The organism is Paraburkholderia sp. BR10872, from assembly GCF_040965835.1.
GTDB classification, from domain to species: Bacteria; Pseudomonadota; Gammaproteobacteria; order Burkholderiales; family Burkholderiaceae; genus Paraburkholderia; species Paraburkholderia nodosa_A.
Genome location: NZ_JBFRCN010000055.1, coordinates 1 through 57671 on the forward strand (window position 1 = coordinate 1; position 57671 = coordinate 57671).

The 57671-nt window shown below is 64.7% G+C and carries 47 protein-coding genes, 1 tRNA gene and 1 pseudogene (1 of these 49 running past the window's edge); 14 read left to right on the plus strand and 35 right to left on the minus strand.

Annotation, left to right across the window (positions count from 1 at the left end; all coding sequences use genetic code 11):
- Positions 1-313: 313 nt before the first annotated feature.
- Both AB4Y43_RS32035 and AB4Y43_RS32040 read right to left on the minus strand, forming a co-directional pair.
- Positions 314-787 (minus strand): DUF3331 domain-containing protein, encoded by a 474-nt coding sequence (locus AB4Y43_RS32035; protein ID WP_083245099.1) that lies wholly within the window; start codon positions 785-787, stop codon positions 314-316.
- Between the two features lie 762 nt (positions 788-1549).
- Positions 1550-2458 carry a LysR family transcriptional regulator ArgP gene (locus tag AB4Y43_RS32040; protein WP_069262457.1) on the minus strand — a complete coding sequence of 303 codons (909 nt, stop codon included), beginning with the start codon at positions 2456-2458 and terminating at the stop codon, positions 1550-1552.
- 144 nt (positions 2459-2602) lie between these two features.
- Here AB4Y43_RS32040 and AB4Y43_RS32045 point away from each other — a divergent pair, with 144 nt between their 5' ends.
- From AB4Y43_RS32045 to AB4Y43_RS32060, 4 genes are all read left to right on the plus strand, one after another.
- Positions 2603-3220 (plus strand): LysE/ArgO family amino acid transporter, encoded by a 618-nt coding sequence (locus AB4Y43_RS32045; RefSeq protein ID WP_368604911.1) that lies wholly within the window; start codon positions 2603-2605, stop codon positions 3218-3220.
- Between the two features lie 347 nt (positions 3221-3567).
- The gene (locus tag AB4Y43_RS32050; RefSeq protein WP_368604910.1) at positions 3568-4560 is read left to right on the plus strand and encodes a ferritin-like domain-containing protein; all 993 of its coding nucleotides are present in this window, start codon (positions 3568-3570) and stop codon (positions 4558-4560) included.
- A 206-nt stretch (positions 4561-4766) separates the two neighbouring features.
- The gene (locus AB4Y43_RS32055; RefSeq protein ID WP_368604909.1) at positions 4767-5516 is read left to right on the plus strand and encodes an electron transfer flavoprotein subunit beta/FixA family protein; all 750 of its coding nucleotides are present in this window, start codon (positions 4767-4769) and stop codon (positions 5514-5516) included.
- Between the two features lie 23 nt (positions 5517-5539).
- Positions 5540-6475, plus strand: a complete 936-nt coding sequence (locus AB4Y43_RS32060) for an electron transfer flavoprotein subunit alpha/FixB family protein (protein WP_368729640.1) — start codon at positions 5540-5542, stop codon at positions 6473-6475.
- A 104-nt stretch (positions 6476-6579) separates the two neighbouring features.
- Here AB4Y43_RS32060 and AB4Y43_RS32065 read toward each other — a convergent pair whose 3' ends face one another.
- From AB4Y43_RS32065 to AB4Y43_RS32125, 13 genes are all read right to left on the minus strand, one after another.
- A complete protein-coding gene (locus tag AB4Y43_RS32065) occupies positions 6580-7383 on the minus strand; it encodes a CoA ester lyase (protein WP_368604908.1) in 804 nt (267 codons plus the stop codon).
- The gene (locus AB4Y43_RS32070; RefSeq protein WP_368729624.1) at positions 7380-8759 is read right to left on the minus strand and encodes an MmgE/PrpD family protein; all 1380 of its coding nucleotides are present in this window, start codon (positions 8757-8759) and stop codon (positions 7380-7382) included. Before AB4Y43_RS32070 ends, AB4Y43_RS32065 begins: the two co-directional genes overlap by 4 nt.
- A 45-nt stretch (positions 8760-8804) precedes the next feature.
- Positions 8805-9983, minus strand: a complete 1179-nt coding sequence (locus tag AB4Y43_RS32075) for a CaiB/BaiF CoA transferase family protein (RefSeq protein WP_368729625.1) — start codon at positions 9981-9983, stop codon at positions 8805-8807.
- Between the two features lie 15 nt (positions 9984-9998).
- A complete protein-coding gene (locus tag AB4Y43_RS32080; RefSeq protein WP_368682060.1) occupies positions 9999-11162 on the minus strand; it encodes an acyl-CoA dehydrogenase family protein in 1164 nt (387 codons plus the stop codon).
- Positions 11163-11199: 37 nt separating this feature from the next.
- Positions 11200-12045: a MaoC family dehydratase N-terminal domain-containing protein gene (locus AB4Y43_RS32085; RefSeq protein WP_368682061.1), complete on the minus strand. Its 846-nt coding sequence runs from the start codon at positions 12043-12045 to the stop codon at positions 11200-11202.
- A gap of 158 nt (positions 12046-12203) precedes the next feature.
- Positions 12204-12992, minus strand: a complete 789-nt coding sequence (locus AB4Y43_RS32090) for a citryl-CoA lyase (RefSeq protein WP_133183498.1) — start codon at positions 12990-12992, stop codon at positions 12204-12206.
- Positions 12993-13025: 33 nt separating this feature from the next.
- Positions 13026-13895 (minus strand): MaoC/PaaZ C-terminal domain-containing protein, encoded by an 870-nt coding sequence (locus tag AB4Y43_RS32095; RefSeq protein ID WP_069262468.1) that lies wholly within the window; start codon positions 13893-13895, stop codon positions 13026-13028.
- A gap of 20 nt (positions 13896-13915) precedes the next feature.
- Positions 13916-14707 carry an enoyl-CoA hydratase/isomerase family protein gene (locus AB4Y43_RS32100; RefSeq protein ID WP_368729626.1) on the minus strand — a complete coding sequence of 264 codons (792 nt, stop codon included), beginning with the start codon at positions 14705-14707 and terminating at the stop codon, positions 13916-13918.
- Positions 14704-15840: a biotin/lipoate A/B protein ligase family protein gene (locus AB4Y43_RS32105; RefSeq protein WP_368604901.1), complete on the minus strand. Its 1137-nt coding sequence runs from the start codon at positions 15838-15840 to the stop codon at positions 14704-14706. The genes AB4Y43_RS32100 and AB4Y43_RS32105 overlap by 4 nt, the downstream gene beginning before the upstream one ends.
- Positions 15837-17012 carry a phenylacetate--CoA ligase family protein gene (locus AB4Y43_RS32110; RefSeq protein WP_368729627.1) on the minus strand — a complete coding sequence of 392 codons (1176 nt, stop codon included), beginning with the start codon at positions 17010-17012 and terminating at the stop codon, positions 15837-15839. Before AB4Y43_RS32110 ends, AB4Y43_RS32105 begins: the two co-directional genes overlap by 4 nt.
- A 45-nt stretch (positions 17013-17057) precedes the next feature.
- Positions 17058-18257, minus strand: a complete 1200-nt coding sequence (locus AB4Y43_RS32115; protein WP_069262472.1) for an acetyl-CoA C-acetyltransferase — start codon at positions 18255-18257, stop codon at positions 17058-17060.
- 62 nt (positions 18258-18319) lie between these two features.
- Positions 18320-19612: an acetyl-CoA hydrolase/transferase family protein gene (locus AB4Y43_RS32120; protein WP_368604899.1), complete on the minus strand. Its 1293-nt coding sequence runs from the start codon at positions 19610-19612 to the stop codon at positions 18320-18322.
- Positions 19612-20517 carry an SDR family NAD(P)-dependent oxidoreductase gene (locus tag AB4Y43_RS32125; protein ID WP_368604923.1) on the minus strand — a complete coding sequence of 302 codons (906 nt, stop codon included), beginning with the start codon at positions 20515-20517 and terminating at the stop codon, positions 19612-19614. Before AB4Y43_RS32125 ends, AB4Y43_RS32120 begins: the two co-directional genes overlap by 1 nt.
- Before the next feature lie 293 nt (positions 20518-20810).
- Between AB4Y43_RS32125 and AB4Y43_RS32130 the strand changes: the two genes are divergently transcribed.
- The gene (locus AB4Y43_RS32130) at positions 20811-21713 is read left to right on the plus strand and encodes a LysR substrate-binding domain-containing protein (RefSeq protein WP_342945534.1); all 903 of its coding nucleotides are present in this window, start codon (positions 20811-20813) and stop codon (positions 21711-21713) included.
- A 41-nt stretch (positions 21714-21754) separates the two neighbouring features.
- Here AB4Y43_RS32130 and AB4Y43_RS32135 read toward each other — a convergent pair whose 3' ends face one another.
- The 4 genes from AB4Y43_RS32135 to AB4Y43_RS32150 all read right to left on the minus strand — a co-directional run bounded on the left by AB4Y43_RS32135 (position 21755) and on the right by AB4Y43_RS32150 (position 28542).
- A complete protein-coding gene (locus tag AB4Y43_RS32135; RefSeq protein WP_368729628.1) occupies positions 21755-22912 on the minus strand; it encodes an acyl-CoA dehydrogenase family protein in 1158 nt (385 codons plus the stop codon).
- A 68-nt stretch (positions 22913-22980) separates the two neighbouring features.
- Complete coding sequence (locus tag AB4Y43_RS32140; protein ID WP_368729629.1) at positions 22981-24513, minus strand: class I adenylate-forming enzyme family protein; 1533 nt, start codon at positions 24511-24513, stop codon at positions 22981-22983.
- A gap of 269 nt (positions 24514-24782) precedes the next feature.
- Positions 24783-26156: an MFS transporter gene (locus AB4Y43_RS32145; RefSeq protein ID WP_368729630.1), complete on the minus strand. Its 1374-nt coding sequence runs from the start codon at positions 26154-26156 to the stop codon at positions 24783-24785.
- A 46-nt stretch (positions 26157-26202) separates the two neighbouring features.
- Positions 26203-28542: a cytochrome P450/oxidoreductase gene (locus AB4Y43_RS32150; RefSeq protein ID WP_368729631.1), complete on the minus strand. Its 2340-nt coding sequence runs from the start codon at positions 28540-28542 to the stop codon at positions 26203-26205.
- A 163-nt stretch (positions 28543-28705) separates the two neighbouring features.
- On the opposite strand from AB4Y43_RS32150, the gene AB4Y43_RS32155 reads away from it, so the two are divergent.
- Complete coding sequence (locus tag AB4Y43_RS32155; RefSeq protein ID WP_342945530.1) at positions 28706-29590, plus strand: IclR family transcriptional regulator; 885 nt, start codon at positions 28706-28708, stop codon at positions 29588-29590.
- A gap of 65 nt (positions 29591-29655) precedes the next feature.
- On the opposite strand, the gene AB4Y43_RS32160 is transcribed toward AB4Y43_RS32155, so the two are convergent.
- Together AB4Y43_RS32160 and AB4Y43_RS32165 are read right to left on the minus strand one after the other, a co-directional pair.
- A complete protein-coding gene (locus AB4Y43_RS32160) occupies positions 29656-30897 on the minus strand; it encodes a cytochrome c peroxidase (RefSeq protein ID WP_342945529.1) in 1242 nt (413 codons plus the stop codon).
- A gap of 76 nt (positions 30898-30973) precedes the next feature.
- Positions 30974-32851: an alkaline phosphatase family protein gene (locus AB4Y43_RS32165; RefSeq protein ID WP_368729632.1), complete on the minus strand. Its 1878-nt coding sequence runs from the start codon at positions 32849-32851 to the stop codon at positions 30974-30976.
- A gap of 273 nt (positions 32852-33124) precedes the next feature.
- On the opposite strand from AB4Y43_RS32165, the gene AB4Y43_RS32170 reads away from it, so the two are divergent.
- Entirely contained in the window at positions 33125-34486 is a 1362-nt protein-coding gene (locus tag AB4Y43_RS32170; protein WP_368729633.1) for an NYN domain-containing protein, read from the plus strand.
- Between the two features lie 275 nt (positions 34487-34761).
- On the opposite strand, the pseudogene AB4Y43_RS32175 reads toward AB4Y43_RS32170, so the two are convergent.
- From AB4Y43_RS32175 to AB4Y43_RS32215, 9 genes and pseudogenes are all read right to left on the minus strand, one after another.
- Positions 34762-35004: pseudogene (locus AB4Y43_RS32175) on the minus strand (hypothetical protein); the annotation flags it as partial.
- 64 nt (positions 35005-35068) lie between these two features.
- Positions 35069-35875 carry a hypothetical protein gene (locus AB4Y43_RS32180; protein WP_368729634.1) on the minus strand — a complete coding sequence of 269 codons (807 nt, stop codon included), beginning with the start codon at positions 35873-35875 and terminating at the stop codon, positions 35069-35071.
- Positions 35872-38112, minus strand: coding sequence for a cation:proton antiporter (locus AB4Y43_RS32185; protein WP_342945525.1), 2241 nt, complete (start codon positions 38110-38112; stop codon positions 35872-35874). The genes AB4Y43_RS32180 and AB4Y43_RS32185 overlap by 4 nt, the downstream gene beginning before the upstream one ends.
- 12 nt (positions 38113-38124) lie before the next feature.
- Complete coding sequence (locus AB4Y43_RS32190; protein WP_069262485.1) at positions 38125-38712, minus strand: LUD domain-containing protein; 588 nt, start codon at positions 38710-38712, stop codon at positions 38125-38127.
- Complete coding sequence (locus AB4Y43_RS32195) at positions 38699-40093, minus strand: lactate utilization protein B (RefSeq protein ID WP_368616088.1); 1395 nt, start codon at positions 40091-40093, stop codon at positions 38699-38701. Before AB4Y43_RS32195 ends, AB4Y43_RS32190 begins: the two co-directional genes overlap by 14 nt.
- Positions 40090-40833: a (Fe-S)-binding protein gene (locus AB4Y43_RS32200; protein ID WP_368729635.1), complete on the minus strand. Its 744-nt coding sequence runs from the start codon at positions 40831-40833 to the stop codon at positions 40090-40092. The genes AB4Y43_RS32195 and AB4Y43_RS32200 overlap by 4 nt, the downstream gene beginning before the upstream one ends.
- A gap of 120 nt (positions 40834-40953) precedes the next feature.
- Positions 40954-42165, minus strand: a complete 1212-nt coding sequence (locus AB4Y43_RS32205; protein WP_368729636.1) for a porin — start codon at positions 42163-42165, stop codon at positions 40954-40956.
- Positions 42166-42304: 139 nt separating this feature from the next.
- A complete protein-coding gene (locus AB4Y43_RS32210) occupies positions 42305-43759 on the minus strand; it encodes an APC family permease (RefSeq protein ID WP_083245105.1) in 1455 nt (484 codons plus the stop codon).
- A gap of 310 nt (positions 43760-44069) precedes the next feature.
- Positions 44070-45086, minus strand: coding sequence for an AraC family transcriptional regulator (locus tag AB4Y43_RS32215; RefSeq protein ID WP_342921927.1), 1017 nt, complete (start codon positions 45084-45086; stop codon positions 44070-44072).
- 207 nt (positions 45087-45293) lie between these two features.
- Here AB4Y43_RS32215 and AB4Y43_RS32220 point away from each other — a divergent pair, with 207 nt between their 5' ends.
- From AB4Y43_RS32220 to crcB, 5 genes are all read left to right on the plus strand, one after another.
- Positions 45294-47276, plus strand: coding sequence for a primary-amine oxidase (locus tag AB4Y43_RS32220; RefSeq protein ID WP_368729637.1), 1983 nt, complete (start codon positions 45294-45296; stop codon positions 47274-47276).
- Between the two features lie 7 nt (positions 47277-47283).
- A complete protein-coding gene (locus tag AB4Y43_RS32225; protein ID WP_342945520.1) occupies positions 47284-48264 on the plus strand; it encodes a hypothetical protein in 981 nt (326 codons plus the stop codon).
- Between the two features lie 87 nt (positions 48265-48351).
- A complete protein-coding gene (gene styD / locus AB4Y43_RS32230; protein WP_342945990.1) occupies positions 48352-49791 on the plus strand; it encodes a phenylacetaldehyde dehydrogenase StyD in 1440 nt (479 codons plus the stop codon).
- Between the two features lie 123 nt (positions 49792-49914).
- Entirely contained in the window at positions 49915-50661 is a 747-nt protein-coding gene (locus AB4Y43_RS32235; protein WP_368616082.1) for an SDR family oxidoreductase, read from the plus strand.
- A 180-nt stretch (positions 50662-50841) separates the two neighbouring features.
- Complete coding sequence (gene crcB / locus AB4Y43_RS32240) at positions 50842-51222, plus strand: fluoride efflux transporter CrcB (RefSeq protein WP_342945518.1); 381 nt, start codon at positions 50842-50844, stop codon at positions 51220-51222.
- 67 nt (positions 51223-51289) lie between these two features.
- Here the strand turns inward: crcB and cfa are convergent, their stop codons facing one another.
- Entirely contained in the window at positions 51290-52453 is a 1164-nt protein-coding gene (cfa, locus tag AB4Y43_RS32245; RefSeq protein WP_342945517.1) for a cyclopropane fatty acyl phospholipid synthase, read from the minus strand.
- 234 nt (positions 52454-52687) lie between these two features.
- Here cfa and AB4Y43_RS32250 point away from each other — a divergent pair, with 234 nt between their 5' ends.
- On the plus strand, positions 52688-53104 hold the full coding sequence (locus AB4Y43_RS32250; protein WP_069262497.1) for an HIT family protein: 417 nt from the start codon (positions 52688-52690) through the stop codon (positions 53102-53104).
- Between the two features lie 36 nt (positions 53105-53140).
- On the opposite strand, the gene AB4Y43_RS32255 is transcribed toward AB4Y43_RS32250, so the two are convergent.
- Together AB4Y43_RS32255 and AB4Y43_RS32260 are read right to left on the minus strand one after the other, a co-directional pair.
- Positions 53141-53812 carry a nitroreductase gene (locus AB4Y43_RS32255; RefSeq protein ID WP_342945516.1) on the minus strand — a complete coding sequence of 224 codons (672 nt, stop codon included), beginning with the start codon at positions 53810-53812 and terminating at the stop codon, positions 53141-53143.
- 86 nt (positions 53813-53898) lie between these two features.
- Positions 53899-55104: a porin gene (locus AB4Y43_RS32260; RefSeq protein ID WP_342945515.1), complete on the minus strand. Its 1206-nt coding sequence runs from the start codon at positions 55102-55104 to the stop codon at positions 53899-53901.
- A gap of 220 nt (positions 55105-55324) precedes the next feature.
- Between AB4Y43_RS32260 and AB4Y43_RS32265 the strand changes: the two genes are divergently transcribed.
- Positions 55325-55415: transfer RNA gene (locus AB4Y43_RS32265), tRNA-Ser, on the plus strand.
- 113 nt (positions 55416-55528) lie between these two features.
- Here AB4Y43_RS32265 and AB4Y43_RS32270 read toward each other — a convergent pair.
- Positions 55529-55891, minus strand: a complete 363-nt coding sequence (locus AB4Y43_RS32270) for a hypothetical protein (RefSeq protein WP_083245108.1) — start codon at positions 55889-55891, stop codon at positions 55529-55531.
- Positions 55892-56281: 390 nt separating this feature from the next.
- Positions 56282-57671: the 3' portion of a VC_2705 family sodium/solute symporter gene (locus tag AB4Y43_RS32275; protein WP_342945487.1), read on the minus strand. The gene runs 629 nt beyond the window's last position; only the last 1390 of its 2019 coding nucleotides appear in the window; the start codon falls outside the window, past its right edge — the gene reads right to left on this strand; its stop codon occupies positions 56282-56284.

Sequence of the window (57671 nt, forward strand, 5' to 3'; positions counted from 1 at the left end):
GCGAGCGCGGGCGCCGCCGCCGTGCTGCTGGTTTGGCTTGCGATGCCCGAGACGCGCGACGCGCTCGAAGAGGAAAACGCCCGCGACGCCACCGTGTGAGCGGTGCGCCGCCGGGGCGGGCGCCGGTTGCGCCTGCGCCGACGGATGGCGGCGACCCGCCTTTCACCCTGCAAACGAACAACGGCGCCCTTGGGGCGCCGTTTTGTTCTTGTGCAGTTCATGACATGAGCATGACGAGGTGTGACCAGCCACGTGGCATGTGAACGGCGGGTGGCATACCCGCGCAGGCGACCGGTGCGCCCTGGGACGCCGCTCAGGCGGCCAGCGCCTCGTCCAGACGCGCCGCGACCACGGCGTTGGGCAGGTTGTCGAGCTTGCTCGCGAGGATCATCGCGTCGGCATTGGCCGGGCGGTGACGGCGATTGGGGCTCGGCCGGAACACCGCGTCGCCGCGGCGGATCTTCTCGCCGGTCAGCGCACAAACGGCGCTGCGGCGCGCCGTGCAGACCCGCCACAACTGGTCGGAGTAACGGCCATAGGTGGCGTCGCTCCAGCAAACGGTGATGCTGTCCGGATCATGCCGCCGGATCAAGGTGATGCCCTGCGCATCCCACGAACGGACGGTGGCGCGCCGCCGGTTCGCCGCCTCCGATGCGCCGCGTGTGATGGGTACCGGTTTGCAGCTTCTGCCGCCTTCGAATTCGCCGTCCAGGCTTAACGGCTCGGAAGCCGCGGACAGAAGGTCAATGGTTTGTTGCCAAACGCTGCCGGTATCTAATTTCGTCATAATGCACCTCGTGCACGTGGAAACGATTCAAATATGCCGGTCGAATAAGCACTCTGCCACGTCCGGATTATAGCGTGTCCAACTCGCAATCCACAGGAAAAACGCAATTTTCACACGATAATGCGAAACGCAAAAGACGAGACGGCAGAGCTTTCAGTTCCGGCTGTACGCCTCCAATGTTGGTTTCTTTACATCCGTGAACTTTTTTGCCGATTTGATGATACTTAACAATCTCACTGCGGAAAAAATAACCGGTTTCAGGCCTGGATGTCACGCGTCGCGCGACTTTCCACATAACTGAATTGTTACAGCGCCCGCTGCGCCACGCGCGCGCATAAAGCCCGAAATGCCCGCCCATGGCCGGTCTCGCGGTCTTTACCCGCATCGCGACGGCTCCACTCTTACACACGGGACGTGACCGATCAATGAAACGCAATGCATCTATTCGACATTGGTGCATCAGACATATCACATACTAAACGTCAGTCTATTGGACGCGAAATTCTCGCACGAAGCTTGCATTCTCCACACCCATAGAATATCGAAGCATTCCACTATTCGAAAAGCAATTAATGGATTTCGGATATTGCTTTAGATGCATTGCCGCGACCCAATGCTGACATTGTGCAACTCGCAGGAGAGAAATAGCAACAAAACGGTGATGTTACGAGCCCTGTCGTGCGCACCGAAAGTCAGCACACTAATCCACCATTGAATCCGTGGATAAAGACAAACGAATGAAGCTATCGCGCGGCGCGCATCTTATGTCCCGCGGCCCTGATCGAGAAATTCGCCGGCGCGCACCTTGAGCATGGCGCCGAAGTCGTCGAGCCAGCCAATGGAAAGCCGCCAGCTTTGCCAGTACAGTTCGACGTCGAGCGCGCGGCCGGGCGTGAGCTCGACGAGTTCGCCACGCGCGAGATGCGGCGCGATCATGCGCTCCGGGCACATGCCCCAGCCCAGACCGTTCAGGCAGCAGCGCAGAAACCCGGCCACATGAGGAATCCAGTGCAGCGGCGCGTCGATCTGCGCGCGCGTAATGCGGCGAATGAAGCGCTTTTGCAGTTGATCCTTGGGATTGAACTCGACGCACGGCGCGTGGCGCAGCGTGTCGCGCGTCACCCCTTGCGCGAAATGCCGCTCGAAGAACGCCGGCGAGCACACCGCGAGGTACCGCATGCGCCCGAGGCGCGTCGAGCGGCAGCCCTGCACGGGCTCGGCCTGCGTCGTGACGGCGCCCTGCACGCTCCCGTCGCGCATGCGTTGCGCGGTGTGATCCTGGTCGTCGATCACGAGGTCGAGCAGAACGCCGCGCTCGACGCAGAAGCCCGCCACGGCGTCGATGAACCAGGTACCCACGCTGTCGTCGTTCACGGCCACCCGTAGCGTCGGCCGCGCCGCCCCCAGCGCGCTCGTGAAGGTCGGCATCGCCCCGCCCAGCTCCGCCTCGAGCAATTGCACGCGCTCCGTGTGACGGCACAGCAGCGCGCCGGAAGCCGTCGCGACACAAGGCTGGCCGCGCTTCACTAGCACAGTGCCCACGCGCTCCTCCAGCAGCTTCACGCGCTGCGAAACCGCCGAGGGCGTAACGTTGAGTGCGCCCGCGGCGCGATCGAACGAACCATGCCGCACGACGGCGGCGAGCGCATCGAGCAAGGCATAGTCGAGCATTAGCGTTCCTTAATCCGGTTAATGAAAATGAGCTTTGCTTATGCGGCTCCTGGCGGCAGACTAACGCCATTCCCTGTCGATGTCCAATGACCGCAGGCGCTGCGCACCGCGCCGCCCGCGGCGCCTACTTTCTTCGCAACCGTCATGAACTGGCTCGCTTTCACCCACGGCGCGGCGCTCTGCGCCTCGCTCATCGTCACGATCGGCGCACAGAATGCGTTCGTGCTGCGTCAGGGCATCCTGCGCTCGCACGTCGGCAAGATCGTCCTGCTCTGCACACTGTCCGATTTCGTGCTGATCGGCGCGGGGGTAGGCGGCGCTTCGGCGCTCGTCGAGCGCTATCCGACCTTCGTGCACATCGTGCTGTACGTGGGGCTCGCGTGGCTCGTGTGGTTCGGCATCGGCGCGCTGCGCCGTGCGGTGCGCCCGTCGCACGCGGTGCTGGAGAGCCATGCCGCGGCGGATGCGCCCGAACAGCGCGCCTGGCCGATCATCCTCATGACGCTCGCGTTCACCTGGCTCAATCCGCACGTCTATCTCGACACCTTCCTGCTGATCGGCACGGCTGGCGCGAGAGAACCGCAGGGCAGCCGCCTCGCCTTCGCGATCGGCGCGATGTCCGTGAGCGCGGTGTGGTTCGTCGCGCTCGGCTACGGCGCACGCGTGCTTGCGCCGCTGTTCCGGCGTGCGGGTGCATGGCGCGTGCTCGACGGCGCTATCGGCGGGATGGTGCTGTTGATCGCCTTTGCGCAATTGCGTTGAAGTCCACGAAAGCGCGATGCGCGGCGAGCGCACTTGCCGCGTGTGCCGCGTTTTCCATGACGACCCGCTACCCCACGCGGCAAGCGTGCCGCACCGCCATGCTCAGGCCCGCTCGTTCGCGCCGCGATTGTTCAACGATTCGATATGGGGCGGCCCGTTATTGCGCCGAACGAGACAGACTCGATCGGAAGCGGCAGTCGGCCTTCTTGCGCGACGTCTGAACGATAGCTAACGATTCGACGGCACGTCGCGCTCATCGCGCATCGCGCCGGTTCGAAGTAAGCTCTTGCGACGACTGCAATCTCTTCTGCACTGCGTGCCTTTGCCGCCAGCAAAAGAACAGCGAGATGGACGACCTGATCCTCGACGCCTTCGATGCGTCGCAACTGATTCCCGGCTTCCACGCGCCAGCGTTGCCCGTCGAGCGTCCGGACCGCGAAACGCTCGACGCCGCCGAGCGCAACACGCGCCACTGGACGAGCCATGTCACCGGTGCGCTCACGCCGGGCTCCGACGTGCATCGCGACGAAATGTGCCGCATGTTCCGCGAGACCTTCAATCCTTACCGGCCCTCGGTACTCGATTGGCCGCAGCTCGAAGCCGCGGCGCTCAAGCGCATTACCGATCTGCCCATCTGGGACATCGCCGTGCAAACGGAAGGCCGCGCGCGCCTGCGCATGGCCGCCTATGCCGCCTCGCTCGACGACGCCGTAATGCGCGACGCGCTCGCACTCAACGCGTGGGAGGAGAACCGCCACAAGGAAGTGCTCTCGCGCATGGTGGCGGCGTACGGCATCAAGCTCGCGAGCGAGCCGCCCTACGTGTACCCCAAGGACGCCGAATGGGCTTACCTCGTGACGGGCTACAGCGAATGCGTGGACAGCTTCTTCGCGTTCGGCCTCTTCGAAGTGGCGCGACGCTCGGGCCTCTTTCCGCCCGAACTCATCGACACGTTCGAGCCCGTCATGCAGGAAGAATGCCGCCATATCCTGCTGTTCGCGAACTGGGTGGCCTGGCACCGCGTCCGGCTCAACTGGTGGCAACGCATTCGCTTCGAGTTGAAGGTGGCCGGCGTCTGGGCCTTTCTGGCGTGGGAACGCGTTGGCCTCGCGCGCGCCATGGATGCAGAGGGCAACGAACACCGGCACGACAACAACTTCACGATGAACGGCGCGCAGCAGGTGACGGACGTGGACATCAGCGTACCGGAACTCATGCACCTGTGTCTCGCCGAGAACGAGCGGCGCTTTGCGGGCTACGACAAGCGTCTGCTGCGCCCGGTGACCATGCCGCGGCTCGTGCGCTTCGCACTGCGCTTCGTGCGCGACAAGAAGCACTGACGCTCCCCCCTTCCCCTGCACGCGCGCCGCTTCGTTCGAACGGACGATTGCGACGCGCGCTGCTTTCATGCGACGCTTCGCGCCCATGCAGGTTGCGCGGTGCCGCTTTAGCGTGCTCGAAGCACGCCTTCCGCAAAGCTGAATTCCGCGCAGCTCACGCGTCTGTCACAGTGACGAAAGCATTGCCCCTATCGAGGAGAGAGAGCTTGAAAATTCTGGTGCCCGTCAAGCGCGTGGTCGATTACAACGTGAAGGTCCGAGTGAAGTCGGACGGCACGGGGGTGGATATCGCCAATGTGAAATTTTCGATGAACCCGTTCGATGAAATTGCCGTTGAAGAAGCGGTGCGTCTGAAGGAAGCCGGCGTGGCGACCGAGGTCATTGCCGTTTCGTGCGGTGTTTCGCAGGCCCAGGAAACGCTGCGCACGGCCCTCGCTATCGGCGCGGATCGTGCCGTGCTGGTGGAGTCGAACGACGATCTGCAGCCGCTCGCCGTGGCGAAGCTTTTGAAAGCGCTCGTCGACAAGGAACAGCCGTCGCTGATCATCCTCGGTAAGCAAGCCATTGATGACGATTCGAATCAGACCGGGCAGATGCTCGCTGCGCTGGCAAACTTGCCGCAAGCGACGTTCGCCTCGAAGGTGGTCGTGGCCGACGGCAACGCGACCGTGTCGCGCGAAGTGGACGGTGGCGCGGAAACGCTGTCGCTCAAGCTGCCCGCGGTCGTCACCACGGACCTGCGCTTGAACGAACCGCGCTACGTCACGCTGCCGAACATCATGAAGGCGAAGAAGAAGCCTTTGGAGACGCTCAAGCCTGAAGACCTGGGTGTCGACGTCGCGCCGCGTCTGAAGACGCTGAAGGTTGCCGAGCCGCCGAAGCGTTCGGCAGGCTTGAAGGTGCCCGACGTTGCGGCGCTGGTCGAGAAGCTGAAAACCGAAGCCAAGGTGCTGTAAGGGGAGCGAAACAAATGACGAATCTGGTGAATCTGGTAATAGCCGAACACGACAATCAGTCGATCAAGGCTGCAACGCTGAACACGGTCGCGGCAGCACAGAAAATTGGCGGCGACGTGCACGTGCTGGTCGCGGGCCACAATGCGCAAGCCGCAGCGGATGCCGCCGCGAAGATCGCAGGCGTCGCAAAGGTGCTGCTTGCCGACGCGCCCCAACTCGAACAAGGTCTCGCGGAAAACGTCGAAGCGACGATCCTCAATATCGCAAGGAACTACTCGCACATCCTGGCCCCGGCAACAGCCGCGGGCAAGAACGTCGCCCCGCGCGTTGCCGCGAAGCTCGACGTCGCCCAGATCAGCGACATCGTCGCGGTGCACAGCGCCGACACGTTCGAGCGTCCGGTCTACGCGGGCAATGCTATCGCGACGGTGCAGTCGGTCGATCCGATCAAGGTCATCACGGTCCGTTCGACGGCGTTCGATGCAGTCGCTGCCGTTGGCGGCAACGCAGCGATCGAAAAGATCGAAGCCGCAGCCGACAGCGGACTCTCACAATTCGTGAGCCGCGAAGTGACCAAGCTCGACCGTCCGGAACTCACGAGCGCGAAGATCATCGTCTCGGGCGGCCGGGGTCTGGGCAGCGGCGAGAACTACACCAAGGTTCTGGAGCCGCTCGCGGACAAGCTCAACGCCGCACTTGGCGCCTCGCGCGCAGCGGTGGATGCTGGTTACGTGCCGAACGACTATCAGGTCGGCCAAACCGGCAAGATCGTCGCGCCGCAGCTGTACGTGGCCGTCGGTATCTCGGGTGCGATCCAGCATCTGGCCGGCATGAAGGACTCGAAGGTCATCGTCGCGATCAACAAGGACGAAGAAGCACCGATCTTCAGCGTGGCCGATTACGGCCTCGTGGGCGACCTGTTCACGGCCGTACCGGAACTCGCTCGGGCAATCGGCTAATACCGCCGCCAGGCTGGCAGCAAAAAACGGAAGGCGCCTTTGTGAAAACAAGGCGCCTTCTTTATCGACTTCATCGCAGCAACTTCTACGACGACGGCAAGCGTTCAAGCACCCAGAATCCGCCGCGCCTTGAGGATCACCGGCATGTCGACCATCTTGCCTTCGAGCGCCACCGCCGCCCCGCCGCTCGCCTGCACCGCATCGAGCACGCGCTGCGCCCATGCGCGCTCAGCCTCGCTCCATGCGTACGCGCGATGCACAGGCTCGATCTGCTTCGGATGAATGCAAAGCTTGCCGCCGTAGCCGAATCGCCGTCCACGCCGTGCTTCACGCTCGAGAAGATCGGCATCGTCGAATACGGTCGAAACACCGTCCACGGGCGCCGCAATGCCCGCAAGCCGCGAGGCCAGCACGATCTGCGAACGGAACGCGTCGAGTTCCTCGCCGTCGCCGTCGATACCCATATCCACCTGAAAGTCGAGCGTGCCGAACGCGACGCGCAGCACGCCTTGTGCGCGACACACTGCGTCCAGGCCCGCGATGCCGCGCGCCGTTTCCACGATCGGCAACACGTGTAGCGCGCCGTGCGCGCCTGAGCGCACCGCCGCGACCTGCTCCGCGCTTTCCGCCTTCGGCAACATGATGCCCGCCACGCCCGCGTGTCCCGCGAGGGCCGCGACATCATCGGCGAACCAGGGCGTGTCGGTGCCGTTCACGCGCACCCACACGGGGCGCACGGGGTCCAGCGACGCAAGCACCGCGTCGCGCGCCGCGCCCTTCTGGTCCGGCGCAACCGCATCTTCCAGATCGAAGATCACGGCATCCGCCCCTGCGCCACGCGCCTTCTCGAAGCGCTCGGGCCGGTTGCCCGGTACGAAGAGATACGAGCGGGAAAGCACGGCGCTCATACACCCATCCTCTCGCCGAACAGCGCGCCCACGCGCTGCGCCTCGGCAATGCCCCATGCCGCGTCGAGCAGACGCTGCGCATCGCTTTCGCTCGCTGCGCCCGAAAATGCCGCGAGCCGCACGAACTTCGCGCCGATCTCCTCGCGCGAGAGCGTATTGCCCGGATCGCCCTTCGGCTCGTCCACGCGGCCCTGCAACGTCCGGCCGTCGCGCGTCGTCACGCTCACCTTGCCGATCCAGCGGGCGGGATATGCGCGATCCACTTCCTCGTCCAGCGCCATCGTCACGCGTTCGCGAAACGCGGCGATATCGTCCGCCGAGGAGTCGCGCTCGAACTCGTTCACGCCTGCATAGCCGCGATAGGCGACCAGTCCGAGCACCGTCCCCATGTTGAATTTCGCCTGGTGAACGGTGCTCGGCACGACCACGCTGCCGAGCACGTCGATGGCGCCTTGATGCACATGCGCTGTCACGCCCGCGATATCGTCGGGATTCAGACCGTGCGCTTCGATCACGGAAAGCAGCGCGTCAGCGGCCGGATGCGTATGACGGCACGCCGCGTGATACTTGAACGACGTTTCGACCGTGGCCCAACGCTCGCCCAGGCGATCGACCAGCTTCGCGGGATCGGCGTCGCTCGACATACCCGCCGCCATGCCCTGTGCACCTTCGAGAATGCGCTGCGCGCCGCGAAACCCGTCCGCCGCGAGCTGGGCGGCCATCAGTCCATTCGCAGCCGCCATGGCCGTGTGCAGTTGCTTCGAATCGGCCGCGTCGCGCAGGAACTCCCACAAGCCGCTCGCCTGCGTGCCCGCCGATCCGAATGCGTCGAGCATCTGCTCAGGGGTGAGCTTGAGCAGACGACCTGCGGCCGCGGCAGCCGCGATCGTGCCCACGGTGCCAGTCGTGTGAAATATCTTGTAGTGCGAACGTCCCATGAATTCGCCGACGCGGATGCCCACCTCGTAACCCGCCACCGAGGCTGCGATGAACTCGTGTCCCGAGGCGCCCAGTGCCTGCGCGAGTGCCAGCGTCACCGGAAACACGACAGTAGCCGGATGCAGCACCGAGCCGTTGTGCACGTCGTCCTGCTCGACGAAATGCGAAGCGGCGCCGTTGGTCATCGCGGCGAAATACGCCGTGGTGCGAGTGCGGTCGATGATGATGTCGCACGGCCCCTGCGCGTCGGTGCCACCGCGCGCGGCACGTGCAAAGCGCGCAATCGTTTCGACCGGACGCGCGCCCTTTCCGCCCAGCGCGGAGCCGAGCCAGTCCACGTAAAGATTGACGGCGCGCTCGACCACGTGAGTCGGAATCGCGTCGAAGCGCAGTTGCGAGGCGAAGGCCGCGAGCGCGCGGCTGGGATGATCTGTCATGGCAGCGTAGTTCAGTGGAGTCGGTTTGCGAAGCGCGAGACGCGATCAGATGGCTCCGGCTTCGCGCAGCGCGCCGATGCGCGCCGCGTCATAGCCAAGCTCACGCAGGATTGATTCGGTATGCTGACCGAGCGCGGGCACGGCATCCATGCGGGCATCGAATGCGCAAGGCGCGCCCGGCGGCAACAGCGCCGGCACGGTCCCCGCCGAGGTCTGCACCTCGCGCCAGCGCTCGCGTGCCTGCAGTTGGGGGTGCGCCCAAACATCGGCCATCGTGTTCATCCGGGCGTTGGCAATGCCGGCGCGGTCGAGCCGTTCAATGACCTGCGCGGCGGTCAGCTTCGAAAACGCATCGACGATCAGTTCGCGCAGTTCCGCACGGCGCGCGGAACGCTGGGAGTTCGCGGCAAAGCGCTCATCGGTGGCGAGTTCCGGCTGCGACAGCACGTGCTCGCAAAAGAGCTTCCATTCGCGATCGTTCTGCAGGCCGAGCATCACCGACTTGCCGTCGCCGGCGGGAAACGGCCCATAGGGATAGATCGTCGCGTGCGAAGCGCCTGCGAGTGGCGGAGGCGTTTGCCCGTCGATCGCGTAGTAGAGCGGATAGCCCATCCACTCCACCATGCTCTCCAGCATCGAAACGTCGATGCGGCAGCCGCGCCCGGTGCGACCGCGCATCAGCAACGCACTGAGGATGTTCGAGTAGGCATACATGCCTGCGGCGATATCGGCGATCGAGCAGCCTGCCTTCGCGGGCTCGCCGGGCGACCCCGTGATGGAGAGGAAGCCCGATTCGCTCTGGATCAGCAGGTCGTAGGCCTTGCGCTCGCGATAAGGGCCGTCGTCGCCGTAACCGGAGATGTCGCACACGATCAGCTTCGGGTAACGCTCGCTGAGCGCTTCGTAGCTCAGTCCAAGTCGCGCGGCGGCGCCCGGGGCGAGATTCTGCACGAGCACGTCGGCGTCGGCGAGCAGCGCGTCGAGGATCGGCGCGGCCTCTTTGTGCTTGACGTCGAGCGAGAGGCTTTCCTTCGAGCGGTTCGTCCACACGAAGTGCGATGCGAGTCCATGCACGCGCTCGTCATAGCCGCGCGCGAAGTCCCCGACGCCAGGCCGCTCGATCTTGATCACGCGCGCGCCGAGATCGGCAAGCTGGCGCGTGCAGAAAGGCGCAGCGATCGCGTGTTCGAGCGTGACGACCTTGATACCGTCGAGTGGTCTCATGGCGCGCGCCTCCGGTCAGAACGAACGCGGCAGGCCGAGCACATGCTCCGCCACGTACGAAAGGATCAGGTTGGTCGAGATCGGCGCGACCTGGTAGAGGCGCGTCTCGCGGAATTTGCGCTCCACATCGTACTCGCAGGCGAAGCCAAAACCGCCGTGGAACTGCAGGCATGCATTCGCGGCTTCCCACGAAGCGTCGGCGGCGAGCAGCTTCGCCATATTGGCCTGCGCGCCGCAGGCCTCGTGCGCGTCGAAGCGGCGCGCGGCCTCGAAGCGCATCAGGCTCGCGGCTTCGACGTTGACGAACGCGCGCGCGATGGGAAACTGCACGCCCTGGTTCTGTCCGATCGGCCGCCCGAACACGATGCGCTCCCTGGCATAGGCGCTCACCTTGTCGATGAACCAGTAGCCGTCGCCGATACATTCGGCCGCGATCAGCGTGCGCTCGGCGTTCAGGCCGTCGAGGATGTACTTGAAGCCCATTCCCTCCTCGCCGATCAGGTTTTCCGCCGGAATTTCGAGGTTATCGAAGAAGAGTTCGTTGGTCTCGTGATTGACCATGTTGAGAATCGGCTGCACGGTGAGGCCGTTGCCGATCGCCTCGCGCAGGTCCACCACGAAAACCGACATGCCTTCGGACTTCTTCTTCACGTCGGCAAGCGGCGTGGTGCGCGCAAGCAGGATCATGAGGTCCGAATGCTGCACGCGCGAAATCCACACCTTTTGCCCGTTGATCACGTAGCGGTCGCCCTTGCGTACCGCCGTCGTCTTGATCTTCGTGGTATCGGTGCCCGTCGTGGGCTCAGTCACGCCCATCGATTGCAGGCGCAGTTCGCCGCTCGCGACTTTCGGCAGGTACTTGCGCTTTTGCTCGGCCGAGCCGTGGCGCAGCAGCGTGCCCATGTTGTACATCTGGCCGTGACAGACACCCGAGTTGCCGCCCGAGCGGTTGATCTCTTCCATGATGACCGAAGCTTCGGTCAGGCCCAGACCCGATCCGCCGTACTCCTGAGGAATCAGCGCAGCGAGCCAGCCCGCTTTCGTGAGTGCGTCGACGAATGCCTCGGGATAGCCTCGCGCCTCGTCGATCTTGCGGAAGTATTCACCGGAGAACTGCTGGCACAGATCGCGCACGGCTTCGCGGATGTCCTGAAACGAATCTTGTTGCGTGGTTTGCATGATCGATATGAATTCGCTATGTAGTTCGTGTTGCCGTTCAGGCCAGCGTGGCGGTGGCCTGCATCGTCAGATAGCCGTCGTGGTCCTTCGCCCAGAGTTCGACCGAGCGCGCGTCGTCCGCGAGCTTGCCGCACAGCGTGAACGCGTGGCCTGCGAACGTGGGCCGTACCGCGCGAAACGCAAACGTTGCGATGGTGGCGTCGGGCCGCTCGCGGTGCACGAGGTCGAGCAGCAGCGTGGCGATGAGCGGGCCGTGCACGACGAGGCCCGGATAGCCCTCTTCCTGCGTGACGTACGGGAAGTCGTAGTGAATGCGATGACCGTTGAAGGTCAGCGCGGAATAGCGGAACAGCATGAGCGCACTGGCGGTGAGCGTTCGCGACCATGTCTCGCCTTCGGGTGTCACTACCGGCTTGGGCGCGCTCGCGCCGGGTTGCGGCGCGTCGCGATAAACGATGTCGTGCTCTTCCTCGATGCACAGCGCCCCGCCGCTCTCGTAGCGATGCTGCACGGTCACGAACACGAGACGGCCGCTACGGCCGGTCTTGTCCTCGATGTTCGCGATGGTAGAGGTGCGCGCGGCCTCGCTGCCCGCGCGCAGCGGCGCGTGAAAGGTAAGGCGTCCGCCCGCCCACATGCGGCGCGGCAGTTCGACCGGCGGCAGAAAGCCACCGCGTTTCGGGTGGCCATCGGGACCCGCTTGCGCGAGCGGCGAGACGGGCAGAAAATAGAGCCAGTGCCACAGCGGCGGCACGGCGCTATCGGGGGCTTCGCGATCGAGCGTGGCCGCGAGGGCGCGCAGCGGAAACGCGGTGATATCGTCGGTGAGCGTTTCGGTCTTGTCGAGCCACGCACTGAGCGTTGGCGTTTGCGATTCCGGCATGGCGTTTCTCCGATTCGAGACTGTTGGCCATACTATGAACGGCTCACATCGTTTCGCGAAGTTGCCTTTGCCGAATCGGCCCTTTCGCTTTCGTTAATCCCCCGACCATCGCGGCCCGATACTTGCACGCGGCTTTCAACCACGGCCGCGCGCAGGCCTCACGCTTCGCCGCGCAGATGGGCGGAGGCTTCGTCTTCCACGCGCTGCCACAACTCGAACGACATGGGGCGCTCGCCTTCTTCGAGCAGATGACCCACGAGGCCAATGGCGCGCGCCATCACACCGAAGCCGCGCACGATACGCCACGGGAAGCCGAATTCGCAGCAAATCGCGCCGATCGCACCCGTCGCATTGATCGGCAGTGCTTTGCCCGACGCACGCTCGGCCTCCGCGCCAATGAGTTGCATGAGCGTCACATAGCGCCCCGACATGCCGTTTTGCGCGGCCAGTTCAAAAAGGCGCGGCGTGCGGGGATCGATGGGCTTGTGCAGCGGATGGCCGAGCCCCGGAATCGGCGTACCACGCGCGCGCCATGCGGCGACGGTATCGACTGCGAGTTTCTCCAGGTCGTCGCACTGGCCGTCATAGGGCAGCGTTTCGGATAGCATGCGGCACGCGCCTTCCATGCTGCCGACGAACACCGAGCCGAGGCCGCATAGCCCCGCGGCGACAGCCGCCTGCAGCGACTCGGGCGCGCCCGCATAGGTCATGCGCGCGGCGATGGCGCTTGGCGTCATGCCGTGCTCGACGAGCGTGATGACGATGGCGTTGAACATCGCGGACTGCTGCGGCGTGGCCGCCTTGCCCGTGAGTTGCAGAAACGCGAAGTCGCCGAGATTCATGTGGCCGAGCACTTCGTCGGGCAGACTCTTGCCTCGCACGACGATACGATCGGGCGTGCTGTACGCGATATCGGAGCGCACGAGCGGTTTCGGTTGACGGGCCATAGTTCTGATTTCCTTCGTTATACGGAATAGCGCTCAGCGCAACTGCGCGCGCCCATGGTTGAGCACGAGCACGTCGCGTTCCAGCACGCGCGCGCGAAAACTCACTTCGTCGCCATCTCGCCACATCTCGGTGCGGATCGTCTCGCCCGGATACACAGGTGCCGTAAAGCGTGCGTGAAACGCCACGAGGCGTTGCGGGTCGCTCGCGCACATCGTCTTGAGCACGGCATGCGCGGCCACGCCCCACGTGGCGAGCCCGTGCAGGATAGGCCGTTCGAAACCCGCCGCGCGTGCGACCTGCGGGTCGGCATGCAACGCGTTGTCGTCACCGCACAGGCGATAAATCAGCGCCGTTTCCGGGCGCGTCGGCAGATCGCAATGATGATCGGGCGCGCGCTCGGGCATCGGCGGCGGCGGCGCGGGCGCTTCGTCGCTCAAACCGTTGTCCGCGCTGAAGCCGCCGTCCCCACGGCAGAACGTGAGCTGCGTGACGGTGGCATACAGGTCGCCGCTTGCCTTGTCGGTAATGCTACGCTGGATTTCGAGCAGCGCGCCCTTGCCTGCGCCTTTGTCGACCACCCGCGTGATACGCGAGCGGCCGATCACCGTTGCGGCCGGCGGCAGCGGCTTGTGCATCACGAGGCTCTGCTCGCCGTGCAACAGCCGCACCCAGTCGATGCCCGAGCGCGGGTCGCGCGCCCAGAAGCCGGGAAAGCCGAGCACGACGGCAAGCGTCGGCGGCACGCGCAACTCTTTTTCGTAGACGAATGCCAGGTCGTCCGGATCGACGGGATTGGCGCCGTATCCCACAGCGAGGCTGTAGAGCATGGCGTCGCGCGCGGTATAGGTTTGCTCGACGTCCTTGAACGGCCAGTTGCGCAGGGTGTGATAGTCAATCGTCATGGCGGTGCGTGGATGAAAGATCAGGCCTCGGCGGCGGGCCACTTGAAGAGCGGGTCGGCCTTCTCGCGAAAGCGCTTCACGGCTTCGCGATGGAATTCGGTCGTGAACGCAATGCCCTGCGCCGCCGACTCGATTTCGAGCATCGCGCGCAGGTCGCTGCCAAGCGACTGATTCAACGCGCGCTTGGCCAGACCGAACGCAATGGGCGACGCCGCCGCGAGACTGGCCGCCACCTGCGCGGCGCGCGCATGAAGCTGTTCGGGCTCGACGACTTCGAGCACCGCGCCGATCTCCTTCGCTTCCGCGGCGCGTAGTTCGCGCGCCGTAAAGACGAGATCCTTGGCGCGCGCGAGTCCCACCACGCGCGGCAGCGTATAGAACGCGCCGCAATCGGGCACGAGACCGACTTTCATGAAAGGCATGCAAAAGCGCGCCCGCGTGCTGGCAATCACGAAATCGGCGGCGAGTGCGAAGCTGAAGCCCGCGCCGTAGCACACGCCATCCACGGCCGCGATCACCGGGCGGTCGAGGTCGATCAGCATGCTCACCCAGCCATGCAGGTCGTCGATCCGGTCGCGTCCCGTTTCGGCGCTCGTTACGTTCATGCCGCGCACGTCGCCGCCCGAGCAGAAGTCATTGCCCGCGCCGCGCAAAATGACCGCACGCACGCCGCGGTCGGCACGTATGCGCTGCACGGCTTCGAGCAATTCCACGCGCATCTCACCGCTGAGGGCGTTCTTCGCTTCCGGACGATTGAACGTGAGCGTCGCGACGCCCGCGTCCTGTTCGACCAGCAAGGTTTTTTCGCTCATGCGCTCACCCCTACGCTTGCGAGTTCAGCGAGCGCCTTGTCGAGCGCCGTGATGAGATGCACCGGCTCGACGCCTGCGAACTCCACGTCGGGACGCGCGAGAAATGCCTCGATATGCGCCGCGCAGGCTTCTCGCGTGGCGGCAAGTCCGGTGAAGCCGTCTTCGAGCCAGGCGACCGAAGCCAGCGGACGCGGGTGCCAGTCGCCGTTGACGATCGCCTTGACCACCGTGCCGTCACGCACGAGCAGACTCAGCCAGATCAGCCCTGCCGGCGCCTTTTCGCGTCCGCGCACGATACGGTCTCCCAGCACGCTGATTGGACTGTAACGCGCGGCCTCGCTCTTCTCATGGAACCAGCTCTCTTCGTGCAACTCGCGCTCGTATTGCCGGGCAAAAACGAGTTCTTCACTGCCGAGCGCGCCAGATACGAGCGCCACTTCCCCGAACGTGCGGCGAACGCAGGCCGTGACCCATGCGGTCAACTCATCGGCGCTCACCTCGCGGCCGAGTTCCTGCTCCAGAAACGTGTAGCGCGACCCGAGATCCTTGTGCTTCTTGTCCTTCACCTTCTCTGGCGCCATGGGCATGGCGCGCGCCGCGATTGCCGTGTCGATCGCCTTCACGTTCAGCAAAATGCGGAACGTCAGCACGCCGCCTTCGATCTTCAGCGACGTGGCCACGAGCTTGCGTCCGTCGATCTCGACGTCGTTCAGCGGCCGATAAGCGGCTTGCAGGCCGAACACATCGCGTAGCGCTTCGGCGACGTGGCCCAGTATCGTCGGAAACGCTTGCGCCGCCGTTTGGGGCACGCCGGGCAGACCGATGGGCAGATAGAACGCGAGAAATGCCGAGCCGCGCCCCGCGTAAATCGCGCCGCCGCCGCTCACGCGCCGCCGCGCGAGCACGTTGTTGTCGCGGCAAAACGGCAGATCGAGCACCTGGTTCGGATCTTCGTTCACGCCTACGGTGATGCTGTCTTCGTTGAAGACGTTCAGATAGACCGTGGGCGGTACGAGATTCTCGGCCACGGCGCGCTCGACGGCCGGCGACACCGAAATGGAAAAGTCCGCGTAGCTGTGGCCGCCTACGACGAGTCGCCACGGGGTTGGGGTGTGCGTTGCGCTTGCATTCATGTCGTCTCTCTCCGTTGATCTTCTACGAGTGCCGCGCCTTCGAGCTTCGCGACCGTCTCGATGGCGTCCGCGTGTATGAGCGTCTGGCGCTTGAAGCGCTCGGCTATGGCCTCGATCGCACCGCCCTGCACCGTCCCTTCCACCTGCAGCGTCAGATGGTCGCCACCATGAGTCTTAGTGCCGACCACGAGCCGATAGGCGCCCGTCGCGCCCTCCAGGCCCAGCAGCACCGTCTTCAATTCGGATGGGTAGACCTTCACGCCCTTGATCTTCACCATCGAATCCGCGCGGCCGAACACCACGCGCGGCAGCGCCACCGTGCGCCCATGCAAGGGCGCAGTGCGCTCGAGCAAGGTGAGGTCGCCAGTGCGATAGCGCACGAGCGGTTGCAGTTCCTTGTTCAGATGCGTGAGCACGAGTTCGCCACGTTCGCCCTCGGCAACCGGATTGCCGGTGTCCGGGTCGATGACTTCGGCGTAGAGCAGTTCGTCGAACACATGCACCCCCGTACCACCGGGGAATGTCCGCGCCACCGGCAGGCATTCGGAAAGCGAGTAACTGTCGATCAACAACGTGCCCGGCATCGCTTCGCGCACGCGTGCGTACAGCGCGGCATTGCCCGTGAACGCTTCGCCACCCGCGAAGAACACGCGCGGCACGGGGCACCCCGCTTCGATGAGCTTGAGCGCATGCGACGGGTTGCCGGCCAGCACCGTCACGCCGCACTGCTGCGCGACACGTGCCGCGCGCTCGGTCTCGCCCGGGCCATGCGGAATGCACGCCACGCCGCGCGCTTCCATCTGGGTCTGATAGAAAAGCCCCGCAACGAAGAGGTGATAGCCGAACGTCACCATGCACACGTCGCCGGGGCCGATGCCGCACGCGTCGAGATGCTGCCCACACGCGGCTTCGATGGCACGCAGATCGGCCGCGCTCTGCAGGATCGGGACGAGCGAAGCGCCCATCGGCGTGAGGTGCACGCGCACCGGCGGAATGGCCGGCGCAAACGCGCCGTAGCCGGGGCAATTCATCTCGGCCACCAGTTCGGCGCGCGTCATGAGCGGCACGCGCTCGGCGAACTCCGCCGCGCTCGCGACGCTGCCCGGAAGACGTCCCGCATAGAACGGATGCGTTTGCAGCCGGGCGAGCTGCGCGTTGAGTGCATCGAGCATCGTCTCCTCCTTGTTATGTTCCGTAGGGATGCGAAGCGTTCGTACTCAAGCCGCCCGCTCGAAAATCGCCGCGATGCCCTGGCCGCCGCCTACGCACATGGTTTCGAGGCCATAGCGGCCCTTGCGGCGCTGCAGTTCGTAAAGCAAGGTCGTGAGCATACGTACGCCGGTCGCGCCGATCGGATGACCGAGCGAAATGCCCGAGCCGTTCACGTTCAGCCGCGCTTCGTCGTGCCAGCCCCAGCCCTTGAGCACCGCGAGCACCTGACACGCGAAGGCCTCGTTCAGTTCGACGAGATCGAGTTGATCGAAGGTGAGCCCGGTCTTGTGCAGCAGCTTTTGCACGGCCGGCACCGGGCCGATGCCCATCGTCGCGGGCTCGCATCCCGAAGCTGCCCAGCCCGTGAGGTAACCAAGCGGCGTGAGGCCCAGTTTGTCGAGCTGGTCTTCGGCGACGATCAGGCACGCAGCCGCGGCGTCGTTCTGCTGGCTCGCGTTGCCCGCCGTCACCGTGCCGCCTTTCATGAGCGGCTTGAGCTTCGCGAGCGACGCCTCGCTTGCGTCGGCGCGCACGCCTTCGTCGCGTGCGAACAGCACCGGGTCGCCCTTGCGTTGCGGCACCGAAACCGCCACCACCTCGTCGGCGAAACGGCCCGACTCCCATGCCGCCGCGGCGCGCTGGTGGCTGCGCACGGCGTACGCGTCCGCTTCCTCGCGCGTGATGCCGTATTCCTTCGCGAGGTTTTCAGCCGTTTCGATCATCCCGGAGATGTAGCCGAAGCGCGCTTCGGGCTGCGAGCGTTCGCGGCCACGCTCGAGACGGTCGTGCATCTTCACCGAGCCTGCGCGAGCGCCCCAACGCATGTCGGTCGTGTAGTACTCGATATTGCTCATGCTTTCCACGCCGCCGGCCACGACCACGTCCGCCGCGCCGCTCTGCACCATCATCGCGGCGGTCACGACCGCCTGCAGCCCGCCGCCGCAACGGCGATCGAGCTGCATGCCGGGCACCTGCACGGGCAGCCCTGCTTCGAGCGCAGCCCAGCGGCCGATGCAAGGCGTTTCGCTGTTCGCATACGATTGCGCGAAGACCACGTCCTCGATGCGTGCCGGGTCCACGCGGCTGCGCGCGATGGTTTCGCGCAGCACCGTGGCCGCGAGCGTTTCGACGGAAACAGGGCGCAGGCTGCCGCCGAAGGTGCCGACCGGCGTGCGTACGGGTGCGACTATCGCTGCTCTTCTCATTTCGGATTCCTTTACATGGAGTCTGGTTGTTGTTGTTCGCCGCGTCGTGTGCCTGCGTACCGTCAAACCGCTATCGCATCCCGCCGCGCATGGTGTTGCGCCGCCAGCTGTTCGCGCCATTCTGGCGGCGCGATGGCGAGCATGCGCTCGGTGCGCTGGGCGAGCGTGAGCCCGCGCAGATCGGCCACGCCGTGCTCGGTGACGATCACCGCGGCGTCGCTGCGCGGCGTGCTGACCGGCCCCGAAAGACGCGCGACGATGCGACTGCCATGCCGCGTGCTGGCTGCGAGCGCGACGATCGCGACGCCCCCGTGCGAGCGCGCCGCGCCGCGCATGAAATCGAGCGCCCCGCCCACGGCGCCCACATAGCGACCGCCGGCAGCTTCCGCATTGACCTGCCCCGTCAAATCGACTTCGAGCGCCGAGTTGATCGCCACGAACCGGTCGAGGCTGCCGAGCACGTCGATGTCGTGCGTATAGGCCGTGGCGCGAAACTGAATCTGCGCATTGCGGTGCGCATGCGCGTAGACCTTGCGCGTGCCCATCATCGTGCCGGCCACGCTCACGCCTCGATCGCGCGACTTGCGAGCATTCGTCACCACACCGGCTGCGATCAGATCGACCACCGCGTCACCGATGGTGCCGCTATGCACGCCGAGATCGCGCCGGTCGCGCAACTGCGCGACGATGGCCTCGGGCAGCGCGCCCAGCCCGAACTGGATTGTCGAGCCGTCTTCGATCAGGGATGCGGCGTGCTGCGCGATGCGCCGCTCGATGTCGCCGGCCTGCGTGGCAGGCGCTTCCAGCGGCGCGCGGTCGGTATGGATCAGCACGTCGAAATCATCGCCGCACAACATGCGCTCGCCGAAGGTCCACGGCGCCGCCGCATTTACCTCCGCAATGACCACGCGCGCACTGTCGATCAGCGGCACGAGATACTCATGGGCGATCGAGAGGCTGTAGCGGCCCGCCTCATCGGCGGGGGCAACTTGCAGCAGCAACACGTCGATGCGGTTCGGACCCGTAGTCAGCACGCTGCGAAACTGCGAGTAGTGACACGGCAGGATGTCGAGCACGCCTTCGCGTTCGAGCCGCCGGTTCGTACCCGATGCGCCATAGGCCATGAAGTCCACGCAGTCGGCATACGCGGGCTCGAGCGTGTCGGACCACGACGCGCCCACGAACACGCGAAAGCGCCCGCCTATCGCCTTGCGCTGCGCCATCAGCAGCGCGGTGAGCGTGCACGGCTCGGCTCCGCACTGGCCCCATGCGAGCGTGTCGCCCGGGCGCACGTACTGCGCGAGATCGAGCTGCGCGGCGTCGACGATGCGCGCCGCGCGCGGGCCGCGCGTCATCAGACGGGGTCCCAACTGAAGACATCGGCGGAAACATCGAGCGTATGGAACGATTTTCGCAGCGCCGGCATGGCATGCTCGGCGATCGTCTCCGGCGTCCAGCCTTCGCCGCGATGCACCGAACGCACGGGGCGCGGCTGGCTCATCAGGAAGATTTCGTTGTTGCGGACCGCGAAAATCTGGCCCGTCACGTCGGCGGCCTGTTCGCTCGCGAGGTAGACGGCGAGCGGCGCGATCTTCGCGGGCGTCATCTGCTTGATCTTGGCAACGCGTGCTTCCTGTTCCGGCGAATCGATCTTGATAGAGTTGATCATGCGGCTCCAGGCGAACGGCGCGATGCAGTTCGAACGGATACCGAACTTTTCCAGATCGAGCGCGATGGATTTCGACAGGCCCGCAATGCCGAGCTTCGCGGCGCTATAGTTGGCCTGCGCGAGATTGCCGATCAGCCCGGACGTGGACGTCATATGCACGAACGCCCCGCTGCGCTGCTCCTTGAAGTGGTCGGCGGCGGCGCGCGAAACGTAGTAAGAGCCGTAGAGGTGAACCTTGAGCACGGCGTCCCACTCCTCTTCGCTCATCTTGTGGAAGAAGCGGTCGCGCAGGATGCCCGCGTTGTTCACCACGCAATCGATACGGCCGAACACGTCCAGCGCGTTCTGCACGATGCGGGCGGCGCCAGCGGCGTCGGCCACGCTGTCGGTGTTCGCCGTGGCCTGGCCGTCGAACGCCGTGATCTCGTTCACCACGGCTTGCGCGGGGCCGTCGTTATGGCCCTCGCCGGTGAGCGTGGCGCCCACGTCGTTCACCACGACTTTCGCGCCGTGGCGCGCCATCATGAGCGCAATATCGCGGCCAATGCCGCCGCCCGATCCTGTCACCACCACGACCTTGCCGTCCAGCATTCGTTGCGTCGTCATCGTTTTCGCTCCTCCAGCCCGCGTTGCGCCGGGCATTCATTCGATTTGAATCGTGATGCGGCAAGCTGTGCCGTTCGTGTTGCAGCTTGACGCATCGGCCAAAGCTGCACAATTTGGATATGCCGAACGCCTGTTTCGGCCAGGATTAACCCGTACTATCGCTAATGGCGTGCGTTGCGCTGCGGCGCAATAATGGCTGGAGTCTGCTCGCCCCTCATGTTTTTTGCATCCCTCTAACGAACGAGCTGACGGACATTGGAGTCACGGCAAGTCAACCCATGCATTTCGATCTCGTCGACCTGAAGCTCTTCACCCACGTAGCCGAGGCGAGCAGCCTCACGCGCGGCGCGGAACGCGCGCACCTGTCGCTGCCCGCGGCGAGCACGCGTATCAAGAATCTCGAAGAACAGGTGGGCGTGAAGCTCTTGAGCCGCACGAGCCAGGGGGTCACGCTAACGGGCCCCGGCGAGACGCTGCTCGCCCACGCGCGCCGCGTGCTCAAGCAGCTCGAGCAACTCACGGGAGACTTGCAGGAATATTCGCAGGGGGTGAAGGGCCATGTGCGCGTGTTTGCGAACACCACGGCGATGAGCGAGTTCCTGCCTGCCGTGCTGCGCACCTACCTCATCAATCATCCCGACGTGTACGTGGACATTCACGAGCGCCTTTCGCCCGATATCGTGCGCGCCGTGCAGGACGGTACGATCGATATCGGCATCGTGGCCGGCAATGTGCGCACCGAGGGACTGCAGGTGCTGCCCTACCGGCGCGACCGGCTCGTGCTCGTCACCGCGCTCAGCCACCCGCTTTCGCAAGCGAGCGAGATGGCGTTTGCCGATACGCTCGACTACGACTTCATCGGGCCGCCCGACGAGAGCGCGATTTTCTCGTTTCTCAAGCGCGCCTCGTCGGATCTGCAACGCACGATACGCTGGCGCATCCAGATCGGCAATTTCGAAGCCGCGTGCCGCATGATCGAGGCGAACATCGGCATTGGCGTGCTGCCCGAAGGTACGGCGCGCCGCCACGCGCAAACCATGTCGCTCAAGATCGTGCCGCTCACCGACGAGTGGGCCGTGCGCAAACTGCAGATCTGCATGACCGACCGCGATGCGCTGCCGCTGTTCGCGCGCAAGCTCGTCGATCTGCTGGTGGCCGACGGCATCGGCCGCCTCGAATAGCCCCATGACGCGGCGCGCGTGCTGCGCGCCGCCCCTCTCGACTAGCGCCCGCCGGCCGCCCGAATCATGTTGCGCGCAATGACGATCTGCTGGATCTGGCTCGTGCCTTCGTAGATGCGGAAGATGCGCACATCGCGGTAGAAACGCTCGATGCCATAGTCGGACATATAGCCCGCGCCGCCGAAAATCTGCACCGCGCGGTCTGCCACCCGCCCGCACATTTCGGATGCGAAGAGCTTCGCGCACGCGGCCTCGGTGCTCACGTTCTGGCCGGCATCGCGGCGGCGCGCCGCGTCGAGCACCATGCAGCGCGCCGCGTAGAGTTCGGTCTGGCTATCGGCGAGCATGGCCTGCACGAGCTGGAACTCGGCGATCTTCTCGCCGAACTGCTCGCGCTCCATCGCGTAGCGCAGCGCGTCGTCGAGCATGCGCTGCGCCACGCCCATGCAGATCGCCGCGATATGAATACGCCCCTTGTCGAGCACCTTCATCGCGGTCTTGAAGCCCACACCTTCTTTGCCGCCGATGATGTTTTTCGCGGGCACCTTCACGTCCTCGAAGATGACGTCGCAGGTATGCGCGCCGCGCTGGCCCATCTTCTTGTCGCGCTTGCCGAAGTTGATGCCGGGCGTTTTTGCGTCGACGATGAACGAGGTGATGCCGCCCGCGCGCGGCTCGTCGGGATTGGTGCGCGCCATCAGCGTAAACATGCCGGCCTGCGGCGCATTCGTGATGAAGCGCTTGGTGCCGTTCACCACGTAGTGGTCGCCGCGCCGCTCGGCGCGCGTCTTGATCGATGCGGCGTCCGAGCCCGCGCCCGGCTCCGTGAGCGCGAAGCTCGCGATGATCTCGCCGCTCGCAAGCTTCGGCAGCCATGTTGCCTTTTGCTCGTCGGTGCCGTCGATCACGATGCCCTGCGAGCCGATACCTACCGTCGTGCCGATGATCGAGCGAAACGCGGGCGAAGTCTTGCCGAGTTCGAACATCACGAGCACTTCTTCTTCCATCGTGAGATCGAGCCCGCCGTACTGCTCCGGGATGGTCAGGCCAAAGAGGCCCATGGCCTTCATGTCATCGACGATATCGGCCGGAATTTCATCGGTTTCGGCCACGCGCTCTTCGTTCGGCACGAGACGCTCGCGCACGAAGCGCGCGACGTTGTCGAGCAGAACGTTCATCGTTTCCTGGTCGCGAATCATGGTGTATGCCCTGCAATCGTTGATCGGGCGGCACGACGCCGCCCGTGAGGATGACAAATCAGGAATGCTCAGTGAGCGCGCACGGCACGTTTGGCCATTTCGCGCAGTGGCTGCTTTTGCAGCTTGCCGCTGGCCGTGGTCGGAATCATGTCGATGGTCACGATTTCCGAGGGGCGCTTATAGGCCGAGAGCCGCTCGCTCAGATAATGGGCGAGATCGGCCGTGTCGATCGTCGCGCCGTCCTTCGCTTCCACGAACGCCACGACTTCCTCGTTACCTTCGGCGTCGCGCCGCCCCACCACGGCGCTCTGGCGCACCGCTGCGTAGGTGTTGATGACCGACTCGACTTCGATGGGATACACGTTGAAGCCCGAACGGATGATGAGATCTTTCGAGCGGCCCACGATGAAGAGCGCGCCGTCCGCGTCCAGCCGGCCGAGGTCGCCGGTCTTGAGCCAGCCTTCCGCATCGAGCACTTCGGCGGTCAGGCCCGGCTCGCGGTAGTAACCGTGCATGACGCCGGGACCGCGCACCCACAACTCGCCCGCTTCGCCGCGCGGCACATCGTGACCGTCGGGCCCGACCACGCGCAACTCGGCACCCTCGACGATCTCGCCTGAAGACACGTCCTTGCGCGGACGGTCCATGCGTGTGATGAATAGCGAGCCCGCGTACTCAGTCATGCCGTAGCCGTGATGCAGCGGCATGCCGAAGAGCGCTTCGACCTGCTGCTTGAGCGTGGGATCGAGCGGACCTCCGCCCGTGTACAGGTATCGCAAACGGGGCGCATGTACCGTGCCGCCGTGCTCGCGCACATAGGCGACGATGCGCGTGAAGAGCGTCGGCACCCCCTGCAGGATGGAGATTTCGGAGGCGGCGAGCGCTTTCACGACCTCCTCGGCCGAAAAGCGCGCGGCCAGATGCAGGCTCGCGCCCGCCTCGAAGGTGGCGAGCAGCAGCGTGGCGAGTCCGAAAATATGCGACATCGGCATGACCGCGTACGCGCAGTCCGCCTGTGTCATGTCGCGCGATGTCGCCGAGACATGCGCGAAATGCAGCAGGCCGCGATGCGTGGCCATCACGCCCTTGGGCTGGCCCGTCGTGCCCGACGTGTAGATGAGCACCGCGACCTCGTGCGCGAGCGCTTCGGCCTCACGCACGGCGTTGAGATCGGGCGCGGCCATCATCAGCGGACCGAGCCCGGCGGGCGCGATCTCGCGCGCGCGATAGCGCACGCCATGACGCAGCGCGTCGGGCGAAGCACCATGCGTAAACAGTATGAGACGCGGCCCGCAATGGGCGCGAATCGTCTCGATCTCTCGTTCCGAGAGCCGCGCATTGACCACGGCCGGCCACGCGCCGATTTCGGATAGCGCGAACAGCAGCGTCACCACGGCCGAGCAGTTTTCGGCCACGACGAGCACGCGGTCGCCCACGTCCACGCCGTGCTCGCGCAAAAACCGCTGCGCCTGCCCCACGTCGCTCCAGAGCTGCCCGAAGCTCGTCACCTTTGCTTCTTCGCGTATCGCCACGGCTTCGGGCGACGCCTGCGCCCAATGCCGCGCGATATCGCTGATCTTGCGCGCCGCTCGCCTCACCACTGTCACCTCCCGTCGTTGCTCTTTGACTGCGTACGGCGCGCCGTGGCACGCCGCATCGCGACAGGTATCAGTGTGGTTCAGGCGCGGCCTGCCAACAATTCGTTTTCGATAAAGCCGGCATTCGTCTGCCGAGAAGTCGGAATTCACCCCGATGGCCGGGGCTTCGAGGTGATTATCTTCTCGACCGGGAGCGTGCTCGGCGGGCGCTCAGCCCTCGTGAGTGACGCGTGCGAGGCGCCGGTGCGGCCCTGCGCAGGCGCTGCCGCCAGTCACTCCATCTGCGCCGTCGCACGCTCGCCTCCCATCGTGCCCCTGGAAGCGCTATTCGCCCGATGAATCGCCACGATGCCCGCGAGCGACACACAGGCCGGCACGGCCGCCGCGAGAAAGAGCGCCGACGACGACCACTGCAGGTGCAGGAGCGCGCCGCCCAGCACCGGGCCGACGACCGAGCCGATACGCCCCACGCCGAGGCTCCAGCCGATGCCGGTCGAGCGCAGCGAGGTCGGATAGTAGGTCGCGGCGAGCGCGTTGAGCGCGGGCTGGCCGCCGATGATCGTAAAGCCCGTGACGAAGATCGCCACGAACATCGCGGCCACGGAGACCATCACGGCGGGATTGCCGATGGCGGCCGTCGAGACGATGGCGATCAGGAACGTCGTGGCGAGCACGCGCGTGAAGCCCGCAAGGTCGATGATGCGCCCGAGCAGCAGCGTGCCGATCACACCGCCGCCCCACAATGCCGTGCCGGCGAACACGGCGGTCCGGGTCGAATAGCCGGCGTCGCGGATCACGGTCGGCAGCCAGTTCGAGAGGAAATACATGGCGAGCAGGTTCGCGAAGTTCACGACCCACAGCAGCACGGTCACCCGCGCGCGCCCTTCCTTGAACAGCTCGACGAACGGCACGCCGCGCGAGCGCGTTTCCACGCTCGTGAACTGCACGCCGGCCGGCAACGCGAGCGCAGGGGCCACGCGGGACAGATTGCGGCGCACGCGCGCCTGCGTGCGCTCACCACGGCCGCGAAACAGGAGGAACTGGATCGACTCGGGCAAGGCGAGCCACATCAGCACGCCGAGCACGAGCGGAATCGCGCCGCCCACGAAGAACACGGCGCGCCACCCGAACGCGGGGATCAGCGCCGCGGTAATCAGGCCACCCACCACGCCGCCCAGCGTGAAGCCGCACGAGACGATCATCATGAGCGTGACGCGCATGCGGCGCGGGCTGTACTCGCCCGCGAGCGCCATCGCGTTCGGCATGATGCAGCCGAGACCCAGCCCCGCGACGAAGCGCCAGGCCACCAGTTGCGCGATCGAATGCGCGAAGCCCGTCGCGACCATGCACGCGGAAAAGAACAGCGTCGCGCCGATCAACACCGGGCGGCGGCCGATCTTGTCGGCGAGCGTGCTGAACGTGAGCGAGCCCACCAGCATGCCAAAGAGGCCCGCACCGAACACCGGCGAGAGCGTCTCCTTCGCGATGCCCCACTCGCGGATCACGACCGGCGCCACGTAGCCCATCGCCTGCACATCGAAGCCGTCCATCACGAGGCACAATGCGCACAGCGTGACCACGAGGAGCTGATACGGCCCGAACCGGCTTTCGTCGATGATGCCGGTAACCTCCACCGCCTTGTTCATGCAATGTCTCCAATATTGTTTTGTCGTCTCGATCGCTCTACGGCGATTAAAGTTCGAGTACCAATCGCCCGCTTTTCGCTCGCGAGCAACAGGTCATCATGCGGGTTTGCGTGTCGCGTTCGGCGCGCGTGAGCACTACGTCGCGATGGTCGATCTCGCCCGCCAGCACGCGCACCTCGCACGAGCCGCACAAGCCTTCTTCGCAATCGCTTTGCACGTCGATGTTCGCGCGGCGCAGCGCGTCGAGCACGGTCTGGTCGGCGCCCACGTTGAGTACGAGCCCTGAGTCTTTCAGCTCGACTTCGAACGCCTGCTCCCGCGAGGGGTCGAGCTTGCCGCCGGTCGCCGCGAAATGCTCCACGCGCAGTGCATCCTCGGGCCACACCTCGCTGCACGCTTCGAGTGCTTCAAGCATGCGCGCCGGGCCGCACGCGTAGACGCGCGTATGCTCGTCGACGTACAGCGCGGCAAAATCGTTGCGCGAGCCTTCGTCCGAAACGTGCAGATGCAGGCGCTCGCCGTGCAGCTGCGCGAGTTCGTCGACGAGCGCCATCGTCCTGCGCGAGCGCCCGCTATAGTGCAATTCGTAGTCGATGCCCAGTTCGCGCGCGCGGCGCGCCATGGCGCTTACCGGCGTGATGCCGATGCCGCCCGCAATGAAGATCGCGCGCCGCCCCTCTTCGTCGAGCCGGAAGTGGTTCCGCGGGCCGCGTATCTTCAGGCGCATGCCTGCGTGCAACGTGTCGTGCACCCAGGCCGAACCGCCGCGGCTTTGCATTTCGCGTAGCACGGCGATCTCGAACGCGCCCGTGTCGGCGGGGTCCGAGCACAGCGAGTACTGGCGCGAGATGCCGGTGTCGCCGCACTCCACGTCGATATGCGCACCCGCCGCCCAGCGCGGCAGCGCGCCGCCCTCCGGCGCGACGAGGCGCACACGGACGATGCCTTCTGCCATGGCGTCCACACGCTCGACCATCACAGGCCGCGAAAGCGCGTGCGCCGACGGCTCGCCAATGCGCACCGCCACGTGCGCGCCGAGCAGCGCCGGATTCGCGCGCTCCGGGTTTTGCGCGGGGTCCCATTCCACGAAGACATGCTCAGGACCCCGGAACGACGTGTTGGGCACATACGTGAACGTCTGCTCGGCCAGACGCATGTGCGGCAAGCGGCGCGTGAATTCTTCGAGGAAGATCTGCATCTCCATACGCGCGAGGTTCTTGCCCATGCACTGGTGCGAGCCATAGCCGAACGTGACGTGGTCGCTCGCGTTGTCGCGGCGAATATCGAACAGGTCGGCATCGGCGAAATGGCGCTCGTCATGATTCGCCGAGGACGTCACGATGAGCAGCTTCGAACCCGCCGGAATGTCGATGCCGCCGATTTGCACGTCTTTTGTTGCGAGGCGCCGCCAGGCCGCTACCGAGCCATTGTGGCGCAAGCACTCCTCCACCGCGTTCGGAATGAGGCTCGGGTCCTCGCAGATCTCGCGCCACGCATGCGGGTGCTGCAGCAGCAGCTTCATCGCGTTCGCCGTGGCATTGGCCGTGGTCTCGTGCGCGGCCACGATGCCGGCCATCATCATCGAATGCAGATAGGAATCCGTGACGACTTCGGGATGCGTCTTCTGCTTGCGGATGCCATATTGCATCCAGCCCGGGCCGTCCGGGTTCTGGCGCATCTTGTCGAGCACCTTGCCCGCGAACCGCCAGAAGTTGCCCACCGCGTGCGCCACTTCGACCTGCTCTTCGGGGCGCGGCCGCCCCCACGTATTGACCGTATGCGCAATCGAATACTTGCGCAGCAAGTCCATGTCCTCCTCGGGCACGCCCAGAAAATGCAACGCCACGGTGAGTGGCACTTCCCAGAGCATCTGGTCCACGAGGTCGGCACGCCCTGCGTCGATGAAACGGTCCACGTACTCGCGCGTGAGGCGCCGCACCATCGGTTCGTGGTGCTTGAGATGTTCGGGCGTGAACGGCTCCATCAGCGCGCGGCGGCGCGGCATGTGGGCAGGCTCGTCCTCGTTCACGAGCGTTCGGTTCATGGCGTAGCCGTACGAGTCCAGCACCGCGTTCGCCTCGGGACCGGTGGGCGTGATCTTTTCGAGCGCAATGGAGGGCGAGAACGTGAGGTTGTCGCGAAAGATCGCCTTGATGTCGTCGTAGCGCGTGACCACCCAGTAGCCAAGCTGCGGGCTATAGAACACGGGTTCCTGCTCGCGCGCCCAGCGCACGTACTCGGGCGGGTCCTGCTGGTAGCCGTCGCTGAAGGGGTCGAATGCCGCGGCATTGGCACTGACCGGGCAGCGCGACGTGGCGGCCGACGTCCGGTTCGCGGCGTGGGGAAACGGGCAGCGGCCCGTCGCTGGGGAAGGTGTCTCGCTCATATGCCTCTCCTGCATCCTGCGTGCATTACGTTTTGCGTAACTCTAGTACGCATTGCGTAATTACGAGATAGGGGTTAACGTGCAAGCTCAGCAGGCACTATGCCGCCCCTACGCGCCCTAAAATCCGCGTGAACCCAACCGATATCCCAGCGTCCCGTCCAGTATGGAAAGCAGGAAAACCACTCCCCGTCGCACCACGGCCAAAGTGGCCGACGCTTCGACGTCGCCCAAAGTCGCGCAAGAGACGAAGGCCGTAGCCGCGCCGCGAGAGCGCCGCCAGCGCGTGCAATCCGCGCAAACCGGCATGGCCGTGCTCAAGGGTCTCGCGCGCCTGGGCGGCCGCGCGAGCCTCTCGGGTCTCGCCGCCTGCGTGGGCGAGAGTCCCGCAAAGGTGCATCGCTATCTCGTGAGCCTGATCGAGGAAGGCCTGGTCGCGCAGGACACCGCCACCCAGCAGTATCGGCTCGGCGTCGAGGCGATGATGATCGGCGTGGCCGCCATGCGTCAGGCCGATCCGGTGCGCATTGCGGAGCCCGCGCTCGTGCGCCTGCGCGAGACGCTCGAAGTGACGTCGTTCGTCGCGGTGATGGGCAACAAGGGACCCACGATCATCCGTTTCGAGGAACCGGGGCTGCCCGTGACCGTCAACGTGCGGGTGGGCTCGGTGATGTCGCTGCTATGGTCGTCCACGGGCCGCGTGTTTCTCGGCCTGCTCGACGACACGCGCGTGCTCGCGCAAGCTGAAGAAGAACTCGCCCACGCCGATGCTTCGTTGCGCGCGCAACTGAGTGCGAGCGATCCGATCGGCACGCTGCGGCGCGACGTGCAGCAAGCGCGCTGCGCGAGCGTGCGCGACACGAATCTCAAGGGCATCAGCGCCGTTTCGGCGCCGCTCTTCGATCACACCGGCAAGCTCTGCGGCGTGCTCACGGCGCTGGGCGCCACGGGCGGCTTCGACGCCACGGCCGAGGGCCCGAACGGTCGCGCCGTACGCCGCGAAGCGGACGCCGTGAGCGCCCTCCTCGGCTACGTGGCGAGCAGCGCTTAACGCTTCGTCAGCGCATAAAAAACCCGGTTCAAAACTGACCGGGTTTTTCCTTTTTCTGAACGACGTTAGCGAGCCACCGTCTTTGCGTCCGCGTCGGTGAGGGTATCCAGGAACGCCATTACGTCGCGGATATCCGAGTCTGACCAGACCGGTTTGCCGCCCAGGTGATTCGTCAGCGGCTCCGTCCTGGTATCCACATTACTGCGCAGATTCTTCGGCAGGTCGTCAAACTTCACGACGTGGCCGTGCGCGTCTTTCGAATACCACTTCTCCGGGTTCGTGTCGCGCTCGACATAGAAGCGTAACGAATCTTCCAGCGTATGGTACATGCCATTGTGAAAGAAGACGCGTCGCGTGGCGACGTTGCGAAGCGTGGGCGTGCGGAACATCCCGCAGAACCACTTCTGCTGCTTCGCCTCGTCTTGACGCAGCGGCCCACATAACCCCATGTCGAAGAAATTCGGATCGCGGTTGGCCGGAATTTCCATGTTGCGTGGCACACCCAGCGTCTGAAAGTTGTAATCCGTCAATGCCGGATGCGCGCCGTGAGCGCCTTTGTTGATCAGGTGACAGCTTGCACAGTTGCCCTTGTCCGGGTCGCTGAACAGCGCCAATCCGTGCGCTTCCTGTGGCGTGAAATGCTCCTTGCCGTCGAGCACCCGGTCGAATTTGCTGGAGTACGGCGCGAACGACAGATCGTTGAACTGGAATGCCTGCAATACCTTTCCGAGGTCCGCCAGCGCCTGCGTCGGCCGCGAGAAAATGTCCTGACCGAATGCTTCGCGGAACTGCTGTGCGTAGGCGCTTTTGCTCAGCTTCTGCGCCACGTCATCCGCGCTGCTGTTTGCCATTTCATCCGGATTGAGCAGGGGAAATGCAGCCTGATCCGCGGGGGAGTTGTAGCGTCCATCCCAGGTGTATCCGCCGCTGGGCTGATTGTCGCCGTCCTCGAGACGCTCTTTCAGGCTATTTGCCTGCGTGAACGTCCAGTAAGGCACAGCACGCAGATAGCGCAGCGACGGCGCCGAGCGCAGTCCGGCTCGATCGAGGTTTGGACCACCCAACTGGACTGCCAGACCGTTCGGCGGCCCATAGGCATTCGCGGGGCTGTGACAGGAGGCGCATGACTGCTTGCCGGAAGCCGACAGCGACGGATCGAAGAACGCTGCCTTGCCGATGGCTGCCAGATCAGGCGCAGGTGCTTTGACCGTGGCTGCCTGAGCGTCCGGTGCATGTTGGTCGCATGCGCAAAGCAGGCAAATGCAAAGGGCCGTTGTGAGAACAGCCCTTAGAGGAAATTGGCGCATGACGGATCAGGAAAAGAGCCCGGTTCGAGCCGAGAACCGGGCCAGGACAACAAAGTTCTTGTGAGACCGCTACGGATTAGCGGTTATCGATGTTGGCCGATGTGAAGATCGGCTTGAGCGATGCATCATCTGCGTAGCCGAGATACGAGCCGATGCCGAAGTTGTCTTCGAGCGAACGCAGCAGCGCGTAGTGGTTGTAGCCCGTACCATCCACGTGACCGCCCTTGATGAACGGCGACAGCAGAAGCGTACCGATCTGATCGCCACCGACTCCGAGGTAGTTCAACGCAATCGACACGCTCCGCACGGATGCAGGCAGCGTCGCCGGGTTGATACCGAGCAGGGCTGCTTGAGCCACCGGCAGCGTGGACATCGTGACCTGTTCCGGACGCGTCACGTTCGGACCCGTTTGCTGGTTGCAGCCCGGGCACTGGTTGCCCATTTCCGGCTCCAGCAGGGAAAGCGTCGTGCCATCTGCGCTGAGCGACGTTGTCGGCGTCAGTCCGGTCACGACGCCTTCGTCCGTCGTGATGATGATCAGGCCGTCCTGCTTGTAGGCGGGCGAAGCCTGAATCAACGGGATCGTGTTCTTCAGGAACGCGTCGATCGAAGCCAAACCGCCAGGCTGACCGTTTTTGCAGCCCTTGCCCGCCGCGCCCGTACCGTCACCATCATGGCCGTCGTTACACAGGTTCGGCGTGATGAAGGAGAAGTTCGGCGTAGTGGCAATCGACTGAAGATCCGTTGCCAGGTTGTCTTGCAGGTTGACCACGTGCGCGTCGCAGTTGGCCAGATCATCGATGGTCGAATGGAAATACGGGAACGGATTGTGACGCGTTGCGTACTCATCGCCTGCCACGTCACCCGAAGCCGAAGGCGCCTGCGCGGCCTGCGTGCCGTCCACAGCCTTCGCCGGGTCCGAGCCCGCAAGCTGCGCGGTACGGCGCGGGAACGAACAGGTTCTCGTGCCGTCACGGTTCAGGTCGTTGCCCATGTCCTCGTTGTAGCTGCGCCACGTGAGCTTGGCCTGTTCCATCTGGTTGCCAATATGCTGCACGCGAGCCGGGAACACGCAGCCGCCGCTCGCGTGGCCGTTTGCGTCCGTACCTGCCTTGAGAACCTTGGGGTTCGCCGAGTCGTTGCCGGCATCCACGATATCGGACCATAGCTGGAAGCAGTCCGTTTCGGTGTCGTGCGTCGACGGCTGACCCGACACCATCGATATGTAATTGTCCAGCGAAACGTGGCCGGTGCCGTAGTAGTTCGAAAGGAACGTGCCCTGCGGCATCAGCGATTTCAGGTACGGGTCCTGGTTCGAATCCGAGGCCGTCGTGCCGTACGTCGATTCCGCACTCTTGTTTTCGAGCACGATAACCCAGACGTGCTTGATCGCCTTGCTCGAAACGACGGTTGCAATGTACTGATCGCTCGCGGCCTTCACCACGTTGTTGCCGTTGGTATTGAAGTCGCCCAGCAGGGCGTCCGGCGTCGTGCCGATCTTGTTCGCCAGTTGCGTTTGAGCATCCGACTGCGACAGGCCGCTGTCGATCAGTTGCGAAAGCTGCGTCGTGATCGCGCTGACGGAACCGACGCCACGCGGCGAACGGAACGTAGCCGTCCCGTTGAACGCCGTGCCCATGTTCTTGCCCGATGCGTCGTTCTCCGTGGCGCCGCTCAGGTCGGCCACGATGTACTTCCACGACCCATTGCTCGTATCGGAGATCGAGAACTTGCCCTGGGCATCCGAGCGCGCGACCGGCTCGCCCGGGTCGCACTTGCCGTTGTTGTTCACATCCAGGCAGACTGCCGCATTCTGGATATAGCTGCCGAGCACCTGACCGGTGACCTTCGGTCCGCCATCTGAGCCGTTGCTTCCGCAACCAGATAACCCCGCCAATACGCCGATGCTCGCCAGCATCGCGAGCGCACCCCTGCGCGACTTTATTTTCTTCACAACCGTCCCTCGTTATAAGTCGGACACACCCGACGGATTTTGACTCGCGGAAAGCTTATGAAAGTTGTGTTACACGCTTGTTAAGAAGTTGTTGGGTAAACATAAAATGACTGCGTTTTACGGCTCCACGTTCGAAAGTCGTTCAAAATAATCATGCTTGCGCACACAACCACATGCCGCACGGGGTGAGGCGCCGCTATCGCGATTCCCGGCCCGCCGCGGTGCAACCGGCTATCATGTGAATTCACACCGTAGATGGAACGAATCAATCACATGGCTTCCCCCCAGGAAAACATCAGCATGGCGGTGTTCTGCGACTTCGAGAACGTCGCGCTCGGCGTGCGCGACGCGAAGATCGACCGCTTCGATATCAAGCCCGTGCTGGAACGGCTCTTGCTCAAGGGCAGCATCGTCGTGAAGAAGGCCTATTGCGACTGGGAGCGCTACAAGGGCTTCAAGGCCGCGATGCACGAGGCGAGCTTCGAGCTGATCGAAATTCCCCACGTGCGCCAGTCGGGCAAGAATTCGGCCGATATCCGGCTCGTCGTGGACGCGCTCGATCTCTGCTATACGAAGTCGCACGTGGACACGTTCGTGATCGTGAGCGGCGACTCCGACTTTTCGCCGCTCGTCTCGAAGCTGCGCGAGAACGCCAAGAAGGTGATCGGCGTGGGTGTGAAGCACTCCACCTCCGACCTGCTCGTCGCCAATTGCGACGAATTCATCTTCTACGACGACCTGGTGCGCGAACTCGAGCGCGAACAGCACACGCACGGCAGGGGCAAGAACAAGGACGGCGGCGGTGCGAAACGCCAGGGCGGCGACGAACGACAGCCGAAGCAGGACGGCGACGAGCGCAAGTCGAAGGCCGTGGCCTTCGCGATCGAAACGCTCGACGCGCTCGTGCTCGAGCGTGGCGAAAGCGGCAAGATCTGGGCTTCGGTGCTCAAGAGCGCCATCAAGCGCCGCCGGCCCGACTTCAACGAAACGCGCTACGGCTTTCGCGCATTCGGCAATCTGCTCGAAGAGGCGCAGTCGCGCGGGCTGCTCGAAGTGGGCCGCGACGACAAGTCGGGGACCTGGGTGTCGCGGCTGAACCCGCCCCCGCTCGCGGCTGCCGCCGCCAGCGTGTCAGCGCCGGAAAGCACGGCGGCGCGTGCCGAGGAGCCGCGCGGCAGGCGCAAGGGCCGTCGCAATGGCCGCGGAGGCGGCGCGGCGGACGTGCGCGAAACCGCAGTCGAGCAACCGGCCGAGACGCAAGGCGAAATTCCGTTCGAGCCGGTCGAGGCGCTTGCGCAACCAGCGCATCGGCACGAAGCCGAGCCGCCCTTCCCCGCCCTGCCATTCGACGCGAACGAGAACACCCACTCGCCGCAAGAGGCCTACGAGGGGCATGCGGCGCCCGAGCCGGCCGCCGAGGTCGAACCCACCGCGCCCGCCCCCGCGCGAGCGCGCAAGACGGCAGCTCGCAAGAGCCCCGCGCGCAAGAAGACAGCGAAGAAAGCGGCAGAAACACCGGCCAGTTCCGTTGACGAACCGGCGAGCCCGGCAGCAGCGCCGGCTGAGCCCGCTGCCAGGAAGGCGCCGTCGCGCGCGCAGCAAGGCCGCAGCGGAAGAAAGCTGACAATGGCGTGACGCGCGCCGCTCTAAGTGGGCGGCGCGCAGCGCATCGGTCAATCGCCGAACGGATTCGCGGGGCGTTTGCCCTTCGCAGGCGGCGCATCTTCACTCGCGGGCGCAGTATCGCCGAAAGGATCCTGCTTGCCCGACGGCCCCGCCACTCCAAACGGGTTCGCGGCCTGCGCGGGTTTCGATCCACCAAATGGGTTCTCAGCGCCGGCGCGCTTCGCTCCCCCGAACGGATCGCACGTGCCGGCCTCCTGGCCGACATCGTCCTCCACGGCTTCATCCTTTGCCTGCGTGAGGTTGTACTCGGCCTGCACCTGCTCCAGCACGCGCGCCACGCTCGCTTCGAAGCCAGCCGCGTTGTGAAAGTGCTGCATCGTCCAGTTGCAGCCGCTGCGGTCGGGCTCCTGCAACTGCGGGCGCGGCACGCCGATCTTCACGCCGTCTTCGACCACCTCCTGCAGCTTGTGGATGCGCCGATGCACTTCCTCCTGCAGCCGCGAAGCATTGAGCGTCTTGCGCAACATTGCAAACCTCCTTTCCTGTACGCGTCACGTCGCGCGAGTCTAGCGCAATGACTCGCTCGCGTCGCTACGTGGCCGACGCGTTCATGTGCGCGAGCGCATCGCGCATCGAATCGCTCGGCACCACGAGTTGTCCCGTGAACGGCGTATCGAGGTCGGCGATCACGTAGACGGCCGACGAAATCGACACCGCACCAAGGAAGATCAGCACGATCGCCAGCGCGTTATGCGGCGCGACGAGCCCGAAGCTCAGGAAGATCAAAATCAGCCAGAGCGCGAGCATCTTGAAGAACGGCCGCGAAATCGTGCCATGCGCCTCTTCGATCAGACGCCACCGCGTATCGGTCACGCGGTCGAACATCTGTGAGAGCGGGCCCACGAGCGCCTGGTGATAGGCGTCGCGTGGCGCGAGCATTTCGATTTCGTGCCCGACTGAGTTGAGCAGCGCGCCGAGCGGCCGGCTTTCGAGTTCGTCATTGCCGACGCCCGGATCGTGTGGATAGTAGTTTCCCGGCGGCGGCTTTTCCTGCGCCCAGGTCGAGGCGATGGCGCTTGCCGTATACGCGCGCAGCAAGGTGCGCGCCGCGGCCGCGTCGGGACCGTATTCGCGCAGGCGTTGATCGAGCTGAATCAGGTCGGCGGCGTAGGCGCGCATGTCGTTGGTCGCCGTATCGAAGCTCGATTTCGCGGACGCGGTGAGCAGGCTCAGCACGAGCGCCGCAAACGTCACCAGCATACCGATCACGAGTTGCACGAGCTGCACGGTTTCATGCTTGCGATGCTCCTCGGGCAATAACGGCCGCAGCAGCACGCCGAGGCCCGTACCGCCGAGCAGCAGCGCGAACACGAGCAGCGCCGACTGGATTTCGGTCATGGCGACGGCCTGCGCTCCCCGGCTGCGGCGTTTTCCATCGGCGCGACGGTGTCGGTGTGCGGCGCTATGGGTGCTGGGGGCTGCGCATGCGCATCGGCGCCGCCAACGCTCAATGCGTCGATGCGCGTATGAATCTCCTTCGCGTGCGTCTCGCCCGGCACGAGGTCCGGATGCGCCCGCGGCACGGCGAGCTTCCACGCGGCGTCCAGCTCGCGCCGGATCGAATCGTAGATCTCCTTCGAGATCGAGCGGTCCTCGTACATGGCCTGTACGCGTTCGCGCCCTTCACGCAGCGCGTACAGCAGCAGCATGCGCCGCTCGAGCACGTCCGAAGCCTGGCCGAAGCAACGGCGCACGTCCGCGAGCCCATGCTCGGCCGTCGCGATGCGCGCCTTGAGGATCGTTTTGAGCAGCGCCGCGAGACGCTCGCCCAGCAGCGGCGTGAGGCTGCGGTCGTTGAAGACGATCAGCTGATGCAGCACCACGCGGCGACACATCAGGAGTTCGAAGCGATCGGCGAGCGCGTCGCCGTATGGCTGCCGCACGCGCAGCCAGCGATAAAGCAGCCGCGCGACACGCATCTCGATCGTATCGGCCAGTATTTTTGCGGCCGCGCGCTGATAACCGAGCCGCCCGCCCACGCGCGCCTCTTCGATCATGGCATCGGTGTTGCGCATCATGGCGTCGAGATTGCGGATCGTAATGATGCCGCTGCCATACTGCGGAATGAGGTCGCGCTCCTTCGCCGCGAGCGTCACGAGGCCGATGACGAGACGCTCGCGGTCCGAGAGCGCCGCCTCGAAATCGAATGCCGTCGCGCTGATGTCCACGCTGCGCCGGAACGTATGGCAGGCCTGGTCGGCGATCGCATCGGGAATGTGAAAGGTGCGTGCCGCCATATGCACGCGCTCGGATACGCCGATCGACGACAGCTGCACCGCCTTTTGCTGCAGCGCCTGCTCCTGGGGCGACAGCAGATCGAGGCGCAGCCGCCGGATCAGCAGCTTGAGCGACGTGCCGTTCACAATCAGGCTCACGAGCACGAAGCCCGTCGCGAGGATCGCGACGAAGCGGCGCGTGGAATCGGGCAGCGCCGTGTCCTGCGCGAGGCCCAGCGCGAGCACGAGCGTCACCGCGCCGCGCAGTCCACCCCATGCAATCACGAGCTTGTAGGCCGCGCTCACGGGCTCGGTGAGCCGCAGGCGGCTCAGTAGCGGCAGCATGCCGAACACCACGACGACGCGCGCCGCGAACGCCGCCACCACCACGACGGCGAGCGCGACGAGATCGATCCATTGCGCGTCACGCAGCGTGGCCGGAATCTGCATGGCCGCGAGCAGAAAAATCGCTGCGCCCGCCATGGCCGCGATCTGTTCCCAGATCAGCTGCAGATGCTTCCAGTTCACAGGCGACAGGCGCGTGCTCCCGAGCCCGCTGATGACGAGCCCGGCCGCGACCACGGCTACCACGCCCGAGACGTGCAACATCTGGTCGGCGAGGAGATAGAGCGGATACGGCAGCGCGAAACTGAGCGAGATCTCGGCTTTGCCCTCGCCGCCCAGCGCCGGCAGGAGCCACGCGAATGCGCGCCCGGCCAGCGCCCCGACCAGCAGCCCGCCGCCGAGCGCGATGCCGAGCGCACGCAGCGCGGCCGTTGCCGAGACATTGGCCGCGTCTCCTGTGATCGCGGCGATCAGCACGCCGGCGATGGCAATGGCGGCCGCATCGTTGAGCAGGCTCTCGCCTTCTACGAGGCGCACGAGCCGCTCGGGTGCGCCCACTTCGCGGAACACGGCGAGCACCGCGGAAGGGTCGGTCGTCGCGATCATCGCACCGAGCAGGAGGCCGTCGGCAAGCGGACCGAGGCCCGTGAGCCGGACTGCGCCGCCCACCATGCCGGTCGCCACGAACACGGCCACGACGGCAAGCAGCAGAATCGGCGCCGCGTCGCCGAGCATCTCGCGCACGTTCACGCTGAGCGCGGCCTGGAATAGCAGCGGCGGCAGGAAGATCCACAAGTAAGCCTCAGGCGGCAGCCGAGGCGCAAGCGCGGGCATCACGAAGTTCGCGGCGAGCGTGGGCCAGGCCTCGCCGCTCACGAGGTAGATGCCGCCCAGCGTGAAACCCCAGCCGGCGAGCAGCACCGATTCGGAAATCGACCAGCGCAGGCTCACCGCCTGCACGAGCGCGATGCTCGCCAGCAGAAAGCCGCTCAGGAGAAGGACGTGGATGACCATGGCGTGCAACCGTCACGGCGCCGGCAGCCACACCACCGTCAACGACCTCACCCCTTGTGCCCCCTGGATCAACACGCCTTCGATATCGGCCGTCGCGGACGGCCCTGTGACGAGCGCCGCGTAGCGCGCGCTGCGAAAATCGTCGCGCCGGTACGCGTCCTGCAGCCCCGCCACCAGCTGTGCGGGATCGAGCAGCACCACGAGATGCTGCACGATATAGCCGAGCGCGTTCACCACGTACTCGCACTCGCTCAGCCATAGCGATCCCGTTTCCGCCACGCCGAAGCGTGCGCGCACCACGCCCACGTCGACGTCTTCGAGCGAGGCCGGCTTCGTGACGGCGCTGATCTCGCGCGTGCCCTGGACCTCCGGCGTGGCCGACGCGATACGCGCCTCGCTGCCAAAGCGGCGCAGGATCATGGCGCGCACCTCGGCCCCGCTTTGCATCTGCGTGTCGCTGCCGCCCATCAGTTTGAGCGCGGCGCCAAAGCGCTCGCGCAGATCGCCGGCGGGCGCTTCGAACAACGGCACCTCGGGCAACGGTTCGTGCGCGGGTTGCGCGGCGCGCACGCGCGCGAGAAACGCCTCACGATCCGCCATCGCCGCCTCCCTTGCGGTTTTTCCGGTACCACGCATGGAACGTCGTGTGCGGCACGTGCGGCAGATCGCGCTGCTTGCCCCAGATATTGAGCGGGTTGTAGAGCATGAAGTTGGGCAAGCGCCGCAACGCGCCCTCGAGCGATTTCACCGTGCCGCGATAAAGCGTCGGACTGCCGAGCAACCGGCCAGCCATCTTCAGCACTTCCTGCTTCACGAATGGCACCTCGTGCTGTGCCGCGATGACCTGTCGCCACTGGTAGATCTGCTCGTGAATATTGATCTTCACCGGGCACACGTTCGTGCAGCTGCCGTTGAGCGTCGAGGCGAACGGCAACGCGCTGAAGCGTTTGAGGTCGAAGGTCGGATTGATGATCGCGCCGATCGGCCCCGCATAGGTGCTGCCGTACGAAAGCCCGCCGCTGCGCCGGTACACGGGACAGGTATTCATGCATGCGCCGCACCGAATGCACTTGAGCGAATACCAGAACTCGGGCATGGCGAGCCGCTCGGCCCGGCCGTTGTCGACGAGCACGAAATGCATTTGCGCACCGGGCCGCGGCGCGCGGAAATGCGAGGTGTATTGCGTGATTGGCGAGCCGAGCGCGCTGCGCGAGAGCATGCGCACGAATACGCCGAGATCGGAAAGGCGCGGAATCAGCTTCTCGATGCCCATCGAGACGATGTGCAGCGGCGGCACGTTGGCGGAAAGGTCCGCGTTGCCCTCGTTGGTGCATACCACCACCGTGCCCGTTTCCGCCACCGCGAAATTGCAGCCGGTCATGCCCGCCGTTTTCTCGCGCACGAACCACGGCCGCGTATTCATGCGCTGGCTTTCCGCCAGATAGTGAATGTCGTTGTTGTGCGGGTCCGTGCCGATGGTGCGGCCGAACACTTCGGCCACGTCGTCGCGCAGCTTGTGCACGGCGGGCACGACGATATGGCTGGGCGGCTGCTTGTCGAGCTGCTGGATGCGCTCGCCAAGGTCGGTCTCCATCACCGAAATGCCGCGCGACTCCAGATACGGACGCATCTCGCACTCGTCGGTGAGCATCGACTTGCTCTTCACGAGCGCCGTCATGCCGCGCTCGCTCAGGATGCGATAAACGATTTCGTTGTGTTCCTCGGCCGAATCCGCGAAATGGACCTGCACGCCATTGGCTTGCGCCGTGCGCGTGAAGTGGTCGAGGTAGTCGGCGAGATGCGAGAGCGTATGCGCCTTGATTTGCGAGGCGAGCGTGCGCAGCATTTCCCACTCGGGAATGGCATGCGCCTGGGCGTCGCGCTTCGAGCGCAAGTCCCATAGACGCTTGTCGTGGAAGGCGACGTGCTCCGGCCGCGAGAGAAACGTGCCGGCGAGCTTCGCGTGTTCGACTCGCTTCATTCGCGCGCTCCGTTGAGCACCTGGGCAATGTGGATGAAGCGGATGTCCGCGCTCATGCGCTCGGCGCAGCCCTGCTGGTGCATGAGGCAGGACATGTCGGCGGAAACGATGTATTGCGCGCCCGCGCTCACGTGATCGACCACCTTGTCCTGGCCCATGCGCACCGACACCGCCTCTTCGGTCACGGCGAACGTGCCGCCGAAGCCGCAGCATTCGTCGGGGCGCGCCGGCTTCACGAATTCGATGCCCTTCACGTGTTCGAGCAGCGCGAGGGATTTCGAAAACGTCGGACCCGCGATTTCCGAAACCGAAGCTTCCTTCAAATGGCGCAGCGCGCTGCAGCTATTGTGCAAACCCACGCGCCAGGGAAATTCGGCCCAGGGGAATTCGCGCGCGCCCAGCACGTCGTGCAGAAACTCGACGAGTTCATAGGTGCTCTCGCGCACCTTACGTACGGTCTCGGTCTGCTCGATCGCGGTGAAGTGGTCGCGCACGTGATTCACGCAGCTCGCCGACGGGCCGACGATATAGTCGTAGCCCGCGAACGCGCGCGCAAATACCCGCTCCGCGCCGGCTGCCTCGGCCTGCGCGCCGCTGTTGGCCATGGGCTGGCCGCAGCAGGTTTGTTCGAGCGGATAGTCCACCTCGCAGCCGAAACGCTCCAGCAGTTCCAGTGTGGCGATTGCCACCTCGGGGTAGAACGCGTCGATGAAGCAAGGGACGAACAAGGCAACTTTCATGCGCGGGCTCACACGAAAAGCGGACCCGAACATTCTACTGCCGAACGGCGCGGGCGTCGCGCGAAGCGTGTATGCGCTGCGCGTTGCCGCGGTGCATCATGCTGCGCCGCGGCTTTTCACTCAGAAGTTGTGGCGAATGCCCGCGATCACGGCAAGCTGCTTGTCGGTGCTCGAATTCACGAGGTTCGGAATCTGCGCCAGATTCTGCGTCGCCCCGCTCGCGGCATCGATCCCGAGACCCGCCCCCGACGACTTCTGGCCGATCGCCACCGCATAAACTGCCGTGCGCTTGGAGAGGCTGTAGACCGCGCCCAGATTGATCTGGTGAAGCCGTGTGGATGAGCCGCCGTCCGGGTGAGCGTCGTTGAAGATATAAGCGAAGCCGAACTGCAGCGCGGGCGAGTATTGCCACGACGTATTCAGCTCGGCGATATCGAACGAGATGTCCGCGCCCTGCGGCCGTGCCGCATCCGCGAGATATTGACTCTGCGAAAGAAGCGTATGGGTATAGCTGAGCGCCACGCTAACCTTGTCGAACGCGTACGAGCCGCCCGCGCCGAAAATGCTCACGCGCTGCGCGTTCTGTAGTTCGCAGTACGACGCATTCGGATTGCTGCAACTGAAGTCGCCGATATAGCCGCTCTCCCCGCCCAACGCCGCCTGCAGCGGATTGCGCAACTCGAGGTAGCCGGCAGAAAGCGAAAGCGGCCCGTTGGCGTAATTCGCCGCCACCGACCAACCGCGGTTCTGCGAGAAATTCCCCGCCACGCCGCCGAAACTGAACAGACCGCCTATCGTGAAGCCGCCGAAACTCGGGCTCACATATTTGATCGAGCTATTGAAGTTGAACGCTTCGTTGAGATTGTCCACGTCGCCGAAGTGCGAGCCATAGAGCGTTGCCCAGTTGTTGCTCGACACATAGGCGCCCAGATCGTCGGAAAACGGATCGTACTGGCGACCCAGCGTGAGCGTGCCGTAGTGGCTGTTCGCCACGCCCACCCAGGCGTTGCGGTTGAAAAGCGTGCCGCCCTGCAGGAGTGCGCCGTTCTGCGAGAAGAAGCTGTTTTCGAGCGTGAAATTGACGCTCGTGCCGCCGCCAATGTCCTCGCTGCCCGTGAGACCCCAGCGCGACGGCACGAGGTTGCCGCCGCCCAGTTGCCAGTTGGCGTGGCCGCTCGTGCTGCCGTCTGCGTGCGTGGTCTGCTGGTTGGTCGAATAGATGAGGCCCGCGTCCACCGTGCCGTAAAGCGTGACTGAAGATTGCGCGAGTGCGCTCGTCGCGAGGGCGCACGAAGCCAGCGCCAGCGCTGTGCGCTTGACGAGATTTGCCATGTCGTTGTCTTGTCGAAGAGAGATGGGCCGCTGCGCTGCATGCGCGTGCGCGGCCGAAGCGCGGCGCCGGGAGCGCGCCGCACGAGTCAGGAACTGCGGGAATCGAGGGCTTGACGCGAGACGCGTCCCGGGCAAGTCGTTATTGGCCGAAGCGCGCGTAGATGTCCGGCCGCGAACGCTTGAGCACGAAAGCAATCAGCACGCCGATCAGCGCCACCGCGAGCACGACCCATGGGAACGCACGTACGACCGGGCTATCGGAACCGGCGAGCGCGTCGAGATTGCCGATCAGCACGATGCCGATGGAGAGCAGACCGCAGCCGCCCAGCACCGGCGCGAGGAACGCGTGCCACAGTCGCGTGTCCTTCTTCGTGGCGCGGAAAAACGCCGCCACCGAAAAACTCGTGACCGCCTGCAGCATGACGATGCCGATGGTGCCGAGCGCCGAGCCCCAGCTGAACACGATGTTGAACGGATCGCTGCCCGCGAGAACGAAAAGGCCCACCGGCACAGCGACCGAAAGTGTCTGCAGATAGCTCGCGAGATACGGCGATCCATACTTCGGATGCAGGCGATCGAGCACCGCGGGAAGAATCCCCTCACCCGCAAGCGCGTGGATGTAACGCACGATCGTGTTGTGGAACGACAGCAGGCTCGCGAAGATGCTGGAAAGCAGCAGGAAGCTCATCGTCGTGGTCATCGCGCCGCCCAGGTACTTCGTCGACTGGATGAACCAGAAGTCGCCCGGCTGTTTCGTCGCGACGTCCGTGACGTTGCTGATGCCATAGGCGCAAACGATAGCCCACGTGACGAACGCAAAAAACACGAGAATCAGCGTGACGGAAACATAGGTGGCGCGCGGCACCGTCACCTTCGGGTCGCGGCACTCCTTGCCGTAGATCGCCGTGGCCTCGAAACCGATGAACGACGCGAGCGCGAACATCACCGCGATGCCGAGGTGGCCGCTGAAAACGTGGCGCGGCGAAAACGGCGCGAGCGTCAGGCCATCCGGTCCACCATGATGAATCACGATCGCGAGGCTCAGCAGCAGCAGGATGCCGAGTTCGAGACACATGAGCACGCCGAGCAGGCGGCTGTTCAGGTCGATGCCGCGAATGCCGGTGAACTGCACGACGACGAGGCACGCGAATGAATACGCGTACCACGGCAGCGAACTATGCAGCAGTGGCCCGAGCACCACCGTGCAGAAGAAACCGAACAGGCCGTACAACGCGATCTGGATGCTCGTGTACGAGAGCAGCGCGACGAGTGCGCCGGCCATGCCAACAGGTCGGCCGAAACCCGCCGTGATGTACGCGTAGAACGCGCCGGCACGCACGATGTGGCGGCTCATTGAAGCGAAGCCCACGCTGAACACGAGCAGCACGACGCCCGCGATCACGAATGCGCCGGGAATTCCCGCGCCATTGCCGAGGCTGATGGCGGGTGGCACCGCGCCCAGCATGCCGGTGAGCGGCGCCGCCGCGGAAATGACGAGAAAGACGATCTGCCAAAGCCCGAGCAGGCTGCGCTGTGAGTCCACTGCCGCGTTGTCTCCAACGAGGTGAGCGGGAGAAGAATACGGTTCGTTCATCGTTGCCTCTGCGGGTGTCTGTTCTGGGTTCGCCGTACGACACGATGAAGAACCGCGTGCCTCCGGCGCTCGACGAATCGAATTTCCCGATTCGGATTGAGCGCATGGTAGGCAGCTAATAAACTCGCCGACTTGGCGCAACGCGCCAATTACTCGATAAAGTGCGCCAAGGCTGGAGCGGGTTTTCACTTAACCGCGCTGAAGCGGTCGATATTACCTTCGGTATCCTGATTAATGCCGCGAGCCGGGAATCCGTACTTCAGCCCACAAGCTTACTGAACGCCGTCAATTCTCTTTCACGATTTGCGCGCTAGCGGGTTCGCTTGGCGCCTGCACGGCCCCAGTTGCGCGTCGCACGCCATAGCACGGTGGCGTCGGCATAACCCACGGCGCGGGCCACGGCAGCGTTGGTCATGCCCTCCTGCTCGCGCAGCACCGCCACGCTGCGCTCGCGCTCTTCGCGAATGATCTGGCGCACAGAGGTCCCGGCGTCGGCGAGATGCCGCTGCAAGGAGCGGTCCGAAAGCCCGAGGTCCTTGGCGATATCGCCGACCACGAGCTTTTCGCGCGCGAGCCGGCGCGTCACGAGATCGCGCACCTGGTCCACGAGCGTATGCGGAATCGTGTCGCGCGAAATCAGGTCGGTGGCGTGGCGCTCCATCATGCGCGCCATCTGCACGTCGGCGCTCTTGAGCGGCGTGTCGAGATCGTGCGGGTGCAGGACCACACCGTTGGCCGGCTGCTGGAAGCGCACGGGCACGCGAAAGAGGCGCAAATAAGGCTTGAGGTCCTCGGGCGCGGCGTGCTCGAAATGAATCTCGCACGGCGTCCATGCTGCGCCTCGCACCTGGCGAATCATGTGGCACATGGCGGAGACGCTGTACTCGGCGTCCTGCCGGCGCGGCCAGATTTGCGTATGCGCGATGCGATAGCTCCACATCGGCCATGCGTTGTCGCTCACGAGATCGACGGCCGTCGCGCTTTGCCACGAGCCGAGCGTGTCGGTGAACTTACGGATTGCGGCGCCGAGTGTAGGCGACGACATGAACACGAGGCCAGCCGGCCCCAGTTCCGTGAGCTGCAATTCGGCGCCTAAGCGCAGGCCGAGAAAGGGTTCGTCGAGGACCTGCGCCGCGCGTTCGAACGCGCCCACGTAGCGCCCGAGCGCCACGATTTCATAGGGATTGGAAAGCTGCCGGCGACTCAGGCCGAACTCGGCCAGCAATGCATCGCAGTCCGCACCGGCGGCGTCGAGTGCACGCACGATGGGACCCATCACGGCACCGCGAATCATCGGGAAACCGCTATTGACAGGCACTCTTTTCATGTCTCGCTCCATTAGGGCCTGTACGCGCCGACGGTTTTAACAGTCGACCGTCTCTGGCGCACTCTATCGCCCCTTTGGCGCGTTTTGCAAGCGCGAAAAAAATACGGCGTTTCTACGATTGACCCATCGATATCGCATGAGACGAATGCGGATTCTTCATACCGTCCCATGCCCTGTTGCGCCCAACGCCATCCTTACGAAATGCTTATGAACACGAATCCGAACGCGCATCCGCTCGACCCGTTGAGCCTCGCCGAAATGCAGCTGGCCTGTGACATCGTGAAAGCCGCCGAGCAGCTCGATGATTATGGGCGCTTTCCTGTCACCGAACTGTGCGAGCCGCCCAAGGCGGAAGTGCTCGCGTACAAGCATGGCGATTACTTCTCGCGCCGCGCCTTCGTCATCGCGATCGATCGCACCCGCAGCCAGACGCTCGAATTCGTGGTGGACCTGCGCGAGAAGAAAGTGGAATCGCGTAAGGCGCTCGCCTTGCAAAACGCGCCCTATGGCCAGCCGCCCGTGATGATCGAAGACTTCATGAACGCGGAGCGCATCGTCAAGGAAGACGCAGCATGGCGCGAGGCCGTGAAAAAGCGCGGCCTCACCGAAGACGAACTCGAGCGCGTGCAGGTCGATCCGTTCTCCGCCGGCGCGTTCGACCGCCTGAACGAGAATGGCCGCCGCCTCGTGCGCTGCGTGAGCTACTACCGGGAGTCCCTGACCGACAACGGTTACGCGCACCCCATCGAAGGCGTCGTCGCCGTGGTGGACCTGCTCGCGCACAAGGTGATCGAGCTGATCGACGACGGCCGCATCATCCCCATTCCGCGCGCCAGGCACAACTACGACACGCCGAGCCTCGGCAAGCCGCGTGACACCGTCAAGCCGCTCTCAATCAGTCAGCCCGAAGGCCCGAGCTTCACGATAGACGGCTGGCAGGTTAGCTGGCAGAACTGGAAATTCCGCGTGGGTTTCACGCCGCGCGAAGGGCTCGTGCTGCACCAGATCACATGGGACGACGGCAAGAGCGCGCCGCGCCCGATCGTCTACCGCGCGAGCGTGACCGAAATGTGCGTGCCCTACTCGGACCCCACCACGAACCATTACTGGAAAAGCGCGTTCGATGCGGGCGAATACGGACTCGGCAAGCTCGCGAACCAGCTCGAACTGGGCTGCGATTGCCTCGGCACGATCCGCTATTTCGACATTCCGTCCGCCGACGACTTCGGCAACGGCTTCACCATGAAGAACGCCGTGTGTCTGCACGAAGAGGATTACGGCACGCTCTGGAAGCACTACGAGTTCCGCACCGGTGTGTTCGAGATGCGCCGTTCGCGCCGCCTCGTGATCTCGTTCTTCGCAACAGTGGGCAACTACGATTACGGCTTTTACTGGTACTTCTATCAGGACGGCACGATCCAGCTCGAATGCAAGCTCACGGGCATCATCCAGACTTCCGCGGTGGCGGATGGCGACAGTTACCCGTGGGGCGGCATGGTCACCGAGAACCTGGGCGGCCCGACGCATCAGCACTTCTTCAACGCGCGCTTGCACATGATGGTGGACGGCGAGAAGAACTCCGTCACCGAGCACGAATTCGTGCCGCGCGCGATGGGTGCCGGGAATCCATACGGCAACGTGTTCGATACGACCAGGCGCGTGCTCAAGACCGAGCAGGAAGCGGCGCGTAACGCCAGTGGTCAGACGGGGCGCTTCTGGAAAGTGGTGAACCCGAACGTGAAGAACCGCGTCGGCGCGAATCCAGGCTACAAGCTCATCATCAACGACTCGCCGCTCATGCTCGCCGATCCCGACTCGAAGGTGCGCCAGCGCGGCGGCTTTGCCACGCGCCACGTGTGGGTCACACCGTACGACACGACGCAGCGCTACGCGAGCGGCGACTACCCGAACCAGCACGCCGGCGGCGACGGCCTGCCGCGCTATATCGAGGCGAACCGCAACGTAGAGAACGAGGACATCGTGCTGTGGCACAGCTTCGGTCACACGCACGTGTGCAAGCCCGAGGATTTCCCCGTGATGCCGGTGGAGTATGCGGGCTTCATGCTCAAGCCCAACAACTTCTTCTACGGCAATCCCGCGATGGACCTGCCGGGCGGGCGCGATCCGCACAGCGTGCAGGACCGCGCAGACGCGCCCGAAGCAAAATCGTGCTGCCACAGCAAGCAGTGAGCGCGCGATGATGCCGCGCGAGCGCCGCCTTGATGTAATGCACGCCGCACGCCTGCTGTGCGTCTGGGCGTCGATCACGGGCGGCGCGAGCGCGCTTGCGGGAGGCGTCATGATCGCGGCGATGCCGGCCGGCGCGCCGTTTGCCGCATTCGCCGCGAGCGCGCTTGCCCTGCCTGCGATGGCGTTGATTCCGGGCGTGCTTGCGCGCAGCTTCGCCACGCACCCCACGGTGCCGATCGCGAGCGCACTCGCACTCACGATGGCGGCAATGGGCGCCGGCGCGCACGCAGGAGCAACGCTCGCGCAGACGCCGCTCATCCTGGGCGGCGTCGCCTTGATCGCCGCGGCGTGCATGCACTTGCGGCGCACGCGCGATAGCGCGGCAAGGTCGGTGCATACGCACGCAACGGCGCCCGTGTGGCGCAACGGCATGCTGCTCATCGCACCCGCGCTGCTTGCAGGCCTGTCGAGCGGCGTGCTCGCGCGCTTCCAGTTTTTTGCGCTCTGCGGCGGCACTGCGATGTCCGTGACGAAGGTTGTGACATCACTCGCCGTGGTGAGCCTCGCGGGCTGGCTCGCCGATCGCGTCGATTACCGACGCGCACTGCTCGTGCTCTTCGTATTGCGTGGCGGACTGCTCGCCGCGCTGACGTTCGATTGCCTCGCGCCGTGGGCTGCGCTTGCTGCCCCCGCATTCGCCGTGCTCGACTACCTGACGCTCCCCACGCTCATACGCGGCGGGCGAGCGTCGCGCGCTTTGGGTATCGGCTGCCCGGGCCTCGCACATCACGCGGGCATGCTGGCAGGCGCGGCGCTCGCCACCACGTCATGGGGCTTCGGACAGGGCTTTTACGCGCTGTTCATCGTTGCGGGCGCGCTCAATCTTGCATGCGCATACGCATCCGCAATGCCACGCCGATTCCGTGCACACACGCCCTACCCTGCGTCAGCCGCCCTCGCTACGGGCAGCACAATCGACTTACGCTGAAACACTCACCGAAAAACGTTCGCATCACTACCGAAATCAGGAGACGGTATGGACCGCCAGGACTTCACGCACACGATCCGCACACAAATGTTCGTCGACGGACGTTTTAGCGAAAGCGGCAACGGCCGCACGTTTGCCGTATTCAATCCCGCCACGGGCGCGGAGATCGCGCAGGTCCCCGACGCCAGCGACGCCGACATCGACGCTGCCGTCATTGCCGCGCGCCGCGCCTTCGAAGCCGACACGTGGCGGCGTATGGCGCCCGCCGCGCGCGAGCGCCTGCTGCTCAAACTCGCCGACCTCGTCGAACAGCACGGCGACGAACTTGCTGCGCTCGAAACGCTCAACCAGGGCAAGCTGCTCGCCTTCTCGAAGATGCTCGAAGTGGGCGGCAGCGTGCAATGGCTGCGCTATATGGCCGGCTGGGCCACGAAGATCGAGGGCAGCACCGTGGATCTCTCGCTCGCTTTCCCGCCCGGCGTGCGCTATAACGCCTCCACGCGGCGCGTGCCTGCGGGCGTGGTCGCCGCGATCGTGCCGTGGAATTTCCCGCTGCTGATGGCGGTCTGGAAAATCGCGCCCGCGCTCGCCTGCGGCTGCACCGTGGTGCTCAAGCCCGCCGAAGAAACGCCGCTCACGGCCATCCGCCTCGCCGAGCTCGCGCACGAAGCCGGCTTTCCGCCGGGCGTGTTCAATGTCGTCACGGGCCAGGGCGAGACGGCGGGCGCAGCGCTAGTTCGTCATGCGCAGGTGGACAAGGTCACTTTCACGGGCTCGACCGAAGTGGGCCGCCTCATCGGCAAGCAATGCGCGAGCGATCTCAAGCGCGTCTCGCTGGAACTGGGCGGCAAGAGCCCCGTGATCGTGCTCGACGACTGCGATCCGCAGCGCGCGATCGAAGGCGCAGCCGGCGCGATCTTCTTCAATCACGGCCAGGTCTGCACGGCAGGCTCGCGCCTGTATCTGCCGCGCGCGCGTTTTGAGGAGATCGTCGATGGCATCGCTAAGGTTGCGCGCGCAACCGTGCTCGGCTCGGGTTTCGATGCGGCCGCGCAGATGGGCCCGCTCGTTTCGGCGCGCCATCGCGCCAAGGTCGCCGGCATGATCGCGCAGGGTCGCGCCGAAGGCGGCGAGGTCGTGGCGGGCGGCGGCGGCGGCAATCGGCCCGGCTTCTTCATCGAGCCCACGGTGATTGCGAACGCGACCAACAAGCCGCTTACCGTCGTGCGCGAAGAGGTGTTCGGGCCGGTGCTCGTCGCCATGCCGTATGACGACGTCGAAGAAGCCGTCGCGGCGGCGAATGCTTCGGAGTACGGTCTGGGCGCGAGTGTCTGGACCAACCAGATCGACCGCGCGCTGCGCGTCGTGGACGGCGTGCAGGCGGGCACGGTATGGGTCAACACGCACAACATGGTCGACCCGGCATTGCCTTTCGGCGGATTCAAGGCCTCGGGTATCGGGCGCGAGCATGGCCGCGCGATCATCGACGCGTACACGGAGACGAAATCCGTCTGCATCGCCTACTGAGCGCCGCCGTGCAGCATTGTTAATCGAAATGGAATGATGAAACCCGGCGGCGCGCAATGATCGCCGCCGCGGTTTCGTCCATGATCGAGCCCGTTCTCACCACTTACGAGAAGGACTCCGATCATGAATGCCTCCACGAATTCGCGCGGCGTCGCCATCGTCACGGGCGCCTCGCGCGGCATCGGCGCCGCCATTGCCGAACGTCTCGCGCGCGACGGCTACGCCGTCGTCATCAACTACGCTTCGCGCAGCGCCGAAGCCGAGGCGCTCGTCGCGAAGATCGCGGCGGGCGGCGGTCGCGCGATTGCGGTGCAAGCGAACGTCGCGAAGGCCGACGACGTGCGCCGTCTCTTCGACACCACCGCCGAAACGCTGGGCCAGCCCACACTGCTCGTGAATAACGCGGGCATCATGAAGACGGTGACAGTTGCCGATTCAACCGACGCGATCTACGACGAAACGTTCGACATCAACGTGCGCGGCACGCTCAACACGCTGCGCGAAGCGGCGACGAAACTCGCGGATGGCGGCCGCGTGATCAACTTCTCGACCTCCGTGCTCGCGATGAATCTGCCGGGCTACGCGCTCTATACGGCCAGCAAGGCGGCCGTGGAGACGATCACGCGCGTGTTCGCACGCGAGCTGCGCGGCCGCTCGATCTGCGTGAACGCGGTGGCGCCGGGGCCGGTGGCGACAGAGCTGTTCCTCAGCGGCAAGACCGAAGAACAGGTCCAGCATTTCGCGAACATGCCGCCGCTGCAGCGCCTCGGGCAACCCGACGACATTGCAAATGTCGTGTCGTTCCTCGCGGGCCCGGACGGCGGCTGGGTCAACGGCCAGGTGCTGCGCGCGAACGGCGGGATCGTCTGACACGCCGCCCGGCGTGGCTTCGCGGCAGAACCCGGGCGGGACGTGGTCTCAGGGCAAACCGCTGCGGCGTGAAACCGGCGGTCCCGGCCGGTGCTACACTCCGTGGTCGAAAAACGGTAGAAAGACAGAGCCGGAGGCATGGCGCGCCGGCTCATATTGCGCCCTCAACCACTCCAGACCATGTATCTGTCCATCCTCGCCGTCGGCATTGGCGGCGCGCTCGGCTCGCTGTTGCGCTGGGTTCTCGGGCTACGCCTGAATGCCCTCTACCCTGACCTGCCGCTCGGCACGCTTGCGTCGAACATCATCGCGGGCTATGTGATCGGCGTCGCAGTCGCCTATTTCGGGCGCATGCCCCAACTCTCCGCCGAATGGCGCCTCTTTGTCATTACCGGCTTGATGGGCGGCCTCTCCACGTTCTCGACCTTCTCAGCCGAAGTTGTTTCGCATCTGCAGCACGGACGTTTCGGCTGGGCCGCGGGCGAAATCGCCATTCACGTGTGCGCCTCGGTCGTCATGACGATCCTTGGCATTGCAACGGTATCGGCACTGGTTCGCTGATCGGCAACGAAAACGGCCGCGTTCGCCATTCGCGAAACGCGGCCGCATTAGTGATGCGACGGGAAGATCAGGCAGGACGCTGATACCCGCCCAGCAAACCGTTCTTCGAAAACACCCACTGCCACAACTGGATGTCGCGCGCACGGAACGCTCCGGCGCACGAAAGCAGGTAGTAGCGCCACATGCGATAGAAGCGCTCGCCCATCTGCGCCTTGAAACGCGGCCACGCGGCCTCGAAATTCGCGTGCCAGGCCATCAGCGTGCGGTCGTAGTCGGCGCCGAAGTTATGCAGGTCTTCGGCCACGAACAGGCCGCCCGAAGCGTCGGCGATCTGGCCGATGGTCGGCAGCTCGCCGTTCGGGAAGATGTATTTGTCGATCCACGGATCGGGCGTGGTGTCGCGGCGGTTCTTGCCAATGGTGTGCAGTACGAACAGACCGTCGTCGGCAAGACAGCGGTGCGCGACTTCCATATAGGTGCGATAGTTCTTCGGGCCCACGTGCTCGAACATGCCAACGCTCGCAATGCGGTCGAACTTCTCGTCGAGCAACCGGTAGTCCTGCAGGCGGAATTCAACCGGCAGATCCTTGCAGCGCTCGGCGCCGAGCGCGGCCTGCTCCTTCGAGATCGTCACGCCCACGCACGACACGCCATAATGTTCGGCCGCGAACTTCATAAGGCTGCCCCACCCGCAGCCGATGTCGAGCAGGCGCATGCCAGGCTTCAGGCCCAGCTTGCGGCAGATGAGGTCGAGCTTGGCGTCCTGCGCCTCGTCGAGCGTTTTTGCGCCGCCCGACCAGTAGCCGCAGGTGTAGGCCATGTTCTTGTCGAGCATGGCCTCGTAGAACTCGTTGCCGATGTCGTAGTGCTGCTGGCCCACTTTCCATGCCCGGCGCACGGTCTGGCGGTTCATGAGGCGCGCCTTGAGCGCGTAGAAGACGAGACGGGAGGGATCGATCTGGTCGTCTAGATGCGCGCGCAACACATGTGCGAAGAATTCGTCGAGTTGCTCGCAATCCCACTGGCCGTCCATGTAGGCCTCGCCGAGGCCCAGGTTGCCGAGCGCCAATACGCGCTCGGGTAACTGCGGATCGCGGATGCGCATGTCCCACGGCCGTGTGCCGTTGAATTTCACGTCAGCGCGCGCCAATAGCTGGGCTATAAACCGCCAGGCCCCGGAAACGGTGGCCTCACGAACGGGTTGAGCTGCTTCGAGATCAGTCGTTGCCATACGTGCTCCATGCGGCAGGAGTCGGGTCCTTGGTACCTTGCTCCGATGCCATTCAAGAGGTTGCTATCAAGACATTCGTCGTCGCGCGCGCTGCGAGAAACTCTATGATGCACCTACTTCAAAAATTGTGCAGGAACACGCACAAGCCATACGGGGCGGGCCATAATCGCAAACTCGACGAAACCCATCGCCCTGGCGCCAGCAAACGGCGCGCCCGAACTGGAGATACCGACAATGGCCTACGACGACAAGAACATCTTCGCGCGCATCCTGCGCGGCGAGGCACCCTGCATCAAGGTGTACGAGGACGACGCTACGCTCGCGATCATGGACGTCATGCCTCAATCCGAAGGCCACCTGCTCGTGCTGCCGAAGGAAGGCGCCGAGTTCATCTATGAGCTTTCACTGGAAGCCGGCGCCGCCGCGATGGCGACGGTGCAGAAGATGGCGGTCGCGATGCGCAAGGTGCTTGCGCCCGAAGGCCTCTTGATCGCGCAGTTCAACGGCGCCGCCGCCGGGCAGACCGTACCGCACGTGCACTTCCACCTGATTCCGCGCCGCGCGGGCGAAGAACTGCGCCCGCATGCGCGTGAAATGGCCGACATGGCGCAGCTCGAAGCGCTGGCCGCGCGCATTCGCGCTGCACTGTAAGCAATATGTATTGCTAACGTTAGCTATTCTTGACGCTTAAACGCCGTCGAATTGCACGAATTCGTCGAGCGGGACCCGCGCCGAGCGCCACTGGTTGATGGGCGCGTCCGGGTCTTCGTGACCGATCGCCATGCCGCAGAACACCATGCGTTCGCGCGGCAACGCGAGAAACTGGCCAACGCTTTGCGCGTAGCGCGCCCAGCATTCCTGCGCGCAGCTATGCAGGCCGGCTTCGCGCAGGAGCAGCATCACCGTCTGCAGGAACATGCCGAGGTCGGCCCATTGCGGCGGCCCCATCTGACGATCTACGCTGCAAAAGAGCGCGAGCGGCGCGTCGAAAAACGCGTAGTTGCGCGCGAATTGCCGTAGCCTGCCCGGCCGGTCCTCGCGCGCGACGTCGATGCTGCGGTAAAGATCCTCGCCCACCCGATAACGACGCTCGCGATATGGCGAACCCAGCTCGCGCGGATACACGTCGTACTCCATCGGCTCGCCCGCAGGCACCTGCGCAATGCGATCGGCCATGATCGACTTGAGCTTCGCGAGCGATTCGCCGCCCACGACATGAACATGCCACGGCTGCAGATTGCCGCCCGAAGGCGCGCGCGCAGCGGTATCGAGTACCCGGCGAATGACGGCGGGGTCCACCGGATCGGGCAAAAACTGGCGCACGGACTTGCGGCTCGTGACGGCTTCGCTGACCTTCAAGCAGATTCTCCTCGGGGGATCGACGAAGCATTATCGGCGATCCCCTGCGCGGCTGCCGACGCTCGCCGCGTGGCTCCGTTCTGGCGTCAAAACTTGTGACGGATACCCACTACGACAAGCGCCTGATTGTCGGCGCCCGAACTCACGCCGAAGTCGCCGATCGATGCCTGCGCAACGACACTCGAACCCTTTGCGTCGAGCGTGCGGCCACTCGCCTTCTGGTAACCGGCGAGCGCGTAGAGATCGGTGCGTTTGGAGAGCGAGTAGTCGCTGCCGAGGTTCACCTGGTTGTAGTGCGCTGACGAGGGCCCGGTGAGCGACGTGTAGTTGTAGCCCGCGCCCGCGCGCAGAGCCGGTGTGATCTGGTAATTCAGGAACGCCGAGCCGCTATTGAATTTGGCGGTTTGGTGGAAGGTCGAGTACGCATCGTTTGCGTATTGGGTGTTCGAGTAGGCCAGCCCGAAGCTCAATGCGCCCACCGCATAGCTGCCGCCTGCGCGCACGATCTGGATGGAGGTTGCGCTCGCAAAGCCCTGATTGATGACCGTGTTGAAGAGGCTATCCGAGCTGCTCGTCCAGCTGCGCACGCCGGCAGTGAGCGTGCTGCCGCCATTGGCGAAGAAATAGCCGGCCGCGAGCGAGAGCGGCCCGTTCGAGTAGGCGGCGCCGAAGCTGTAAGTCTGGCCGCTGCCGCTCGCGCCGGCCACGCCGCCAAAACCGTACAGCGCCTCGAACTGCAGCCCTGCGACGAGCGGGCTCGCGTACTTGACCGAGTTGCTCACGCGCAGGCTGTTGTCGTAGTTGTCAAGGTCGCCAGGCGTGCCGAACACGCCGCCGAACGGACCGTCAGCGGTGAGCGGCTGCACGAGATCGACGAGCGGATCGTACTGGCGGCCGAGCGTGAGCGTGCCCCACGTCGTGCTGGCAAGACCGACGATCGCCTTGCGCCCGAATTCGCGGCTGCCCTGCCCGAGCGCGCCGGTACCCACGTTGAAGCCGTTTTCGAGCTGGAAGATGGCGGCGAGGCCGTTGCCGAGATCCTCGGTGCCGCGCAGGCCCCAGCGGCTGCCCGAAAGGTTGCCGCTGCTGAGCTTGACGAGCGTGGACTGGTTCAGGCCGTTCGCGCCCTGGGCGTTGTGCACGTAAGCGAGGCCCGCGTCGACGATGCCGTAGAGTGTGACGCTGCTTTGCGCGTGGGCACTCGTGGCGCTAGTGGCGCCCGACGCGGCGAAGGCGAGCGCGAGAGCGGCGGTTAGCGGGCGGCGTGTGAAAGAGGCGTTTTTGTTGTTCATGCGGGGCGTTCCGTTGCGTGTGGTGGTTGTCGCTACGCGGTCCTTGCGAGGCGGCTGCAAGGCCGGTGCGGCAACGTTACGGAATGCCCGGCAAGCGGGGAACGAACGATTTCTGCGTTGCTTAGGGTGCGCGAGGGACTTTGCAAAGCGCAGATCGTGCCAGGCGCTGCGCGAGCGCTTTCCTCCGGCGCGCGGAGTCTGCTATAATTCGCCTCCCGCCGGAGAGATGGATGAGCGGTTTAAGTCGCACGCCTGGAAAGCGTGTATAGGTTAATAGCCTATCGGGGGTTCGAATCCCCCTCTCTCCGCCAGAACAAAACGCCGAAACCCCGTAAGCGCAATCACTTACGGGGTTTTTGTTTTTCCAGCCCATCAAATACCCGGCAGAGAGGGGATAACGTGCGCGAGGCACGCTCAAACACGCTCAATTACACCCGCTCACAGTGCAATACTTGTTGTACACGAGCCCTTTGCCATCCATCCCCGAGATCGTTCGCGTGCCGTTGCCGTAGTTCGTGATCGTCTCGGTCCACGTCGACCCATCCGCAGCCTGCCCGGTGATGAACGTCGTGTCGCCAATCGACGCGCCGGTCTGCTCCCAGGCCTCGCCCGGCAGCTTCTGCTGATACCCGTTGACGGTAGACGTATTGCCGAAGCGCTGCACCGTGTACGAATTGCCCGATTCGTCGACGCAGTTCTGGAAGGCATCGTTGCCCCAGCATTTGGCAAAAGCGGCGGGCGCCGTAAAGGCGCCGAAAATGATCAGGCTGAGTGCAACGCGCTTCAATGATTTCCCCGAGAAAACGCCCTTTTTCGGCTCGATTCACCGCGAGTCCGAGGCCGGCGGCGCGCGAAATTGTACCGTAGCCGCCAGGGCGATCTACGGATGCGCCGGACACGCGTGCATCGCACGCTCCCGCTAGTTATCGGACAAAAAACGGATGACTTGATGGGCGCAACGAGAACAGCAGCGCCGCCGGTCGTTGAACACGCAACGTTGGAAGGAAGTCCGAATCGACCAGAACAGGCAAGCAGAAAAAGGCGTCGGGCCGCAGCCCGACGCCGAATTCCCGCGTACTGCTTCGAGGACCGGCGCGGGAACGAGAGGACTTCAGTATCGCCTCGCCCGCCCGTTTTTTAAGTGCTCGACCGCACACCGGCAATCAGGTCCCCACTCTCACGGATGGCGGATATAGTCCACCAGCGCGAGCGTATACGCGTCCGGCTTGCGATCGATGAGACTCACGCCGATCGCCACGAGAAAGCCTGCGGGCACACCGAACACGCCAGAGCTGATGGGCTCGATGCCAAACCATCGCGGGCCCGCGAAGCCCGTGAGCTGCGTGAAGAACGGGTACGTCGAGACGATGTAATAGACGCACACGGTCAGGCCCGCGATCATGCCGGCCACGGCGCCCAGGCGCGTCGTGCGCTTCCAGAACACGCCGAGCACAAGCACCGGAAAAAGACTCGACGCCGCGAGCGAAAACGCCGCGCCCACCAGAAAAAGAATGTTGCCCGCGTTGAGCGACGCCACATACGAGGCAAACAGCGCGACGCCGAGCAGCAGGATCTTCGACATCGTCACGCGCCGCTGGCTCGACGCGCCCGGACTGACCATGTGGTAGTACACATCGTGTGAGAGCACGTTCGAGATCGTGAGCAGCAGACCGTCTGCGGTCGAAAGCGCAGCCGCGAGCGCACCCGATGCGATGAGCCCCGACATCACATACGGCAACCCCGCGATTTCCGGCGCAGCGAGTACGACCATGTCAGGCTGCATCTGGATATCGCTCCAGCGCACCACGCCGTCGTTGTTCATATCCGCAATGCTGATGAGGTATGGCTCGACGCGCCGCCATTGCATGACCCATTGCGGCAGATCGTCGAAGCGCTGCCCCACCAGATGCGTGAGGATCTCGAACTTGATCAGCACCGCGAGCACCGGCACGGTCAGATAGAAGAGCGCGACGAAAAACAGCGTCCAGCCCACCGAGCGCCGAGCCGAGGCCACCGAGGTCGTCGTGTTGTAGCGAGTGAGGATGTGCGGCAGGCTCGCCGTGCCAAGCGAAAGACACAGGAGCAGCGACAGAAAGTTGCGTTGATGAATGCGCCGCTGGGCATCGTCGTCGGCGGGAAACGGTTCGTTCATCGGCACGGGCGGCGCGGCGCGCTCGAGCAGGTCGTCGCGCTGGCGCGTCCACACCATGCGTGCGGCATCCACGTCGCGCGGGAAGGCGCTCAATTCACGTTCGAGCGAATCGATATCGCGCAGCGGGCCGTTGTGGCGGCGCAGGTTCGCGAGCGATTCGACGAGGTGCGTCTTCTCCGCAACGTACGACTGCGGCAGCGTGTCGAGCCGCGTCTGCCATTGCGCCGCGCGCTCGCGGTAAGCGTCGCGCACGGTGGCTTCGGTGCTTGCACCGCGCACGTCATGCTCGAGCGCTTCCACGCGCTGCATCACGTTGCCGTAGTCGACTTGCGGCAGCCAGCCGAGGCCGTCGCGATGCGCGATCAGCGAAACCGGAATCAGAATGGCCGCGATGAGAATGATGTATTGCGCGACC

Coding starts and splice junctions, on each gene's coding strand:
- AB4Y43_RS32035 (WP_083245099.1), bottom strand. CDS start 787: ATGACGAAATTAGATACCGGCAGCGTTTGGCAACAAACCATTGACCTT.
- AB4Y43_RS32040 (WP_069262457.1), bottom strand. CDS start 2,458: ATGCTCGACTATGCCTTGCTCGATGCGCTCGCCGCCGTCGTGCGGCAT.
- AB4Y43_RS32045 (WP_368604911.1), top strand. CDS start 2,603: ATGAACTGGCTCGCTTTCACCCACGGCGCGGCGCTCTGCGCCTCGCTC.
- AB4Y43_RS32050 (WP_368604910.1), top strand. CDS start 3,568: ATGGACGACCTGATCCTCGACGCCTTCGATGCGTCGCAACTGATTCCC.
- AB4Y43_RS32065 (WP_368604908.1), bottom strand. CDS start 7,383: ATGAGCGCCGTGCTTTCCCGCTCGTATCTCTTCGTACCGGGCAACCGG.
- AB4Y43_RS32070 (WP_368729624.1), bottom strand. CDS start 8,759: ATGACAGATCATCCCAGCCGCGCGCTCGCGGCCTTCGCCTCGCAACTG.
- AB4Y43_RS32075 (WP_368729625.1), bottom strand. CDS start 9,983: ATGAGACCACTCGACGGTATCAAGGTCGTCACGCTCGAACACGCGATC.
- AB4Y43_RS32080 (WP_368682060.1), bottom strand. CDS start 11,162: ATGCAAACCACGCAACAAGATTCGTTTCAGGACATCCGCGAAGCCGTG.
- AB4Y43_RS32085 (WP_368682061.1), bottom strand. CDS start 12,045: ATGCCGGAATCGCAAACGCCAACGCTCAGTGCGTGGCTCGACAAGACC.
- AB4Y43_RS32090 (WP_133183498.1), bottom strand. CDS start 12,992: ATGGCCCGTCAACCGAAACCGCTCGTGCGCTCCGATATCGCGTACAGC.
- AB4Y43_RS32095 (WP_069262468.1), bottom strand. CDS start 13,895: ATGACGATTGACTATCACACCCTGCGCAACTGGCCGTTCAAGGACGTC.
- AB4Y43_RS32100 (WP_368729626.1), bottom strand. CDS start 14,707: ATGAGCGAAAAAACCTTGCTGGTCGAACAGGACGCGGGCGTCGCGACG.
- AB4Y43_RS32105 (WP_368604901.1), bottom strand. CDS start 15,840: ATGAATGCAAGCGCAACGCACACCCCAACCCCGTGGCGACTCGTCGTA.
- AB4Y43_RS32110 (WP_368729627.1), bottom strand. CDS start 17,012: ATGCTCGATGCACTCAACGCGCAGCTCGCCCGGCTGCAAACGCATCCG.
- AB4Y43_RS32115 (WP_069262472.1), bottom strand. CDS start 18,257: ATGAGAAGAGCAGCGATAGTCGCACCCGTACGCACGCCGGTCGGCACC.
- AB4Y43_RS32120 (WP_368604899.1), bottom strand. CDS start 19,612: ATGACGCGCGGCCCGCGCGCGGCGCGCATCGTCGACGCCGCGCAGCTC.
- AB4Y43_RS32125 (WP_368604923.1), bottom strand. CDS start 20,517: ATGCTGGACGGCAAGGTCGTGGTGGTGACAGGATCGGGCGGCGGCATT.
- AB4Y43_RS32130 (WP_342945534.1), top strand. CDS start 20,811: ATGCATTTCGATCTCGTCGACCTGAAGCTCTTCACCCACGTAGCCGAG.
- AB4Y43_RS32135 (WP_368729628.1), bottom strand. CDS start 22,912: ATGATTCGCGACCAGGAAACGATGAACGTTCTGCTCGACAACGTCGCG.
- AB4Y43_RS32145 (WP_368729630.1), bottom strand. CDS start 26,156: ATGAACAAGGCGGTGGAGGTTACCGGCATCATCGACGAAAGCCGGTTC.
- AB4Y43_RS32150 (WP_368729631.1), bottom strand. CDS start 28,542: ATGAGCGAGACACCTTCCCCAGCGACGGGCCGCTGCCCGTTTCCCCAC.
- AB4Y43_RS32155 (WP_342945530.1), top strand. CDS start 28,706: ATGGAAAGCAGGAAAACCACTCCCCGTCGCACCACGGCCAAAGTGGCC.
- AB4Y43_RS32160 (WP_342945529.1), bottom strand. CDS start 30,897: ATGCGCCAATTTCCTCTAAGGGCTGTTCTCACAACGGCCCTTTGCATT.
- AB4Y43_RS32170 (WP_368729633.1), top strand. CDS start 33,125: ATGGCTTCCCCCCAGGAAAACATCAGCATGGCGGTGTTCTGCGACTTC.
- AB4Y43_RS32180 (WP_368729634.1), bottom strand. CDS start 35,875: ATGACCGAAATCCAGTCGGCGCTGCTCGTGTTCGCGCTGCTGCTCGGC.
- AB4Y43_RS32185 (WP_342945525.1), bottom strand. CDS start 38,112: ATGGTCATCCACGTCCTTCTCCTGAGCGGCTTTCTGCTGGCGAGCATC.
- AB4Y43_RS32190 (WP_069262485.1), bottom strand. CDS start 38,712: ATGGCGGATCGTGAGGCGTTTCTCGCGCGCGTGCGCGCCGCGCAACCC.
- AB4Y43_RS32195 (WP_368616088.1), bottom strand. CDS start 40,093: ATGAAGCGAGTCGAACACGCGAAGCTCGCCGGCACGTTTCTCTCGCGG.
- AB4Y43_RS32200 (WP_368729635.1), bottom strand. CDS start 40,833: ATGAAAGTTGCCTTGTTCGTCCCTTGCTTCATCGACGCGTTCTACCCC.
- AB4Y43_RS32205 (WP_368729636.1), bottom strand. CDS start 42,165: ATGGCAAATCTCGTCAAGCGCACAGCGCTGGCGCTGGCTTCGTGCGCC.
- AB4Y43_RS32210 (WP_083245105.1), bottom strand. CDS start 43,759: ATGAACGAACCGTATTCTTCTCCCGCTCACCTCGTTGGAGACAACGCG.
- AB4Y43_RS32215 (WP_342921927.1), bottom strand. CDS start 45,086: ATGAAAAGAGTGCCTGTCAATAGCGGTTTCCCGATGATTCGCGGTGCC.
- AB4Y43_RS32220 (WP_368729637.1), top strand. CDS start 45,294: ATGAACACGAATCCGAACGCGCATCCGCTCGACCCGTTGAGCCTCGCC.
- AB4Y43_RS32225 (WP_342945520.1), top strand. CDS start 47,284: ATGATGCCGCGCGAGCGCCGCCTTGATGTAATGCACGCCGCACGCCTG.
- styD (WP_342945990.1), top strand. CDS start 48,352: ATGTTCGTCGACGGACGTTTTAGCGAAAGCGGCAACGGCCGCACGTTT.
- AB4Y43_RS32235 (WP_368616082.1), top strand. CDS start 49,915: ATGAATGCCTCCACGAATTCGCGCGGCGTCGCCATCGTCACGGGCGCC.
- crcB (WP_342945518.1), top strand. CDS start 50,842: ATGTATCTGTCCATCCTCGCCGTCGGCATTGGCGGCGCGCTCGGCTCG.
- cfa (WP_342945517.1), bottom strand. CDS start 52,453: ATGGCAACGACTGATCTCGAAGCAGCTCAACCCGTTCGTGAGGCCACC.
- AB4Y43_RS32250 (WP_069262497.1), top strand. CDS start 52,688: ATGGCCTACGACGACAAGAACATCTTCGCGCGCATCCTGCGCGGCGAG.
- AB4Y43_RS32260 (WP_342945515.1), bottom strand. CDS start 55,104: ATGAACAACAAAAACGCCTCTTTCACACGCCGCCCGCTAACCGCCGCT.